This window comes from Synechococcus sp. MW101C3, assembly GCF_002252635.1.
Classification (GTDB): Bacteria; Cyanobacteriota; Cyanobacteriia; order PCC-6307; family Cyanobiaceae; genus MW101C3.
Window position 1 is genome coordinate 110052 of record NZ_NQKX01000006.1, and the last position, 55565, is coordinate 165616.

The 55565-nt window shown below is 68.2% G+C and carries 55 protein-coding genes and 2 pseudogenes (2 of these 57 cut by a window edge); 29 read left to right on the forward strand and 28 right to left on the reverse strand.

Annotation, left to right across the window (positions count from 1 at the left end; genetic code table 11):
- Both CJZ80_RS08845 and CJZ80_RS08850 read left to right on the forward strand, forming a co-directional pair.
- Nucleotides 1–776: the final stretch of a potassium/proton antiporter gene (locus CJZ80_RS08845; protein ID WP_233132935.1), read on the forward strand. Its footprint begins 925 nt before the window's first position; only the last 776 of its 1701 coding nucleotides appear in the window; its start codon lies beyond the left edge, outside the window; its stop codon occupies nt 774–776.
- 333 nt (nt 777–1109) lie between these two features.
- Complete coding sequence (locus CJZ80_RS08850) at nt 1110–1559, forward strand: CopD family protein (RefSeq protein ID WP_233132936.1); 450 nt, start codon at nt 1110–1112, stop codon at nt 1557–1559.
- A gap of 294 nt (nt 1560–1853) precedes the next feature.
- On the opposite strand, the gene CJZ80_RS08855 is transcribed toward CJZ80_RS08850, so the two are convergent.
- Nucleotides 1854–2612, reverse strand: a complete 759-nt coding sequence (locus CJZ80_RS08855; protein ID WP_158217460.1) for a DUF2459 domain-containing protein — start codon at nt 2610–2612, stop codon at nt 1854–1856.
- 252 nt (nt 2613–2864) lie between these two features.
- Here CJZ80_RS08855 and CJZ80_RS08860 point away from each other — a divergent pair, with 252 nt between their 5' ends.
- Entirely contained in the window at nt 2865–3785 is a 921-nt protein-coding gene (locus CJZ80_RS08860; RefSeq protein ID WP_094512645.1) for a hypothetical protein, read from the forward strand.
- Between the two features lie 27 nt (nt 3786–3812).
- Here CJZ80_RS08860 and CJZ80_RS08865 read toward each other — a convergent pair whose 3' ends face one another.
- From CJZ80_RS08865 to CJZ80_RS15805, 3 genes and pseudogenes are all read right to left on the reverse strand, one after another.
- The gene (locus CJZ80_RS08865; protein ID WP_233132937.1) at nt 3813–4298 is read right to left on the reverse strand and encodes a DUF305 domain-containing protein; all 486 of its coding nucleotides are present in this window, start codon (nt 4296–4298) and stop codon (nt 3813–3815) included.
- Between the two features lie 466 nt (nt 4299–4764).
- On the reverse strand, nt 4765–5469 hold the full coding sequence (locus CJZ80_RS15800) for a cation-translocating P-type ATPase (protein ID WP_255374138.1): 705 nt from the start codon (nt 5467–5469) through the stop codon (nt 4765–4767).
- 119 nt (nt 5470–5588) lie between these two features.
- Nucleotides 5589–6974: pseudogene (locus CJZ80_RS15805) on the reverse strand (HAD-IC family P-type ATPase); the annotation flags it as partial.
- A gap of 273 nt (nt 6975–7247) precedes the next feature.
- Between CJZ80_RS15805 and CJZ80_RS08875 the strand changes: the two are divergent.
- From CJZ80_RS08875 to CJZ80_RS08885, 3 genes are all read left to right on the forward strand, one after another.
- The gene (locus CJZ80_RS08875; protein ID WP_233132938.1) at nt 7248–8633 is read left to right on the forward strand and encodes a cytochrome P450; all 1386 of its coding nucleotides are present in this window, start codon (nt 7248–7250) and stop codon (nt 8631–8633) included.
- 311 nt (nt 8634–8944) lie between these two features.
- Entirely contained in the window at nt 8945–9214 is a 270-nt protein-coding gene (locus CJZ80_RS08880; protein WP_094512646.1) for a high light inducible protein, read from the forward strand.
- A gap of 44 nt (nt 9215–9258) precedes the next feature.
- On the forward strand, nt 9259–9441 hold the full coding sequence (locus CJZ80_RS08885; RefSeq protein ID WP_094512647.1) for a hypothetical protein: 183 nt from the start codon (nt 9259–9261) through the stop codon (nt 9439–9441).
- Between the two features lie 216 nt (nt 9442–9657).
- Here the strand turns inward: CJZ80_RS08885 and CJZ80_RS08890 are convergent, their stop codons facing one another.
- A complete protein-coding gene (locus CJZ80_RS08890; protein ID WP_094512648.1) occupies nt 9658–10188 on the reverse strand; it encodes a TerB family tellurite resistance protein in 531 nt (176 codons plus the stop codon).
- A 575-nt stretch (nt 10189–10763) separates the two neighbouring features.
- Between CJZ80_RS08890 and CJZ80_RS08895 the strand changes: the two genes are divergently transcribed.
- The 4 genes from CJZ80_RS08895 (at nt 10764) to CJZ80_RS08915 (ending at nt 15325) form a co-directional block, all read left to right on the forward strand.
- A complete protein-coding gene (locus CJZ80_RS08895; RefSeq protein ID WP_158217461.1) occupies nt 10764–11345 on the forward strand; it encodes a hypothetical protein in 582 nt (193 codons plus the stop codon).
- Nucleotides 11346–11371: 26 nt separating this feature from the next.
- Entirely contained in the window at nt 11372–11638 is a 267-nt protein-coding gene (locus tag CJZ80_RS08900) for a hypothetical protein (protein ID WP_094512650.1), read from the forward strand.
- A gap of 148 nt (nt 11639–11786) precedes the next feature.
- Nucleotides 11787–11942 carry a hypothetical protein gene (locus tag CJZ80_RS15330; RefSeq protein ID WP_158217462.1) on the forward strand — a complete coding sequence of 52 codons (156 nt, stop codon included), beginning with the start codon at nt 11787–11789 and terminating at the stop codon, nt 11940–11942.
- Between the two features lie 2924 nt (nt 11943–14866).
- Entirely contained in the window at nt 14867–15325 is a 459-nt protein-coding gene (locus tag CJZ80_RS08915) for a hypothetical protein (protein WP_144036997.1), read from the forward strand.
- A gap of 7 nt (nt 15326–15332) precedes the next feature.
- On the opposite strand, the gene CJZ80_RS08920 is transcribed toward CJZ80_RS08915, so the two are convergent.
- Nucleotides 15333–15737 (reverse strand): hypothetical protein, encoded by a 405-nt coding sequence (locus CJZ80_RS08920; protein WP_094512654.1) that lies wholly within the window; start codon nt 15735–15737, stop codon nt 15333–15335.
- Nucleotides 15738–16110: 373 nt separating this feature from the next.
- Between CJZ80_RS08920 and CJZ80_RS08925 the strand changes: the two genes are divergently transcribed.
- Genes CJZ80_RS08925 through CJZ80_RS08935 form a run of 3 tightly spaced genes read left to right on the forward strand, consistent with a single transcriptional unit; the run spans nt 16111 to nt 19068 of the window.
- Nucleotides 16111–16851, forward strand: a complete 741-nt coding sequence (locus CJZ80_RS08925) for a methyltransferase domain-containing protein (RefSeq protein ID WP_094512803.1) — start codon at nt 16111–16113, stop codon at nt 16849–16851.
- Nucleotides 16844–17980 carry an NAD(P)/FAD-dependent oxidoreductase gene (locus CJZ80_RS08930; RefSeq protein WP_094512655.1) on the forward strand — a complete coding sequence of 379 codons (1137 nt, stop codon included), beginning with the start codon at nt 16844–16846 and terminating at the stop codon, nt 17978–17980. Before CJZ80_RS08925 ends, CJZ80_RS08930 begins: the two co-directional genes overlap by 8 nt.
- Nucleotides 17971–19068, forward strand: a complete 1098-nt coding sequence (locus tag CJZ80_RS08935) for a type III polyketide synthase (RefSeq protein WP_094512656.1) — start codon at nt 17971–17973, stop codon at nt 19066–19068. Before CJZ80_RS08930 ends, CJZ80_RS08935 begins: the two co-directional genes overlap by 10 nt.
- A 412-nt stretch (nt 19069–19480) precedes the next feature.
- Here CJZ80_RS08935 and CJZ80_RS08940 read toward each other — a convergent pair whose 3' ends face one another.
- Complete coding sequence (locus CJZ80_RS08940; protein WP_144036998.1) at nt 19481–19780, reverse strand: thermonuclease family protein; 300 nt, start codon at nt 19778–19780, stop codon at nt 19481–19483.
- 35 nt (nt 19781–19815) lie between these two features.
- On the opposite strand from CJZ80_RS08940, the gene CJZ80_RS08945 reads away from it, so the two are divergent.
- Entirely contained in the window at nt 19816–22068 is a 2253-nt protein-coding gene (locus tag CJZ80_RS08945; protein ID WP_094512658.1) for a beta-glucosidase, read from the forward strand.
- 30 nt (nt 22069–22098) lie between these two features.
- On the opposite strand, the pseudogene CJZ80_RS08950 reads toward CJZ80_RS08945, so the two are convergent.
- Both CJZ80_RS08950 and CJZ80_RS08955 read right to left on the reverse strand, forming a co-directional pair.
- Nucleotides 22099–22356 (reverse strand): annotated as a pseudogene (locus CJZ80_RS08950) (cell division protein SepF); the annotation flags it as partial.
- 61 nt (nt 22357–22417) lie between these two features.
- Nucleotides 22418–22981 carry a PAP/fibrillin family protein gene (locus tag CJZ80_RS08955; RefSeq protein ID WP_094512659.1) on the reverse strand — a complete coding sequence of 188 codons (564 nt, stop codon included), beginning with the start codon at nt 22979–22981 and terminating at the stop codon, nt 22418–22420.
- Between the two features lie 164 nt (nt 22982–23145).
- On the opposite strand from CJZ80_RS08955, the gene CJZ80_RS08960 reads away from it, so the two are divergent.
- Nucleotides 23146–23514 (forward strand): RNA-binding protein, encoded by a 369-nt coding sequence (locus CJZ80_RS08960; RefSeq protein WP_094512660.1) that lies wholly within the window; start codon nt 23146–23148, stop codon nt 23512–23514.
- Between the two features lie 58 nt (nt 23515–23572).
- On the opposite strand, the gene CJZ80_RS08965 is transcribed toward CJZ80_RS08960, so the two are convergent.
- On the reverse strand, nt 23573–25150 hold the full coding sequence (locus CJZ80_RS08965; RefSeq protein ID WP_094512661.1) for an apolipoprotein N-acyltransferase: 1578 nt from the start codon (nt 25148–25150) through the stop codon (nt 23573–23575).
- Nucleotides 25151–25200: 50 nt separating this feature from the next.
- On the opposite strand from CJZ80_RS08965, the gene CJZ80_RS08970 reads away from it, so the two are divergent.
- From CJZ80_RS08970 to CJZ80_RS08980, 3 genes are all read left to right on the forward strand, one after another.
- The gene (locus CJZ80_RS08970) at nt 25201–25542 is read left to right on the forward strand and encodes a phasin family protein (protein WP_094512662.1); all 342 of its coding nucleotides are present in this window, start codon (nt 25201–25203) and stop codon (nt 25540–25542) included.
- An 81-nt stretch (nt 25543–25623) separates the two neighbouring features.
- Complete coding sequence (locus CJZ80_RS08975; RefSeq protein ID WP_094512663.1) at nt 25624–26280, forward strand: FKBP-type peptidyl-prolyl cis-trans isomerase; 657 nt, start codon at nt 25624–25626, stop codon at nt 26278–26280.
- A 150-nt stretch (nt 26281–26430) separates the two neighbouring features.
- Complete coding sequence (locus CJZ80_RS08980; RefSeq protein WP_094512664.1) at nt 26431–27030, forward strand: superoxide dismutase; 600 nt, start codon at nt 26431–26433, stop codon at nt 27028–27030.
- 12 nt (nt 27031–27042) lie between these two features.
- Here CJZ80_RS08980 and queA read toward each other — a convergent pair whose 3' ends face one another.
- The 5 genes from queA to lipB form a co-directional block, all read right to left on the reverse strand.
- Complete coding sequence (gene queA / locus CJZ80_RS08985) at nt 27043–28167, reverse strand: tRNA preQ1(34) S-adenosylmethionine ribosyltransferase-isomerase QueA (protein ID WP_094512805.1); 1125 nt, start codon at nt 28165–28167, stop codon at nt 27043–27045.
- A gap of 31 nt (nt 28168–28198) precedes the next feature.
- Complete coding sequence (locus tag CJZ80_RS08990; protein WP_094512665.1) at nt 28199–29563, reverse strand: dihydrolipoamide acetyltransferase family protein; 1365 nt, start codon at nt 29561–29563, stop codon at nt 28199–28201.
- A gap of 63 nt (nt 29564–29626) precedes the next feature.
- Nucleotides 29627–30070, reverse strand: coding sequence for a YlqD family protein (locus CJZ80_RS08995; RefSeq protein WP_094512666.1), 444 nt, complete (start codon nt 30068–30070; stop codon nt 29627–29629).
- A 46-nt stretch (nt 30071–30116) separates the two neighbouring features.
- The gene (locus CJZ80_RS09000) at nt 30117–32075 is read right to left on the reverse strand and encodes an AMP-binding protein (RefSeq protein ID WP_094512667.1); all 1959 of its coding nucleotides are present in this window, start codon (nt 32073–32075) and stop codon (nt 30117–30119) included.
- Between the two features lie 27 nt (nt 32076–32102).
- The gene (gene lipB, locus CJZ80_RS09005) at nt 32103–32783 is read right to left on the reverse strand and encodes a lipoyl(octanoyl) transferase LipB (RefSeq protein ID WP_094512668.1); all 681 of its coding nucleotides are present in this window, start codon (nt 32781–32783) and stop codon (nt 32103–32105) included.
- A 51-nt stretch (nt 32784–32834) separates the two neighbouring features.
- Here lipB and hpf point away from each other — a divergent pair, with 51 nt between their 5' ends.
- From hpf to CJZ80_RS09030, 5 genes are read left to right on the forward strand one after another with little or no spacing between them, the layout of a single operon-like run.
- Nucleotides 32835–33419: a ribosome hibernation-promoting factor, HPF/YfiA family gene (hpf, locus tag CJZ80_RS09010; protein ID WP_094512669.1), complete on the forward strand. Its 585-nt coding sequence runs from the start codon at nt 32835–32837 to the stop codon at nt 33417–33419.
- A gap of 4 nt (nt 33420–33423) precedes the next feature.
- Entirely contained in the window at nt 33424–34104 is a 681-nt protein-coding gene (gene deoC, locus CJZ80_RS09015) for a deoxyribose-phosphate aldolase (protein ID WP_094512670.1), read from the forward strand.
- Nucleotides 34101–34937 (forward strand): DNA repair protein RecO, encoded by an 837-nt coding sequence (gene recO, locus CJZ80_RS09020; protein WP_094512671.1) that lies wholly within the window; start codon nt 34101–34103, stop codon nt 34935–34937. Before deoC ends, recO begins: the two co-directional genes overlap by 4 nt.
- Before the next feature lie 13 nt (nt 34938–34950).
- The gene (locus CJZ80_RS09025; protein ID WP_233132939.1) at nt 34951–36408 is read left to right on the forward strand and encodes an MFS transporter; all 1458 of its coding nucleotides are present in this window, start codon (nt 34951–34953) and stop codon (nt 36406–36408) included.
- A 27-nt stretch (nt 36409–36435) separates the two neighbouring features.
- Complete coding sequence (locus CJZ80_RS09030; protein WP_094512673.1) at nt 36436–37707, forward strand: glycosyltransferase family 4 protein; 1272 nt, start codon at nt 36436–36438, stop codon at nt 37705–37707.
- On the opposite strand, the gene CJZ80_RS09035 is transcribed toward CJZ80_RS09030, so the two are convergent.
- The 4 genes from CJZ80_RS09035 to CJZ80_RS09050 all read right to left on the reverse strand — a co-directional run bounded on the left by CJZ80_RS09035 (nt 37668) and on the right by CJZ80_RS09050 (nt 41831).
- Nucleotides 37668–39182: a 1-acyl-sn-glycerol-3-phosphate acyltransferase gene (locus CJZ80_RS09035; RefSeq protein ID WP_094512674.1), complete on the reverse strand. Its 1515-nt coding sequence runs from the start codon at nt 39180–39182 to the stop codon at nt 37668–37670. The two genes, CJZ80_RS09030 and CJZ80_RS09035, sit on opposite strands and share 40 nt — an antisense overlap.
- A 208-nt stretch (nt 39183–39390) precedes the next feature.
- Entirely contained in the window at nt 39391–40152 is a 762-nt protein-coding gene (gene pyrF / locus CJZ80_RS09040) for an orotidine-5'-phosphate decarboxylase (protein WP_094512675.1), read from the reverse strand.
- The gene (gene tyrS, locus CJZ80_RS09045; protein ID WP_094512676.1) at nt 40152–41456 is read right to left on the reverse strand and encodes a tyrosine--tRNA ligase; all 1305 of its coding nucleotides are present in this window, start codon (nt 41454–41456) and stop codon (nt 40152–40154) included. The genes pyrF and tyrS overlap by 1 nt, the downstream gene beginning before the upstream one ends.
- Before the next feature lie 51 nt (nt 41457–41507).
- Complete coding sequence (locus CJZ80_RS09050; RefSeq protein WP_094512806.1) at nt 41508–41831, reverse strand: DUF1825 family protein; 324 nt, start codon at nt 41829–41831, stop codon at nt 41508–41510.
- Between the two features lie 132 nt (nt 41832–41963).
- On the opposite strand from CJZ80_RS09050, the gene CJZ80_RS09055 reads away from it, so the two are divergent.
- Genes CJZ80_RS09055 through CJZ80_RS09070 form a run of 4 tightly spaced genes read left to right on the forward strand, consistent with a single transcriptional unit; the run spans nt 41964 to nt 45129 of the window.
- Nucleotides 41964–42698 carry a hypothetical protein gene (locus CJZ80_RS09055; RefSeq protein ID WP_094512677.1) on the forward strand — a complete coding sequence of 245 codons (735 nt, stop codon included), beginning with the start codon at nt 41964–41966 and terminating at the stop codon, nt 42696–42698.
- Nucleotides 42699–42700: 2 nt separating this feature from the next.
- Nucleotides 42701–43312, forward strand: a complete 612-nt coding sequence (locus CJZ80_RS09060) for a GIY-YIG nuclease family protein (protein WP_233132940.1) — start codon at nt 42701–42703, stop codon at nt 43310–43312.
- A 59-nt stretch (nt 43313–43371) separates the two neighbouring features.
- The gene (locus CJZ80_RS09065) at nt 43372–44850 is read left to right on the forward strand and encodes a leucyl aminopeptidase (RefSeq protein ID WP_094512678.1); all 1479 of its coding nucleotides are present in this window, start codon (nt 43372–43374) and stop codon (nt 44848–44850) included.
- 30 nt (nt 44851–44880) lie between these two features.
- Nucleotides 44881–45129, forward strand: a complete 249-nt coding sequence (locus tag CJZ80_RS09070) for a hypothetical protein (RefSeq protein ID WP_094512679.1) — start codon at nt 44881–44883, stop codon at nt 45127–45129.
- 228 nt (nt 45130–45357) lie between these two features.
- Here CJZ80_RS09070 and CJZ80_RS09075 read toward each other — a convergent pair whose 3' ends face one another.
- From CJZ80_RS09075 to CJZ80_RS09115, 9 genes are all read right to left on the reverse strand, one after another.
- Nucleotides 45358–45546 (reverse strand): hypothetical protein, encoded by a 189-nt coding sequence (locus CJZ80_RS09075; protein ID WP_094512680.1) that lies wholly within the window; start codon nt 45544–45546, stop codon nt 45358–45360.
- Between the two features lie 79 nt (nt 45547–45625).
- Nucleotides 45626–46306, reverse strand: a complete 681-nt coding sequence (msrA, locus tag CJZ80_RS09080) for a peptide-methionine (S)-S-oxide reductase MsrA (RefSeq protein ID WP_094512681.1) — start codon at nt 46304–46306, stop codon at nt 45626–45628.
- Complete coding sequence (lpxB, locus tag CJZ80_RS09085; protein ID WP_094512682.1) at nt 46303–47529, reverse strand: lipid-A-disaccharide synthase; 1227 nt, start codon at nt 47527–47529, stop codon at nt 46303–46305. Before lpxB ends, msrA begins: the two co-directional genes overlap by 4 nt.
- Nucleotides 47529–48350 (reverse strand): acyl-ACP--UDP-N-acetylglucosamine O-acyltransferase, encoded by an 822-nt coding sequence (gene lpxA, locus CJZ80_RS09090; protein WP_094512683.1) that lies wholly within the window; start codon nt 48348–48350, stop codon nt 47529–47531. The genes lpxB and lpxA overlap by 1 nt, the downstream gene beginning before the upstream one ends.
- Before the next feature lie 4 nt (nt 48351–48354).
- Nucleotides 48355–48828, reverse strand: a complete 474-nt coding sequence (fabZ, locus tag CJZ80_RS09095; RefSeq protein WP_369803020.1) for a 3-hydroxyacyl-ACP dehydratase FabZ — start codon at nt 48826–48828, stop codon at nt 48355–48357.
- A complete protein-coding gene (gene lpxC, locus CJZ80_RS09100; protein ID WP_094512684.1) occupies nt 48821–49672 on the reverse strand; it encodes a UDP-3-O-acyl-N-acetylglucosamine deacetylase in 852 nt (283 codons plus the stop codon). Before lpxC ends, fabZ begins: the two co-directional genes overlap by 8 nt.
- On the reverse strand, nt 49672–52071 hold the full coding sequence (locus CJZ80_RS09105; protein ID WP_094512685.1) for a BamA/TamA family outer membrane protein: 2400 nt from the start codon (nt 52069–52071) through the stop codon (nt 49672–49674). Before CJZ80_RS09105 ends, lpxC begins: the two co-directional genes overlap by 1 nt.
- Before the next feature lie 43 nt (nt 52072–52114).
- Nucleotides 52115–52870, reverse strand: a complete 756-nt coding sequence (gene purC / locus CJZ80_RS09110) for a phosphoribosylaminoimidazolesuccinocarboxamide synthase (protein WP_094512686.1) — start codon at nt 52868–52870, stop codon at nt 52115–52117.
- A complete protein-coding gene (locus CJZ80_RS09115) occupies nt 52867–53985 on the reverse strand; it encodes a hypothetical protein (protein WP_144037000.1) in 1119 nt (372 codons plus the stop codon). Before CJZ80_RS09115 ends, purC begins: the two co-directional genes overlap by 4 nt.
- A 59-nt stretch (nt 53986–54044) precedes the next feature.
- On the opposite strand from CJZ80_RS09115, the gene purD reads away from it, so the two are divergent.
- Both purD and CJZ80_RS09125 read left to right on the forward strand, forming a co-directional pair.
- Nucleotides 54045–55355, forward strand: a complete 1311-nt coding sequence (gene purD, locus CJZ80_RS09120) for a phosphoribosylamine--glycine ligase (protein ID WP_094512688.1) — start codon at nt 54045–54047, stop codon at nt 55353–55355.
- 140 nt (nt 55356–55495) lie between these two features.
- A protein-coding gene (locus CJZ80_RS09125) for an ATP-binding protein (RefSeq protein ID WP_094512809.1) crosses the window boundary here: on the forward strand, nt 55496–55565 show its beginning. It continues 1967 nt past the right edge of the window; 70 of the gene's 2037 nt are visible here — the first part of the coding sequence; it begins with the start codon at nt 55496–55498; its stop codon lies off the right edge, out of view.

Genomic DNA, 55565 nt, shown 5'->3' on the forward strand with positions numbered 1-55565 from the left:
TGTTGGCGCGACCCTTGGCGGTGGTGGTGTCCCTGCTGCCGTTCCGTTTTCGACGGCGCGAGCTCACCTTTCTTTCCTGGGTGGGCCTGAAGGGGGCGGTGCCGATCACCCTGGCCACCTTTCCGCTGCTGGCCGGAGTTCCCCAGAGCCAGCTGATCTTTAATGCGGTGTTTTTTGTGGTGCTGATCTCGGCGATCACCCAGGGCTGGTCGTTGCCGTTGGTGGCGCGCTGGCTGCGCATCGGCCGCCCGGCGGATCCGGCACCGGCCCTGTCGGTGGAGATCCACGCCTTGCGCCATGTCGATGGCGAGATCGTTGATTACACCGTGAAGCCAGGCGCCCAGGTGGCCGGCCAGCACCTGCGCGATCTGGCCCTGCCCGATGGTGTCCTGGTCACGTTGATCCTGCGGGGCAAGCAGGTGGTGATGCCCCGGGGCTCCACGCCCCTGGAGCCAGGCGATCACGTGTTCGTGGCGTTGCGCACCCGGCTGCAACCCCTGATCGACCGGCTGTTCGATCCTCAGCCGGAGCCACCCTCACTGCCCGCGGATCTCTCGCTCAGCTTCAACGCTGCCACCACGGTGGAGCAGCTGCATCGCTTTTTCGGCTTCCCCCTGCCGGCTCCAGGGCCCGCCTCCAGCCCTGGTCAGAGCCTCGCGTCCTTGCTGCCAGAAGACACCCCCAAGGCAATGACTCGCCTTGGCGTCTTCCGCCTGGAGGCTGGAGCGGACGGTGACTACGTCTCTGTCCGGATGGCCCGCAGCGATCACGACTGACCAGGTGCCTGAAAGGCTTGAATCGGTGGCTGACTGCGCCCTGAAATGTCTACCGCTAGGCGAGAGAGGGCAGGAATTGTCTCTTTGTTGAGCCCTGTTGAGCCTCACGGGGCTGCGATGGAAGGCCCAAAACGTTGGCCAGCAGCCTCCTAAGCGTTGCAATCACAGGTAGGCGGTGATCGGCGGCCGGGGGGTCGCGTTCTCGGCAGGGCGGTTCATCTCTCGGCAGCGTTGTGCATCCCCAGGAACTGCTGCATCGCCACCGCCCCGGGCTGCGCCATGGCCGCCCGTGCCGGAACGCCTTCATCGTGGGAGCAGCCTCGTGGAGCTGCCGTGTCGCCCTTTCCGCTGCTGGTGATCGTTCATGCCCTGGCGGCCACGGTCTGGACCGGTGGCCATCTGGTGCTGGATCTGGGGGTGCTGCCCAAGGCGCTGCGGGAGCGGGAGGCAGCACAGATCCGCGCGTTTGAGGACACGTTCGAGCCGCTGGGGCTCAGCGCTCTGGCCATTCAGGTGGTCACCGGCGCCTGGATGGGCTGGATCTACCTGCCCGGCTTCCGCGGGCTGCTCAACCCGGCGAACCCGATCGGAATGCTCGTGGGGGTGAAACTGCTGCTGCTGGCCGGTACGGCCGCCCTGGCCCTGCACGCCCGGCTGCAGCTGATCCCCACCCTCAACGACGACAATCTCAACGGCCTGGCCTGGCACATCCGCGCCATCACCGCCCTGGCGATCGCTTTCGTGGTGGTGGGCGCCTTGATCCGTCTGGGCGGGCTGGGGTGATGAGTGGCTAGGCCGTTGCCGCAAGCTGGTCTTCTGGATTGGCTTGAGCGGCTGGCAAGGGGAGGGCTGGCGGAATTACAGCGTCCAACAGATCTGGTTGGCATAGCGCGGTGCTTTTTCCGCGCTGGATCGCATGCTCCAGCTCTTGTGATGCCTTCAGCATTGGGATAGCTCCTTGATCACCAACACGTAGCCATCACCTTGCCCTCGTGAGCCGTTGGGCATCACAGCAATGATTGACCCACAGCCCTGTGGTCTGGGATTCCAGTAGGCACGGCCTGCTGGTGCTGGTGCTCAACGCTGCTGAAAGCCCTGCAGATGCGCCGGCACCTGGCGGCTGAACAGCACGCCCAGTGGCGGGGCGGCGAGGCCGGCGTCGCTGAGCCGCTGCAGCGTCCACCAGTTGCAGTTGCGCGTCCAGAGATAGGCGCCGTGGGCGGGGAGGAAACGGGCGGTGCGGCCCGCGGGCAACGGCAGGGGATCGGGCCGGCCGCCGGCGGGGCTGCGGGGCAGCGAACGCTCCAGGCTGGTGAGCAGGGCGTGCAGGGTGGGGGCATCCACCCGGCGTTCATGCACGCGGACGGCTCCCTTCAGCAGCGGCGGATCGGGGTGGCCAGCGAGGAACAGCGCCGCCTCAGTGGGCAGGAACAGAGCGGCCGCCACCGCCTGGGGGCGGCGATCGCCGGCGGCGTAGTAGCGCCGGTCACCCCAGGCGATCTCCAGGAAGGGAGCCGCCTCAGCGCCGGGAGGACCAAGCCGCCAGCCCGGTGGCTGCTCCACCACGATCGCGGAGTGCAGCCCCCAGTCGGCCACCAGCACCGCATAGCTGCCGGGCGGCGGCAGGGGCAGCGGCGCCGCCAAGCGGGCGCGGGGTTCGGACTGCACCGCAGCGTGCAGCAGCGGCCAACCCACCAGTGCCAGCAGGATCAGGAGTTCGATGCCACCCCCACCGAAACGGACCCCGGCCGACAACGGAATGCAGCCCCGCCCCGCGCAGCGCAGCCGCAGCAGCAACAGTGGCGTCAGGGCAGCCGCCTGGAGGGACGGCGTCACGGACGTGCGCGGATGCTGTTCCTGAAACCTGGAGGCAGGCAGCGCTCAAGCTGGGGTGCTGAGGGGAAGCCTAGGCATCGGTTCCGGCGGAATGGTCAGGCCTGCAGGGGATGGATTGCACGCAACGGTGAGGCCATCCCGGCCGAATCGTGCGCCAGATCATGCTCGTGAACCACAGGGAAGGAAACGACAGGCCGTTGGCCCCAGCAGAGGAAAACACCAGTGAAAATGAAGGTCAATCGATGCCGGGCGATGGCCGATCTTTCCACCTTCACCCAGGCGGGACTGGCCGCCGGTGCCGCCGCCACCGAGAAGCTGCGTCATGGCCTGTCTCGCAGCAGCAAGGTGCTGGCCATGGCGAGCGGCGCGGTTGCTGCGTCATTGAGTGAGCTCCACAACATCGCCGTCGATCCCCAGCTGATCAGCCGGATCAGCTCCGCCACCACCAATCACGGCGTGGCAGCGGCGGATCTGCTGGCCAGGTTGCCAGGCGAACTGGAGCACTACGGCACCGCTGCTGTTGACGCGTTCCTCAAAGGTGGTGATGCCCTCGGCAAGCACTGGTCTCACCTGGAGAGCCAGGCCAATGCGCCCCACCGGGCGGCGGAGGCCGCCAATGCCATCTGGGAGGACGGCACGGTCAACATCGCCCGGGGCAGCGCCAACATGACCGGGCTGGAGCGCCTTCGCGCCAGCGGCGACAACCATCTCGATGGTCTGATCGCCGCAGCTCAGACGCCGGAGTTCTGGCAGCGCACCCTCGGCAATGCCGTCGAGGCAGGCGCCTATTCAGCGGCGATCGCCGCCGTGGATCAACTGCTGGTGCACCGCGATGAACTGATCAATGGCAGCGCAGCGGCGCGTCAGGAGCGGCTGCTGCAGATCCTGCAGAACAGCGGCCTGGTGGCGGCAGGCGCCCTGCCGATGTCGGTGGTGCTGGCGGTGGCGCTGATGCTGGTGCCAGGCCTGGCCGTGGTGATGGGCCCTCTGGGGGTGATCGGCAGCGCCGGTCTGGGCCTGCGGCTGCTCCATTCAGCCGTACGCCACCCCAGCCGCCAGGAGCAACAAGCTGTGCAGCAACTGCAGGGGCTGATGCAGCAACAGCTCTACGCCCTGCAACGCGACAGCGACGGCCATCTGACCATCACCGTGAAGGCTCAGCCCGCTGGCTGAACACTGCCCTCACTCTCACTGGGGGAGTCAGGGTGAGCCATACCAACTCCTGTACCACTGCCTCATCTGCTCAATCTCCTGGCTCTGGGCCTTCACCATGGCCTGCTGCAGCAGGCGCAGCTCTTGGTGCTGACTGTTGGCCTGGGCCATCGTTGCCATTCGCACGCCCATCTGGTGGTGGGGAATCATCTGCTCGATGAAGGCACGATCAAAGTCCGGGGCTGTGCTCAAGGCGGTGAGATCCGTGCCCCCGCCCATCTGCCCCATCCCCATGCCGCCGCCTGCGCCCCCGGTCCTGCCCAGGCGTGTGCCCTGGTTCCAGTTGGGCACGGGTTGGCCGAACCACTGCCGGTACCAGGCACGCATCTGAGCGTTTTCGCTCGTCTGGCTGTTCTTGATGCTCCGGGCCAGCTCTTTGATTTCGGGACGGGTGGCGCGGCTGAGGGCAAGATCGGCCATGGCGATCGCGCCGTCGTGGTGAGGAATCATCATCACGATGAAGTGTTGATCCATCGACCGGGCACCCATCCGGCCCATCCCCCCCGGACCTCCCATCCCTGCTCCCGGCCCTGGCCCCGGTGAGCTGGATGGCGCTGGGGGCTGGGAAAACGCTGGAACTCCCAGCATCAGAACGAACGCCCCCAGCCCTGCTGTGGCAGTGCATCGGAACACCACGGCCCATCGGAACGCCATCGGATGGAAGCGGCCGGTTACGAGTCGGTGCCTCTTCATCAACTCTTCTCCATCGCATCTGCCTCTGCTCAGCATGGAGACGCTGTGAAAAGTTGGCCGCGGCTGCGGGTCATTGCTTCATTGGATCGGTGCCCGTTGGATCGGTATCCGTTCGTTCGGTGTCTGTTTGATCCGTCGGGCTCCAGGTCGTCGGAATGACACTGGCAACCACTGCGACCCGCGAAGGCTTCAGTGTTCACGCCAACGGCTGCCACGGCCGGATGTGCACGGACGGCACGCACACCGATCAAGCCACCCGAAAACGTCGCAGCAAGGAGGAATTTACGATCACCGACAGCGAACTCAGGGCCATGGCCGCACCGGCGATCATCGGATTGAGCCAACCGAAGGCGGCGATCGGGATGCCGATCCCGTTATAGATAAATGCCCAGAACAGGTTCTGGCGGATCTTGCGCATCGTCGCCCGCGACAGTCCGATGGCCGTCACCACCTGCCGCACATCGTTGCCGATCAGGATGATGTCGCCAGCTTCTTTGGCCACATCCGAACCGGAGCCGATGGCGATGCCGACATCGGCAGTGGCCAGGGCCGGGGCGTCATTGACGCCATCCCCCACCATCGCCACCTTCTGCCCCGTGAGCTGCAGCGACTTGATCGTTCCAGCCTTCTCGGCGGGCCGCACTTCGGCGATCACCTCGCTGATGCCCAGCTGCGCGGCAATGGCCTCCGCGGTGGTGCGGGAATCGCCGCTCAGCAGGATCACCCGCACGCCATGGCGACGCAGCTGGGCCACAGCCTGCTCGGCCTCAGGCCTGACCGTATCGGCCACGGCCAGCAGACCGAGAAGGCGCGTCGCCCGGCCCAGCAGCATCGACGTGCGTCCACCGAGCTCAAGGTCGCCCAGTTGTTGCTGCAGGGCTTCCGGCAGGTCGCCGATGAAGCGAGCGGCCAGGTGCCGGTTCCCCAGCCAGACCGGCTCTCCCCCCTGCATGGCGGTGAGGCCTTCGCCGACCCGGGCCTCGAAGTGGTCGATCGGCAGCAGATCGACGCCGTGCGTTGCCACCGCGCGCCGATGGCCCCGGCCAAGGGATGCTCCGAGCCATGCTCCAGTGACCCTGCCAGTTGCAGCACGTCCCGCTCCGAACTGCCCGGCAGGGCGATCAGATCCGTGAGGATCGGCCGGCCCTGCGTGAGCGTGCCCGTCTTGTCGAAGACCACGGTGGTGAGCTGCTCGGCCCGCTCCAGCACGGCGCCGCTGCGGATCAGGATGCCCTGCTCGGCGGCCTTGCCCACTCCCACCATCAGCGCCGCCGGGGTGGCGATGCCGAGGGCACAGGGGCAGGAGATCACCAGCACGGCAATGAAGGCCAGCAGTCCGCTGCTGAACTGGCCGGCCAGTGTCCAGATCACGAATGCCGCGACGGCGATCAACACCACGGCAGGCACGAACCAGCCGGTGACCTGATCTGCCAGGCGCTGCACGCTGGCCGTGCTGGCCTGAGCCTCTTCCACCAGGTGCACGATCTGGGCCAGGGCGGTGGCGGATCCCACCCGGGTGGCACGAAAACGCAGCACCCCCCGGCCATTCACGGTGCCACCGATCAGCTCGGCGCCCACGGACTTGGCCACCGGCAGGGATTCACCGGTGAGCAACGACTCATCCACCGAGCTGCTGCCTGCGGTCACGACCCCATCGGCGGGAATCTTCTCGCCCGGGCGCACCAGCACCTGCTCATCGATGGCGACGGTGTCGGCAGGAACGGTCAGCTCCATGCCGTCCCGGATCACCGTGGCGGTGGCGGGCTGGAGATCGAGCAGCTTCCGCACCGCAGCCGAGGAGCGTTGCTTGATGCTTTCCTCCATGAACTTGCCCAGCAGCACGAAGGCAATCACCACCGCCGATACTTCGAAATAGACGTCGCGATCACTCACACCGACCGGCAGCCAGGTGGGCACGAACACCACCACCACGCTGTAGAAGTAGGCAACAGAGGTGCCGAGGGCGATCAGCACGTCCATGTTGAGGGCGCGGCGCTTCAGGGCCGCCCAGGCGCCGGCATAGAACGACCAGCCGCCGATGAATTGCACCGGGGTGGCGAGCACGAACAGCCACCTCCCCCAGCTCATCCAGGGCAGAGCCGGCAACGGCACCCACGCCATCAAACTGATGCCTGCCGCCAGAGCAAGGAACGCCCCGGCCCGCAACAACGCCAGCGCCAACACCCCGCCGATCACCAAGCCGACGCGGCGACGCAGGACGCGCAATTCGCGGTCGGGATTGCGGAACGTCTGCAGACAGCTCTGGCTGCAGAAGTAGTAGCTGCGGCCATTTCTCTGCGTCGAAAGAGCTGTGGCCTTCGGTACCACCATCCCGCAGATCGGATCTTTGGCCATTTCACCCGCTTCACCACCGATCGCGGGCAGGTGGCGGTTGTCTTGGTTGTGGTGCGGCCCGGGCGGATCGCTGGGTTGTGGCCTGAGCGTTGGCGAGTTCATCCTGGCCGCTTCAGATCCGTGGGGATGGCTATGGGTGGTCTAGGCAGGATGTCGCGCAACGACCAACCCCGGCATCGTTATGGCGGTGCGAAAAACTCAGCCGTTGCATAGCCACCTGCAGCGGATGTGCAGCAGCAGGATCAGGTGATTCCGCCCTCAATCGCAGCAGGGCTTGAGGCCCAACGGGTGTGGCCGCCCTGGAGCTGGCAGGCGTGATGGCGTCGCGCCGCTTTCAGCTGACTGCCAGCCTGGGCACCGCTTGGATCCGGTCGCTTGCTCCTCGATTCCGCCACCCTTCAGCCCCTGCCGTGCACGCCAGCCGTGAGCGGCGTGCTCGAAACCATCGCCTTTTTCCGTGATCCCGATTTCGCCCGTAAGCGCTTCGAGCGCTACGGGGATGTGTACGAAACCAGCCTGCTGGGACAGTGCACCGTGTTCATCCGCGGCGACCAGGCGATCAGCGATCTGTTCGCCCAGGGTGACGCGGTCCAGGGCTGGTGGCCGGACAGTGTGCGGGAGCTGCTGGGGCCGTTGTCGCTGGCCAATCGCAATGGTGCGGATCACAAGGCCCGCCGGCGGGTGGTGGGGCAGCTGTTCGCTGCCGCTGCCCTGAAGCGCTACAGCCCGGCGATCGTGGCGCAGGTGGAGGTGCTCCACCAGGACCTGCTGGGTGCCCAAGCGCCGCTGGCCCTGGTGCCGCAGCTGCGGCGCTTCGCCTTCAGCGTGATCGCCAGCACCGTGCTGGGGCTCGATGCGGTCGATCGCGAGGCCCTGTTCGTGGATTTCGAGATCTGGTGCCAGGGCCTCTTCTCCCTGCCGTTCGCCCTGCCCGGCAGCCCGTTCGCCCGCGCCCGTCAGGCCCGCAGGCGCCTGTTGCAACGCCTGGGCGCCGTGCTTCAGAGCGCCCAGGCCGCCGCCGCTCCCGGAGCCCCCCTCAGCGCCGGCGGTCTCGATCTGCTGGCTGGAGGCCTTGATGAAGCCGGCCTCCCCCTCGCCGACGACGATGTGGCAGAGCAGTTGCTGCTGCTGCTGTTCGCCGGCTACGAGACCACCGCCTCCGCGCTCAGCTGCCTGCTGCTCACCCTGCTGCAGCATCCCGCTGAGCTGGCCTGGCTGCGGGAGGAACTCGACGGCTTGCCCTGGCCACCGGCCGAAGGCGAGGCCGTGAACGCCTACGACGCCGTGCGGGCGCCGCGGCTGGAGGCGGTGGTGAAGGAGGTGATGCGGCTGACACCGCCGGTGGGTGGCTTCTTTCGCCGCACCCGGGAGCCCATCGCCCTGGCGGGTGTGCGGGTGCCGGCGGATCGGGTGGTGCAGGTGAGCATCAGCGCCAGTCAGCGCCACGGCGCTGACCCTGACGACCTGGCAACCTTTCGGCCCCAGCGGTATCTGGAAGGGGCGGAACCGGTGACCCTGCTTCCCTTCGGCGGCGGTGAACGGGTGTGCCTGGGCAAGGCGCTGGCGGAACTGGAGATCCGGCTGCTGGCGGTGGGGCTGCTCAAGCAGCTGAGCCTTGCGCTGGAGCCCGATCAGGACCTCACACTCGTGGTGATCCCCAGCCCCACCCCGAAGCAGGGCCTGCGGGTGCGCGCCAGCCGCCGGGGAGCGACAGGCCAAACCATGGCGAGGCCGTCATCCACTGCGGACGCGCCGTCCTGAGCGGCAACTCCCGTCTGAATGGGGCCGTTGCAGAGCAGGTGGGCGGAGAAAGTGGAGGAGGAAGGCGGAAGGGGTGAGCGCCGCAGGCTCTCGGCGGGCTGGGCACCCGCACTGGTTCCGCAAGGTCGCCCGGGTGCAACGAACCTGGCAGAGCACCTGCAGGCCCCATGCGGAGCAACCAGCAGCGCCCTGGAACCACAACGCGGCGCATTGGCGGTACAACCTGCAAGGCCCCATCGCCGCCCAGAAGCGACATCTGTTCAAAATCCGAAACAGTCTGTTACAGTTCTCTCATCCCAAGCGAGAGCCCCATGGCCCAAGCCACCGCCACCGCCCCCAGCGCCCTTGACTGCGCCACCATTCGCGGCGCCACCGTCACCACCGAAGACGGCGGCCGCCTCAATGCCTTCGCCACCGAGCCCCGCATGGAAGTGGTGAGCGCCGAGAGCGGCTGGGGCTTCCATGAGCGCGCCGAGAAGCTCAACGGCCGTATGGCCATGCTCGGCTTCATCGCCCTGCTCGCCACTGAATTCGCCCTCGGCGGTGAGGCCTTCACCCGCGGCCTGCTCGGCATCGGCTGAACCCATTGCCCCGATCAGCTCCTCCCCCTCCAACAGGCATCGCCATGAGCCAGTCCCTTTCGGTCAGCAGAGAGTTCTTCGTGGAAGCCCACTCCCGCGCCATCGACAACTGCACGGAGTTGGAAGACCTGCGCAAGGTGTCCAAAACGCTCCTGAGGGCCTGGCAGATCCAGGCCATGTTCAGCGAGCAGTACGGCGCCCAGGCGCTCGGCATCAAGCGGCCCTGAGCGTCCCACGTCACTGGGCTGGCACTCCTGTACCAAACGCTGTACAGGAGTGCCTTTGCCGTAGATCTCTCTGGCAAGGCGCTCCCTGGAACTGCAGAGGAGATGCTGACCCTTAAGGATCGACTTGCCTGCCTGTCCATTGCCGAACGAAGGACCTGCACCTTCGCCCTCTGGGTCTTGGTGGCTCGGGTCCAACCCGCCACCTAGCCAAGCTGGTCAGGGGCGCGTTGCGCCTGGAGTATCCAGCTGGTCGGTGTCTGCCCAGGCCCCCAGGCCTCGAAAGCGGTTGGCAAGGAAGGCGAGTAGGCCGGGCGGCTGGGTCAGCTCCTGCTCCGCCGCCCATTCGGCTTCGAGAATCTCTCGGTCGTCGATCTTCAGACCCTCAACCAGCCGCCGGTACGCCAACTTCTCATCGGTATTGATGCTCGAGGTGTCTTCCGGTCGCCGGCTGATGCGAAGCACCTGATACGCAAGCTTCACGGCCAGCTGCCGGTCATCGGCCGTGGTGATCCTTGGCAGAAGCGTCTCGAGTGCCTCCGGCCCCAGCGCCTCGGCCGCAAGGGCATCCACAGCGGTGGAAGCGGCTTCTGGGCCGGCATCTGCCGCTGCCGTGCGCTCCGCCAGCTTCTTGAGCAGCCTTCGCTCCTGCTCAGACATCTCCCCATCGGACCAGGCGACACAGCAGAGGATGCGTAGCAGATCGAGGTCGCCGGCCGGCTGTTCTGCGCTGAGATCCGGCATGGTCATGGCGCCCAGGATGAGTATCGATCCCATTGTGAGGCTCCGGCGCCCACTGCGGCCTACCGCTAACCCGTTACCCAAAGCCACGCCCAGCGCGGCGGCAAGCGCAGTCTCCGGGGAATCGGGAGAAGCGTCAGTGATGTCCAAGGCCTTTGGTCCAGGGCTCATGCCCGAGCGGGTCCTTCAGTGAGCTGCCGGATCTTGAACCTGAAGATCAATCAGCGGCACGCCTCCATACGGATTGACCCGTCGTGACTTCTTGCACCTTCTCCCAAGTGAATCAGGGCGTGCTGCTGACGATCCTTGATCCCACCGGGAACGGCCGCACCATCCATCATGTCGAGCGAAGCGGCTTAACACGGCAGCCTGATGCGTTCGTGGCCCTGCCCGATGCTGAGATGGCGCAAGGGATGTTTTGCCTGGATGAGTGTCAGCCCCAAGGTTTCTTCACAGCCTCTTCATCATCTCTTCGAAGCCGCACGTCGCCGCTTGCTGCTACTGCGCACCGCAAGTGCGTATCCTGCCCATGTTCCTGAAGATTGTCTTCGGGCCTTTCCCGGTGAGATTCCCGCATAAGTGGCATGCGCAACCTTCGTGGCTTGATTCGATTGACAGCTGTATTGATGATGACTGTGCCGATCGCCTCGCATGCGGCAGGTGGGCCGCCAGCTTCTCCGTTGACGATGAAGTTTGCTGATCAGACTTATCTCCTTCGATGGTCGTCAAAACATCAGCATGAGTTCACTCCATCTGATCAGACTGACCTCAGTCGCTGGACGGACATGATAACCATCAACACGTACCCAGATGTCAGCGATGGGGATGGGCTGGCCAATGTTGCCAATAGGGTGCTCGATAACTACAAGCAGAACAAGGCCGTGGTGGTTCGCACTTTATCGATTCCCCGCACTGCCGTGAAGCCCGCAGAACATCTGATCGTCGTTCTTTTCCCTGTTCGTAACTTTATCGAGGCTGTCTTTGCGCGATTCAGGCTGGCAGATGGTCGTGGCACTGCGGTGATCTACAGCCATCGCATCTATGGGCAAAAAGTGGGAGATACCACGGCGGCCTGGATGAAGGCCAATGGAGCCACCATTGAGCGTCGCTTGATGGCTCTCCATGAGGTTCCCTCCCACCGCATCCTGGAGCCGGCCAGCCGGTGACCGGGAGCCTCTCTGCACCATGGTGGGTGGAGATCAGCGACAACGGGCGTAGCGGGGTTGTCGTCTACCACGAAGGGATCAACACCATCTCCTGTTACTGGGAGTTCTGCGGTGGCGACACCGTTGCATCCATCTTGATCGGCGACATCAGTGAATGGAACACCTGCTATCCATGGGCGGTCGGGCGGAGAATGGACGTTCTCATGCGCATCGCCGCAGAGGTGGTGCGCCAGAAGGCTCCCACCTGCAGCGCCTTGATTGAGGATCAGCTGGGCTTCATCAGCATCAAGTAGCTCCCGGAGTGCAATGCAAGGCCTTGGTTGACGTCTGACCCGATGTCACCGCCGTGCGACACCGGCCAGGGAGAACGGCATGTTCAGACACATCGGCAGGCTCGTGTTGCGTCGATCGTCATGACGCGAATCAGGTCCCCCCTGATCAGTGCAGAACACTGTTGGGACGCGCACAATTGATCACCGCCTGCGCAGCATGGTGACGACGTCTTTCCCTGGCATCGGCTTTGCCGATGAAGTGAATGAACTGATGCATGCGGGCGCTTTAGCATTGTCAGCGAGTGGCGATCCGCTTGATGAGTGAGCACGACGCTGTGGATGGCACAGTGCTGGGAGTGGCTTCTGGCCCATCTGAGCCGAACTGCCCAAGTGTGCGTGCCCGCCGGGTGGCTTCCCTTCCCAACAGCGACATGATCACCTCCTGGCATGAACAACATGGTGGCGACTCAAAGCAGCCCCGATGCCATCTCCGGCGATGTGCTCGCCTGCAGCCCTTGCTAACAGTTCGATTCAGTAGCGACGGCTCTCCCTGGCTCAAGCAAAGAACATCCCGCCATCTTCGGCTTGGATGATGTGGCGCATCCAGATCCCATACCAATAACTGACCTTTGTGATCGGCCTCGGATTTTGACGGAAGAGTAGAGCTTAACAATACGATGACCCAACGAAGCAATAGCGGAGATAGCCATATGCAAGAGAAGCTGCCATGAAGATGTAAATGCCGCTCATCGTCCAGGCAAAGAATCTGGGTTTCATTCTCATCACCCACCGGTATCCAAATGTGCTTGCAGTCAGTCCGCCAATTAGCCCTCCCAAGGCAATGAAAGCCAGGCTTACCAGTGCTGACAATGATCCCAGCCCTCCCCCCGCTCCCCATGACTCCAGGGAGCCAGGGGTGCAAATCAGTGGGCTGCTGCAAGCCAGGATGCAGCCTAAAAAAGCGCCCCTTATGCTCACTGCGAATGTGCTTGGAATTGATCGCCGAAGTGCCCCAGTGACAACACCAATAGCAACACCCAAAATCGCTCCCAGGACACCACTGAGAAGCGTATGAGTGAATAGCCGCGACAAAACAAAGGCAAGCATTTCATTGCCCCCAGGACTTGCGAAGAGAATGGATGCTTGGAAATGAAAAATTAGCTGCAGCCGCAATCATCTCTGCCATGGAACCCAGTCGCACTTGTGACAATCGACATTTCTCGTTTCTGCCGAGATCTGCATCATGTCGCAACCAGCCCTCCGCCTGAAGCCAAAAAGTCGTGTCCTCAAATGATAATGGCTTCAGGCGCCTGACCTCGCCGGTGGGGGGCTTTCGCCGCACCCTGGAGCCCATTGCCTTGGAGCCCTTTGGCGGCAGTGAACGTGTGTGCGTGGGCAAGGCGCAGGTGGAGCTGGCACTCCGGCTGCTGGGATGCCCTGTGCAGACTGCTGAGCTTTGCGTTGGAGCCTGATCAAGACCCCATGCTCGTGGTTGTCCCAAGCCCCTCCCCGAAGCATGGGCTGCTGCTGCACCAAGCGGCTGCGAGCCTCAGCATTGATCGGTACCTGTTGTTCTGTTCGGCGGTGAGGCCTTCATCCGCGGCCTGCTGGGCATCAGTTGACTTCACTACCGAGAGTTGTTCATCGCACTCCAGCAGGTATTCCGGTTGGGCCATCCCTTTCGGTCAGCAGAGAGTTCTTTTTCGAATCCCCTCCTGCGCGATTGACAGCCGCACGTAGCTTGAGGACCTCCGCAACGTATCCAAATCGCTGCCCACCATGGCTTGTCAGATTCAGGTCATGTTCAGCGGCCAGTGCTGCGCTCGGGTCTCGCAATCAAGCGCCCCTAAGCGCCCCGAACAATGTGGTGCGTTCTTGTGCCAGCTCTGTGGTTGAGTGCCTTCGCTGCAGGCATCCCCGAAAAGGTGCTCCTTGGGTCTGTATGGGAGGTGTGGCTTGATGAGATCTGACTCATTCGGGTTGCACCAGGCGGATAGCTCTACTTCAGGCCTTCGATGGTGGTTCGAGTTCAACTTCGATTCGAGTTGAGATGATCTTCCTGGAAATGCACAAGATGAGTAAGCCCCTGAGTTGGTTGGTCTCCAGGCTTTGTGTCAAACAGCTGAGTTTGCCGCGCGAAACCAGATAAGGATTGGGAGAGAGGGCTGTCCAGTTCTTGGGGAGATCCAGTTAGGCGTTGAGGCTCACAACAAGCTCAAGTGGCTGATGAGGACGTTGACCAGCGCCCTCCGCAGTGGTCCGATCGTCATTGCCAAGCGTTCTGCAACAGTACTCTGATTCCAGCACGGCAGCTGAAGTTATACGCTGACTACTTCACCTGGGCAGGCGTGGCCTTAGGCCTTCTCTTGTTTGTTTCCGTCAGGAGGAAGGTGTTGATCTTGGTCGGCTCTGCGGGAGGTGAATTGTGGGCCTGGATCTACGAACATTGTTTACCGTCGGGCCACGGTGGATTGGTGCGGCCGAATTGCCAACGGATCGTCCTGCTACTACCAGCGGATGGCGAGCGACCAGGTCTCATCGACCGAGTTGACATGACCATCAAGCTCTCGGTGGAGTTTGCCGAATGGATTCATCAAGTGATCACGCCGTAGCTGTTGCTTCTGCTCATCGGCATGAATGGACTGATCGGTTCAAGACCTCAGCGCGATGGGCTGGATCACAGTGGGAGCTGGTGGCGATCACCACAGGGGGCGCAGGGCGCGGCGGCCGCCGGCTAGTCGTTGGTGCCGTGCGCCTTCGGGTGCCCAGCCCCCCTGGCATGCCAGGTCTGTGCTCCAACCCTGGCAGCGACGGATGAGCAGGGCGATGCAGTTCACTTCGGCGGGATGATGGAGAGCGTGGTTGATGATGCTGCCATGCTGTTGCGTACGGGCAGCAAGACTTCGACAGTCCATTGGGGCCCGGCCTCGATCGTCTGCTACTGATCGCCGTAGGCGCGAGGTCAAGTAGCTGCAAGCTCAAGAGTTCACTCGAGGTGGACCCAGTTGAGGCGCGTCCTAGAACCCTTTGGATGAGGATGCTGGTAACCACGGATGGAGCATCGTCGTGACACCGTCCCGCTGGTTCCGCGCATGGTTCAGTCATGCCTGGAGGGCCTGCTTGTTTCAGGCTGCCAGGCGAGAGGCTGCCTTTCTGAAGGGAAACTGTTGCCCTGCTGCCGCCGGTATTGCTTTCGCTCTGTGTCTGGTGCTTTCACCAGGTGAGGCTCCAGCCCGGCCCGACAAGGTCGTGGCGCTGCAGGGTCTCTGCTTCCGTTCCCCACGCGCCCTCTCTAGCCCCTTATCGGTGGGTCTCGATGCTGTGTCTGTGGTGCATCCGCCGGCAGCCGACGCGCAGAGCGAGCGCTTCAGCCTCACCGCTGTTCGCTTTCCGCTTGACGTCACCGATGCCAAGGCCGGCATGACCCCGGCCGAACTGCGTGCCTACGTGGCAACGGTGTTCCTCGCCGGCCAGGCCCATCAGGGAAGGCCGATTCAGCGCCACTTGCTGGAGCGCAGTGTTGAAGGGCTGGCCTTCTCCACCTCGATTCCCGCTCCTTCCTTCGCCGAGGTCTACGCCCTGCGGCTTCAGAATCGAGAAACGGTGGTGCTGGGCTTTAAGTTCCGCAGCGGCTGGCGCAATGAGGCTGGGAACCTGATCACTGCGATCGCTGGGAGCCTGCGGGAGTGCAACGTCAACCAGCCCTGAAGCTGACTCAGCGCGTCTCACACCGCACCCGAAGCACTTCACCCTCCACCCCCGTGCTGACCAGCCGCAGGCGGTCTCCGCCCGGATCCAGGCTCAGCAGGCCGAGGTACAGCCAGGTACTGCCTTCCCCGGAGAGCGCGATGATCACGCCGATCCGATCGGGCCCCTCTCCCGCCACCGCTAGCACCGGCCCACTGCTCTCGTAGAAGCTGAGGCGATCGGCCTCGATGCGAAGCCACGACTCGTCGCTCTGCGTGGCAGTGCAGTGCCGCGCCTCTGCCATCCAGAGGCCCCGGAAGACTGCGGGGATGGCCCCGAGCCGCTCGGCGGCTTGCGCCGGAGGAGCGAGGGTGAGCCCCGCAGCCAGTCCGGCGATGAGTCCATTGAGAAGGTGCTGGGCGGTGGTCGTCACGGCTGTAGCCGGTGATCGAGCTTCTCAACAATGGCTGGATCACACCGCTCCAATGGCTGGTGCTGCCAATCTCCACATCAAGGCTGTGGAGGGTGCCTCGACACAAGCCGGGTGCTCCGCAACCGATGCATCTCTGAGATCTCCGTGACTGGTTTGGTTGAGGCCGCAGGAGCTTCACGCCCAGGCACTTGAACGGATGCTCTGGGTGCGGCGTTTGCTCAACGCCTTCGGAAAAGCTCTGCCATCGCTGCCAGCCCTCGGTCAGCAGGGGTGCTGCCCTGCCGCACGGATCAACGAGGAACCCCGCACGACGCCCTCTGCCCACCCGGCGTCGCCATCATTCGTGCATGCCCTCTCAGGACAAGCCGAGGCGATGCCGAGCCTGAACGCCCTGAGCCGCAGGGAACGGATACCTGAAGTGATGGATCAGCCGGGCATCGACCCCGTCGATCACGCCCGGGCCTTGGCGGGTCTCCGCCGCATCAATGCCCTGAGCCGTTGTTCCGCCTCCCTGTTCGCGCCGATCGCGGCGCTGGCGGCGCGGCAGCCAGACCAGCCGCTGCGGGTGCTCGATCTGGCCTGCGGCGGCGGTGACACCGTGATTGATCTGGCCCTGCTGGCCCGGCGCAGCAAGCTGCCGCTGATCCTGGAGGGCTGCGACATCAGCGCCAGCGCTGTGGCGATCGCCCGCGCCAATGCGGAACGCCGCGGCGCCGCGGCGCGCTTCTTCCAGGCCGATGCCCTGGCGGATCCCTTGCCCTCCGGTCCGGACGGAGCCGCGCCCGCTGGCTATGACGTGGTGATCACCTCCCTGTTCCTGCACCACCTGGGCGACCACGACGCCGAGGTACTGCTGGCCCTGATGGCCCGCCGGGCCCGTCACCTCGTGCTCGTCAACGACCTGATTCGCAGCCCGCTCGGCTATGGCCTGGCCTGGGCCGGCACCCGGCTGCTCAGCCGCTCCTGGATCGTCCACACCGATGGACCGCTGTCGGTGCAAGGGGCCTTCCAGCCCGCTGAGGTGGCGGCCGTGGCTGATCGGGCCGGGCTGAGCGGCGCCAGGATCCAGCGCTGCTGGCCGGAGCGTTACCTGCTGAGCTGGTCCCGTGGTTGAACGCCAACCGGGCAAGCCCTGGGACGTGCTGGTGATCGGGGCCGGGCCCGCCGGCGCCCTGGCCAGCCTGGATCTGGCCCGTCACGGTCTGACGGTGCTGCTGGTGGAGAAGCGCAGCTTCCCGCGCTGGAAGGTGTGCGGCTCCTGCTTCAACGCCCAGGCCCAGGCGGCCCTCGCCTCCGTGGGCCAGGGCCACCTGCTCGAACACCTGGGCGGGCGACCCTTGCGGCGGCTGCGGCTCGGCCTGGGCGGACGGGAAACCACCTGCGCCCTGCCGCCGGGGCGGGCCCTCTCCCGCGGTCGCTTCGATCAGGCGCTGGTGGAGGCGGCCGTCAACGCCGGTGCCGTGTTCCGCCCCCACACCACCGCGCAGCTGGGTGGCGTCACCCCCCGCACCGGTACCCAAACCCGCAGCGTCTGCCTACGGCAGGGACAGCGGCAGGAGCTGGTGCAGGCGTCCGTGGTGCTGGTGGCGGCGGGGCTGGCCAACCGCAGCCTGGAGCACGAGCCCTCTGCCCACACCCGCATCAGCCCCCGCTCCCGGCTGGGGGCCGGCTGCGTGCTGGCGGGGAGCCACAGCCGCTGGGAGGAGGGCACCATTCACATGGCGGTGGGCCGCCAGGGATACGTGGGCCTGGTGCGGGTGGAGGACGGCAGCCTCAACCTGGCAGCGGCCTTCGATCGCGCCCTGCTGCAGGAGTGTGGAGGCGCCGCGGCGGCGGCCAGGCAGGTGCTGGCGGAGGCCGGTTTTCCCGCCATTCCCCAGTTGGCGGAGGCCGCCTGGCAGAGCACACCGGCGCTCAGTCGCCGCACCACCCCCCTGGCGGGCCATCGCTTCCTGGTGCTCGGCGATGCCGCCGGCTATGTGGAGCCTTTCACTGGAGAAGGCATGGGCTGGGCCCTCGCCGCCGCCATCGCCGCCACGCCGCTGGTGCTCGAGGGCACCGGCAGCTGGCAGCCGGAGATCGAGCGCCGCTGGCGTGAGCTGCACCGGCAACGGATCGGCCGCCGGCAGCTGCTCTGTCGTGGCCTGGCCCTGGCGCTGCGCCACCCCACCAGCAGCCGGGGCCTGTTCTGGGCAGCGTCTCGCCTGCCTTCCCTGCCGCAACGGCTGCTGCGATGCCCCTGACGATCCTCGGCGTCGGCACCAGCGTTCCCCGCCACCGGATCAGCCCGGCGGAATCGGCGGCGATGGCCGCGCGCATCTCTGCTTCCACACCGGAGAGGGCGGCCCTGCTGGCGCGCATCCAGCGGCGCTCCGGGGTGAACCTGCGCCACAGCGTGCTGCTGGAGTCGGCGGAGCACGAGGCGGGCATCGATGGCCGCATGCCCTTCTACGGCGAGAGCAGCCCCTCCACCGGCGCGCGGCTCCGGGCCTTCGAAACCCATGCTGAACCCCTGGCGCTGGAGGCGGCACGCCGGGCTCTGGCGGATGCCGACCTGGCTGCAGAGCGGATTACCCACCTGGTCACGGTGAGCTGCACGGGGTTCCAGGCGCCGGGCTTCGATCTGGCCCTGATGGCCCAGCTGCCCCTCCACCCCGATGTGGAACGCACCCATGTGGGCTTCATGGGCTGCCACGGCGCGCTCAACGGCCTGCGGGTGGCGCGGGCCTTCGTGGAAGCCGATCCGAACGCCTGCGTGCTGCTCTGCGCCGTGGAGCTCTGCAGCCTGCACATGCACTACGGCTGGGATACGGAGAAAGTGGTGGCCAACGCCCTCTTCGCCGACGGGGCCGGTGCGCTGGTGGCCACGGGGGCTGCCGGAGCGGCAGGGGCAGCCGCTGACGCCCCGCCGCTGCAGGTGCTGGCCTCCGGCTCCACCCTGATTCCGGGCAGCAGCGATCTGATGTCCTGGACCATCGCCGACCACGGCTTCGAGATGACCCTCTCCACCAAGGTGCCGGCGGCCGTGGCTACCCACCTGCGCCCCTGGCTGGAACGATGGCTCAGCTCCCGAGGGCAACCCCTCGCCGCCATCGGGTCCTGGGCCCTGCACCCTGGCGGGCCACGCATCCTTGCGGCGGTCGCCACGGCGGTGGAGCTGGAGCCCCACCAGATCGCGCCCTCGGCCGCCGTACTGCGCCAGTTCGGCAACATGTCGTCGGCCACGATCCTGTTCATCCTCGAGCGGCTGCGCCGCAGCAACGCTCCCCGCCCCTGGGTGGCCCTGGCCTTCGGGCCTGGCCTCACCGTGGAAGCCAGCCTGCTGGGCTGAGGCTGTGGCCGGGGGCCAAAGGCAGCTGGGGGGGCACAGGCGAGTCGTGCGGGTGCGCGAGCTGGGCGCGTCAGCGATCAGGACGGGTCAGCCATGTGGAGAAGGGACAGACGCAGCGCCGGGCATCGGGTCATGGGTAAGGAATTCACCCTTGGCACAACAAGGATGTGCCGCCCATCCACCGCTGAAAAAAAAGCAAACGAAGCCGATGAATACAGCAATGAGAGTAGAGAACCAAGCCAGATTCATCCTCTTCTCATTGACCTGGCCGCAGAGTGAAGTCGATCTCTCAGACGGCAATGCCGAATTCTTGCATTGGCCAGCGAATCTCTGAGCACCATTGGCATCACTGGCATGACGTGCTCCTGACTTCGGGAAGCACCACATTGGGCCACCATGCTCTGCTCATGGCTCACTCAGCGTTCGTTGACAGGTCTTTGCTTAGCAACATGGCTTCCTTGGCAGCCTGCATGGCCCCATCTGCGGAGAGGGAGGTCACGCCGCTGCGCCGTTCGCGGCTGAAGTCCCACGGGCGGCTGAGGCCCCCCGGCACCTGCCAGACGCCGCCACGGCGCCGGATGGCTTGCTGCTCCGCCGCCAGGTAGGCCTTGGCGTCGCACTGGTTGAGGAAACGGCGGAACACGAAGGCGTGGCCGCTCTCCACCAGCGCCAGGTCGATGTTGGTGCCGGCCTGCGGCCTGCTGCTGGGAATGGCTGCACCATGAACAGTGAGCCCACCCCCCTGCCATGGCGCCGCCTCGCCCCCACCTGTTCAAAGGCCGCGCCGGACCCGCCGCGGCCATTGAGCGCACAGCCCGCGCCCTGCTGGAGCGCATGAGCCCGGCGGAGAAGCTCGGCTGCCTCGATGGCGACACCCCGTTCTGGTCGGGGATGGCGGAGATCGCCACCCAGGACGCGTCTCACCGCCATCCATGGCCGGCTGGCGTGGTGCCCCGGCTGGGGATCGGCGGGCTGCACTTCGTCGATGGACCGCGTGGGGTGGTGCTCGAAGGCGGCGCCACCACCTTCCCGGTGCCGATCGCCCGTGGCGCCAGCTGGGATCCGGAGCTGGAGGAACGGATCGGCGTGGCGATCGGTCTTGAGGCCCGCTCGTTCGGCGCCAACTGGGTGGGAGCCGTGTGCGTGAACCTGTTGCGCCATCCCGGCTGGGGCCGCGCCCAGGAAACCTATGGCGAGGATCCGGTGCACGTGGGGGCCATGGGCGCCGCCCTGACCCGCGGACTGCAGCGCCACACCATCGCCTGCGTCAAACATTTCGCGCTCAACTCCATCGATGGCTGCCGCTTCCTGGTGGATGTGCAGGCCAGCCCGCGGGTGCTGCATGAGCTCTACCTGCCCCACTTCCGCGACTGCGTCGACGCTGGCGCCGGCTCGGTGATGAGCGCCTACAACAGCGTGAACGGCGAGTGGTGCGGCCAGCACCCGCTGCTACTGCAGGCCATCCTCAAAGACCGCTGGGGCTTCCGCGGGTTCGTGGTCACGGATTTCATCTTCGGCCTGCGCGATGGGCCGCGCGCCCTGCAGGCGGGCCTCGACCTGGAGATGCCCTTTCCGATGATCCTGGCGGGCAGCCTGGGGCCGGCAGCGGGTCACCCCCTCAGCGCCGCCCTGCAGGCGCGCATTGACGATGCGGTGCTGCGCCAGCTGCGGGTTCAATTTGCCGTGCCCGCCGGCCGCTACCCAGTCACACTGCGACGCTGCGCGGATCACCTGGCGCTGGCGCGGGAGGCGGCTACCAAGGCGATCGTGCTGCTGCGCAATGAGGGGCCGCTGCTGCCGCTGGCCGCCACTGGCTCGCTGGCGGTGATCGGCCGGCTGGCGGCGCAGCCCAACCTGGGCGACCGGGGCTCCTCCGACACCCGGCCCGCACCCGGCAGCGTCGTGACACCGCTGGCGGGTCTGCGGGCGGCGGCTCCCGCCATGGCCATCCGTCACGAGGAGGGGCGGAACCTGGCTGCCGCCGCCGCCCTGGCCGCCGCGAGCGACGCCGCCGTGGTGGTGGTGGGTCTGGATTGGCGCAACGAAGGCGAGCACATCCACCCGGGCGACATCGCCCCGGTGCTCGAGCAGGTGCCGCCTCCCGCCGCGCTGGTGCGCTGGCTGGGCTGGCGGCGGCTCACGCCGCTCTGGCGCCAGCTGACGCGGCTGATCGCGGCCCTGGCGCGGCAGGGCTCGGCCCGGCCCGGCAGTCACTTCGCCTCCGGCGACCGCACCTGCCTGGGTCTGCCTGCGGCGCAGCTGCGCCTGATCCGGGCCGTGGCCGCCGCCAACCCCCGCACCGTGGTGGTGCTGATGGGCGGCGGCGCCATCCTGTGTGAGGAGTGGCGGCAGCTGGTGCCGGCGCTGCTGCTGCTCTGGTATCCCGGCGAGCAGGGGGGCGCGGCCCTGGCCGATGTGATCTTCGGGCGGGTGTCCCCCTCAGGCCGGCTGCCGTTCGCCCTGCCCAGCAGCGAAGCGCACCTGCCGCCATTCGATCCCCGGGCCCGGCGCCTCACCTACGACCTCTGGCACGGCTACCGCCGCCTGCGCCGCCAGGGACACGTCGCCGCTTACCCCTTCGGCTGGGGTCTGTCCTACGCGGCCTTCACCCATGAAGGGCTGGCGGCCCGGCTCGTGCCGGAGGAGCAGGTGCCGCAGGCGCAAGGGCCCGACGAGCAGATGCTGGCCGTGTCGCTTGTGGTGCACAACACCGCGGCAGTGCCAGGCGACGAGGTGCTGCAGGTGTACGTGGAGCCCCCGGGCCTGCGGCTGCCGAGGGCGGCGCGGCAGCTGGTGGGCTTTCAGCGCCTGAGCCTGGCAGCGGGGAAGACGCTGCCGCTCACCCTGCGGATTCCGCTGCGGCGTCTGGCCTACTTCGATGAGGCCCGCGACGCGTTCGTGCTGGAGGCGGGCTGCCACCGCGTGCTGGTGGCGCCTCACGCGGAGGCACCCGGCCTGGCTGTGGAGCTCACCTTGCGCGAGCAGGTGCTGGAGGACTGAGACAGATCAGCCGCCACCGCCCACGTCGCGGGTCACCCCCACCCCTTTGGGAGCGAACAGGAACACCATCTCGCCAAGCCGCTCCTGGTGGCCATCGAGCGCGAACACGCCACCGGAGACGAAATCCGCCGACCGCTGCGCCTCCTCGGGCGCCATCGCGGTGAGGTTGAGCACCACCGTCTTACGCTCACGCACCGCCTGAACAGCGTCGAGCGACTCCTCGAAATGCCGGGGCTCCATCAGCAGCACCTCGGGTGGCAGGTCGGGGAACCGGTTCATGGTCACAACCTGACATGGTCAGCCGGCCGGTGCCAGCACGCTGGCGTGTGGCCCGGTCGGGTGGCGGGGGTCATGGGGCGGCGTCCGCCCGGTGGTCCAGGGCGCCCAGAAACATGTCGGGATCCAGATCGGGCCGGCGGCGCAGCGCAAACACGGTGCCGGCGTTGCCGCGGCTGAGGCGCAGCTGATCATCAAGAAACGTGACATCCAGCCAGGCGGGAAATCCCTGCTGAACGGCGCGGAACAGCTCCAGCCGACGGCCCGCCAGCTCGGGCCCGCGCCAACCACCCCGCTCGAAGGTCACGCTCACCCGCTGGGCGCCGGTGACGGCGATGCGGGCCTGCACGCCGATGGCTGCCAGTGGCCCCAGGGGACCCGCCAGTCGCAGCAGGTTCATCGCCTGGCCCCGTTGCGGCAGCAGCACCTGCAGGTTCTCCAGCCAGGGCGCCACTTTGAGATAAGGCAGTTGGCTGCTGCTCCAGCGCAGTTCCCACACGCCTGTCAGCTGCTCCAGCTGGCGGTCCAGATCGGCGGGCGCCTCCTGCTCCAACCCCTGGATCAGGGCCAGCAGTGCGTCGTCGGCCATGGATCCGGGCCGCTCCAGGGCGTCGAGAAGCTGCTGGCGTAGTGGCATGGAGGAGGGCTGGCAATGGGTAGAAAACACACCGCGACGACGGGGAGACTTGGACGGACGTACGGGGCGAGCTCCTGTACGATTTGGTTGATTCCTAGATCCCTGGCCAGTCCACAAGTCTGTTCAAGACGTCGACGGATCCGTTCAAGTTTTTTCTCAGCTCAATGACAATCTACGTAGGCAACCTCTCGTTCGATGCCGAACAGGAGGATCTCCGTGACCTCTTCAGTCAGTACGGGGAAGTTCGCCAGTGCAGCCTGCCTCTCGATCGGGAAACCGGCCGGAAGCGCGGTTTTGCCTTTGTCGAACTGGCCAATGATGCCGAAGAACAGAAAGCCATCGACGATCTCCAGAACGTCGAATGGATGAATCGCATGATCCGCGTCAACAAAGCTGAGCCGCGTGGCGGCGGCGGTGGCGGCGGCAATCGCGGTGGTGGCGGCGGCTACGGCGGTGGCGGTGGCGGTGGCTACGGCGGCGGTGGTGGCGGCGGCGGCTACGGCGGTGGTGGTGGCGGCCGCAGCCGTTACTGAGCCGGTACTGAATTCACTAGTTGCTGATTCAACGAAGCGGCCTTCGGTCTCTTCCTGATCAACCTTCAAGCCTCGCCCTGTGCGGGGCTTTTTTTATGGCTGCCGCCCGACAGACGCCGCCGACCAGCGCCAGCACCAGCAGGGGCAGTTCGCCCCAGCGCACGTAGGGGGTCCACGCCGTGCGGTGCTCCAGCGCGAACAGGCCGGTGGCGGCATGCCCGGCGGCCAGCCGCTGGCGAATCACTCCGTGGTGGTCCACCACCAGGCTCGGACCGGTGTTGGCGGCACTGGCCAGCCAGCGGCCCGTTTCGATCGCACGCAGCTGGCTGAGGGCCGCGAACTGGTGCTGCAAGAGCGGGGGATAGGGATCGAGGTTGGCTGTGGCCAGCAGCCAGCCGGCTCCGGCGCGGCTGGCGGCCGCCAGCCCCCGGCCGTCCGCCAGCTCGTAACAGATGGCCACAGCGAGCGCGCCCCCCGGCCGCTGCAACAGGCGCGAGGGCGCCCCGGGCTGCACCCCGCCCACTGCCGACAGGCCGGCCCAGCGCCACCAACGCGCCAGCGGCACCCATTCCCCAAGCGGCACCAGCCGGTGCTTGTCGAGGGCGGACACGGGCTGGAGGGAGCCCGGCGGGAAGCGCAGCACACTGCTGCGCAGCTCTTCTCCCACCTGCCGGAAGCCACCGCTGAGCACCTCCACCGGCCCCGTTGCCGGCAGGTGTTGCCCCAGGGCGAGAGCCCCCTCCGGCAGCACCAGCAGATCCACCTGCCGCTGCATCGCCTCCGCCTGAGCGGCGGCCAGACGGCGGCGTAGCAGGAGTTGCTGATCGGCGTCGAACTTGCGCCGCGTGGGAATCGCCGGCTGCAGCACCAGCACGAGCTCCCGCAGGTCTACGGCCTCGCTGTGCTGGATTGCAGTGTGCTTGGCCGGGATCTGGCTCAGTCGCTGGTCCGGTTTCTGACCAGTGCTCTGGCGCTGACCTTCCAAAACTCCCAGCTGGCTCCAGCCGATCAGGTGCAGCAGCAGGATCGAGGCCGCCAGGAGCACACCGCTGCGACGCCGCCGCTGCGGGCCGCCGGCCAGCACCCGCCAGAGACCCCAGCCGATCAACAGCTGGACCGCCGCCACCAGGCCACTGCCGCCCAGTGCCGCCAGCCCGGCCAGGGGCCGGTCGCCGGGCAGGGCCGAGGCCCCGAGCCCGATCCAGAACAGCGGCCCGGTGGCCAGCGTCACTTCCGCCAGACCCCAGAGCGCGGCCGCCAGCAAAGCCGTGCTCCAGCGACGCGGATCGAGGCGGCGCACCAGCAGGCTCCACAGCGCCACCAGGGCGGCACCGAGCACCGCCAGGGCACCCCACAGGGCAAGGCAGAGGGGCAGGCTCAGCGGTAGCGGCACCCCCACCCAGTCGAGCGGATGGAGCCAGAGCAGCCAGCGGTGGCTCACCAGCACCGCCGCCGCCCCCCACAGGGCAGCGCCAGCCGGCGTGGTCTGCCCCCACAGCGGCACCAACGCCAGCCACAGCAGGGGCGGAAAGCCCCATGGGGCGAACGTCACGCCCGCCAGCGCACCCGCCAAGACGGCGGTGAAGGGAGCCGTGAGCGGGCGCGTGGCCCAGGGCAGCGGCCGGTCATCGCCCATGGCTTGGGTCCAGGGCGGGAGACCAGGATGGGGCACCGAACGTTGTCGCCATGGAACGGGACAATCTGCTGCAACAGCTGCTGCTGCGTGGGCTCGGCACCAGTTCGATGGTGGCTGAGCGGCTGCGCAGCGTCACCCAGTCGTGGGTGACCAGCGGCCGGCTCGATCCCGGCCAGGCCACCGCCCTGGTGGATGACGTGCTGCGAGCCCTGCGGGGAGACAACCCCGAGCTGGAGAAACAGGCAGGCCGCACGGTGGAGCGCAACGTGGAGTCGTTTCTCCAGGACCTGGGGCTGGCGCGGCAGAGGGAGGTGGACGAGCTGCGTGGTCGCATCGACCGGCTCGAGCAGGCCCTGCGCGCCCGCCGGGAGACGGAGGACAGCAGCGACTGAATGCGACCTCGGCCGGAAACCGCAGTGCCCGCTGGCAGAATCGGGCCTGCCACCGTTTGTGCCTTGACCCGCCCGTCCGCCATGCGCGACATCCTGATCAGCTCGACCCTCTGCGTCGCCTTCCTGCTGGTGGCTCTTGTCAGCCAGCTGGTGGCCCCCAGCACGGTGGAGGCGGCAGGCACAAGTGCCGCGCTCACGACTGCGGCCCCCACCGCTAATGCTGCGGCAGCCGGCACCGCGCAGCCTGCTGCGGCCATGGCCGTGAACCGCTTCGAACTCGACCCCGACGACCCCAACCCCACACTTTTTTCCATGGCTTCTGACTCCAGCACCGATTCCTCCGTGGCCCAGGGAGGTGGCGCCGGCGCTCTCGGCGGTGAGATGGTGGCAGCCAAGGAACGGGTCACCCCCAGCGGGCTGCGCATCATTGACGTCAGCATCGGTGAAGGCGCTGAAGCGATCAGCGGCCAGAACGTGCTGGTGAACTACCGCGGCACCCTCGAGAATGGCAAGGAATTCGACAGCAGCTATTCCCGCAATCAGCCCTTCAGCTTCCCGCTCGGCGCTGGCCGGGTGATCAAGGGCTGGGATGAAGGGGTGGCCGGCATGAAGGTGGGCGGCAAGCGCAAGCTGGTGATCCCGCCTGATCTGGCCTACGGCGAGCGCGGCGCCGGCGGCGTCATCCCCCCCAACGCCACCCTCACCTTCGAAGTGGAGCTGCTGCGCGTCGGCGGCTGATTCGCCCCCCCGCCTTCAGGGCGTGATGATGGGTGTGATTGTTAAAATGATCACACCAGCGGGCGGGTTCACACCGGCGGAAGGGTTCGCTCCGCGGATCGCTCCACGCGTCAGCCCGTCTCCGCTCTTCATCTTCTTTCGGACCCACCAATGGCTCACCAGCTGCCCGCGCTTCCCTACGAACTCGACGCGCTCGAGCCGCACATCTCCCGCCAGACCCTGGAGTTCCACCACGGCAAGCACCACGCGGGCTACGTGGCCAATCTCAACAAGATGGTGGAAGGCACCGATCTGGAAGGAAAATCACTGGACGAGGTGATCCTGGCTGTGGCCGGCGACGCCAGCAAGGCGGGCATCTTCAACAACGCCGCCCAGGTTTGGAACCACACCTTCTACTGGCAGGGTCTCAAGCCCGGCGGCGGCGGTGCCCCAAGCGGCGCTCTGGCCGACAAGATCAATGCTGATTTCGGCGGTTTTGATGTGTTCACCGAGCAGTTCAAAGCTGCCGGCGCCACTCAGTTCGGCAGCGGCTGGGCCTGGCTGGTGCTGGATGGCGGCACCCTCAAGATCACCAAGACCGGCAATGCCGATCTGCCCCTGGCGCATGGCCAGAAGGCCCTGCTCACCATGGATGTGTGGGAGCACGCTTACTACCTCGATTACCAGAACCGCCGCCCGGATTACATCTCTACCTTCCTCGACAAGCTGGTGAACTGGGAGTTCGTGGCCGCCAATCTGGCTGCCGCCTGAACCCTCAGGGCCTCAGGGCCTGGCCCCCGGCAGCACCGCTGCCGGGGCAATCCACATGGCATCGCCATAGGAAAAGAAGCGGTAACCCTCGTTGATCGCCGTGGCGTAGAGCTCCAGCAGCCGGGGACGCCCGATCAGGGCACTCACCAGCAGCAGCAGCGAGCTCTGCGGCAGGTGGAAGTTTGTGATCAGCCCTTCCACCACCCGAAAGCGGAACCCGGGCTGAATCACTAGGGCCACCGGCCCTTGAAAAGGCTGCAGCACGCCATCCGCTGACGCGGCGGCAGCCCCTTCCAGCGCCCGCACGCTCGTGGTGCCCATCGCGATCACCCGCCCGCCAGCGGCGCGTGTGCTGGCCACCGCCTCCACCACCTCCGCCGACACCTCCACCCATTCGCTGTGGAGTTCGAGCGCGCTGAGATCTTCCGTTTCCACCGGCCGGAAGGTGCCCAGCCCCACGTGCAGCGTGATCGCCACGAGGCGCACCCCGCGGGCCTTCAGCGCCGCCAGCAGCTTGTCGCTGAGATGCAACCCCGCCGTCGGTGCTGCCACGGCACCGGGTTTGTCGGCGTAGCGCGTCTGGTAGCGCTCGTCGTCGCTGCTGTCCTGCTGGTGGATGTAGGGCGGCAGGGGCATGCTGCCGTAACGATCCAGGAGCGCCTCGATAGCTGCGGCATCAACGCAGTGGGGCGGGAACTGGATCACCCGGCCGCCGCTGGCCTGATCCACCTCCAGCACTGTGACCACCAGCGGTGGTCCATCAGTGGCCTGCGGCGACAGTCCCCCAGCAGCCTGCAGCTCAAGCTCCTCACCGGGGTGGAGGCGTTTGGCGGGCCGTGCCAGACACAACCAGCGCCCTTCCCCGCGGGGTTCCAGCACCAGCAGTTCCGCGGCCCCGCCGGTGCGGCGCCGTGCCGCCAGCCGCGCCTTGAGCACGCGGGTGTTGTTCACCACCAGCAGATCGCCGGGCTTGAGCTCCTCGGCCAGATCCCACACCGTTAAGTGCCGCGGCGGAGCCGGCTCCGGCTCCACGGCCAGCAGGCGGGCCGCATGGCGCGGTTCCGCCGGCCGCTGGGCGATGCGCTCCTCGGGCAGATGGAAGCTGTAGCTGGAGAGCAGCGTGTCCGGATGGCTCAGGGAGCCGGCGGCAGGGTTCGACACCGTCGGTTCAGAGCGCCAGGCTTTCGGGCCGGTGTTCGATCAGGTCGGCCAGATCCTTGAGGAACGCCGCCCCGTGGGCGCCATAGATCACCCGGTGGTCGGCGGTCAGGTTCACCTGCATCTGGCGCTTGACGGCGATCGAGCCATCGGCGTTGGCCACCACCGTGGGGAGGGAGGCCGCCACCGCCAGGATCGCGCCGGTGCCGGGCGGAAGGATCGCATCGAAACGGTCGACCCCGAACATGCCGAGATTGGAGAGGGTGAAGGTGCCGGTGCTGTATTCGTCGGGCTTGAGCTGCTTGGTGCGGGAGCGGGCCACCAGGTCCGCCCAGTTGCGCGACAGGCTGTAGAGATCGGTGCGATCGGCCTCCTTCAGCACCGGCGTCACCAGGCCGCCGTCATCCATGGCCACGGCGATCGCCACATTGACGGAGGCGGGGTACACCATGCCGGTTTCGCTCGCTGCGGCGTTCACCTGGGGATGGCGCGCGAGCACCACGCCCACCGCCTTGGCGAGCAGGGCCGTCATCGTGACGCCCTTGCTCTTCACCTGCTTGTAGAAGGCATCGAGCCGATCGGTGGTGATCGTGTAGCCCACGTGGAAACAGGGAACCGCGAGGCTGGCGAGCATGTTGCGGTTCACCGCCCCCTGCAGGGTGGTGAAGGCCACCGTCTCTCCCGGGCGGCCGAAGCTCTGGCCCGCGGGTGCGGCCGAGGCACCGCCACCGGCCGAAGCCCCAGCGGCAGCGGGAGCGGCGGCCGTGAAGGGGGCACTGCCTTCCGCCACCCGGGCCACCGAGGCGGGCTGGCCGGCAGCCCGCTCCACGTCCTCGGCCTGGATGCGGCCATGAGGGCCGCTGCCCTTGAGCGCTTCCAGCTTGACCCCGAGCTGGCTGGCCAGCTTGCGGGCGCGGGGAGTAGCCACCACCCGGCCGTTGCCCGCCGCCGGAGCAGCAGCCACAGGCAGGCTGGCAGCGGCAACAGCCGCTGGCGCCGGGGGAGCCGCAGCGACCGGAGCCGCCGGCGCAACCGGTGCGGCAACGGGTGAGGGCGAGGCAGGGGCGGCCACAGGAGCGGGGGCTGCAGCGGGCGCGCTGGGGGCACCGGCCTGGGCAGCGGCGATCTCCGCTTCGGTTTCCACAATCAGACCGATCGTTTCGCCCACCGGTGCCGTGCCACCGGCCTGCATCAACACGGCGGCCAGGAAGCCCTCCTGGAAGGCCTCCACGTCCATGTCGGCCTTGTCGGATTCGACGACCAGGACGGACTCACCGCGCTCGACGCGGTCGCCGGGCTGCTTCAGCCACTCCACGATCTTGCCCTCCGTCATCGTGGAGCTCAGGGCGGGCATGAAGATTTCGTAGGTCGCCAAAGTCCTGGTCCCGATGCAGCCGGCGACGGGATTTTACGCGCCACGCCGTCGCCACCCCGGAGCTCAGCCCCCCTCGATCGCCTCCACGACGCCATCGCGCACCAGCACCGCCACCTGGAGCTTCTGCACCAGGTTGTCGCCCACCTTGATCTTGCAGGCGCCTTCGATCTGGCCCTGATCCACGATCTGCTCGAACTCCAGTTCGCGTACCTGGCGCTGCTGTTCGAGCATGGCGCGCTTCTGCTCCTCCAGTTCACTGCGCTTGGCCGCCACCTGCTGCTGCACTGAGCCCACCTGCTCCTGCACCCGTGGATCGAGCGGATTCATGCTCTGGCGGCGGATCTCATCCACCAGTTGCTGGCCCTCCTGCTCCAGCTGAGCGAGCTGCTGATCGGTGTTGGCGACAGCGCCGCTGAGCTCTCGCTCGGCATCTTCCTTCCAGCGCGGTGTCACCACCGCCCGCACCGTGATGGTGCGCTTGATGGTCAGCGTTTGGCCGTCGGACATGGGGGGTTGGTAGCAGCTACCAGGCTGTCAGCCGGTGGAGCGGGGGTCAACCGGCGTAGATGGCCTCCACTGCCGCCTGGTCCCGCTGGGTGATGCGGTCACGCCGCTGTTTCAGCGTCTGGGTGAGCAGGCCGTTGTCGATCGTGAACGGCTCCACCAGTGCCACCCCGGCCAGGCGTTCGTCGGGGCGCGAACCGGGGCGGGCCGCCAGCAAGCGGTTGAACTCACCTTTGAGGGCACGCAGCAACAGGGCATCGGCCTCTACAGCGGCACCGGCACCAGCGGGCGCCGGCAGACCGGCCGCCGCCGCGAAGGCCGCCAGCGGCTCGGCGCGGGGCACCACCAGGGCGCCCAGCTGGCGGCGGTCCTGCCCCACCAGCATCACCTGCTCCACCAGCGGATGGGCCACCAGGGCCTCCTCCAGCGGGCCGGGCTCGATGTTCTCGCCACTGCTGAGCACGATCGTGTCCTTGGCGCGGCCGGTGAGCACCAGGGAGCCATCGGGCAGCAGGTGGCCGAGGTCGCCGGTGTCGAACCAGCCGTCGACATCGAGCACGGCAGCGGTGGCTTCCGGCTTGTTGAAGTAGCCGGCCATCACCTGCGGACCGCGCGCCAGCACCCGGCCCCGCTCGCCCCAGCCCAATGGCGCGCCGCTCTCCTGATCGACGATTTTCAAGTCGGTGTCCGGCAGGGGTTGGCCGGCGCTGCCGCGGCGGTTGCGCCAGGGCCGGCGGCAGGCAAGCACCGGGCTGGTTTCGGTGAGGCCGTAGCCCACCAGCAGCTCGATGCCGATCGCCTCGAAGAAGCTGTCCACGTGCAGGGAAAGGGCACCGCCGCCGCTGATCGCCGTGCGCAGCACCCCTCCCGACAACTGCTGCCTCACCTTCGGCCACAGCAGCGCAGCGGCCAGCGCATCCACTGGCCAGCTCACCGCACTGAGCAGCGCCGCCGTAAGCCGGGCCAGTGGCGGCTCCACCTGCAGGGTGAGGCCCCTGGCGCGGCGGCGCTGCAGCCCATGGAAGCGGCTCGCCGCCAGTGCCTTCTCGATCAGGCTGCGGCGCTTGGCGGGCATGGCCGCCAGCGCATCCTCGAAGCCCGCCAGAAGCGCTTCCCAGAGGCGGGGCACGCTGATCATGTAGTGCGGCTTGACCGCCTGCAGGTCACCGCGCAGGTGCTTGAGCGTGGTGTAGGTCTGGCGGCAGCCGGCCGCCAGCAGGAAGTATTCGGCCGTGCGCTCATAGGCATGCCAGATCGGCAGCACGCTCAGCGCCCGATCGCCGGGGCGGGGATTCACCGCCACCCCGAGGGTGCGGAGCTGATGCAGCAGGTTGGCGTGGCTGAGCGGCACGCCCTTGGGCCGGCCGGTGGTGCCGGAGGTATAGAGCAGCGTGGCCAGGCGCTCCGGCGCCACCGGTGGCAGCGGCGGTGGCGCCACGCCGGCCCCGCGGGCGCTGAAGTCGGGCCAGCTGAGGCCCATCACCTGCTCGGGCAGCGGCAGTGCGCCCGCGCCGGCCGGCTCCTCCAGCAGCACCACGAAACGCAGCCGGGCGAGCTGCTCGGGCGGCAGGGCCAGGCGCTGCAGCAGCGCGGCCGATTCCACCACCAGCCCCACTGCGCCGGAGTCCTCGAGGATGTAGCGCAGCTCCTCCACCGGCGCCGTGCTGCCCCGCACCGCATCGGCGGCGCCGGCCCGCATCAGCCCCTGGTCGGCGATCAGCCAGCGCGGCGAGTTCTCGGCAAACAGGGCCACCACATCGCCGGGGGCCACGCCCAGGGAGGCAAAGGCAGCGGCGGCCTCCAGGATCGCGGCGTTGAGGTCGCAGAAGCTGAGCTGCTCGGGCGGGGTGGTGTGGGGAGCCTCCAGGGCCACGGCTGTGCCGTAGCGCTGGGCCGCTTCCGGCCAGATCTGCTCCAGCCCGGTGATCTGGCTGAGGTCCTCGCGAGCGGCCAGCGCCTGACAGTCCTTCCGGTCACCCGACCAGGAAATCTCCGCCCGTGCTTTCACTGCCTTGCAGCCGATGGTGGCACAGGCTTAACACCCCCAGAGCCGTTCGGCGGGCTCCGGTGGTCGGAGCGTTAGTCCGAACGCCTCGGCACCCGCCCGGCTCAGCAGCGGTTGCACCTGGTCGGGGGTGATCCCGGGGCACCAGTCGCTCAGCCGGCCCACCGCCCGCCCTTCCAGACCGCAGGGCACGATCGCCTCGAATCCCCCCAGGTCACAGTTCACATTCAGGGCAAGGCCGTGCTGGCTGATCCAGCGGCGCGCCCCCACCCCGATCGCCGCCAGCTTGCGCCCCTCCAGCCACACACCGGTGAGCCCCTCGATCCGCTCCCCCACCAGGCCCAGCTCCGCCAGCACGCTGATCACCACCCCCTCCAAGGCGCGCAGATAGCAGTGGAGATCAGCGCCGTGCCGCTGCAGATCGAGCACGGGGTAGAGCACCAGCTGGCCAGGCAGATGGTGGGTCACCTCCCCGCCGCGATCGATGCGGTGCAGGGGCGCAGGCGGAGCCTGGGGATCGAAGCGCAGAAACCCTGAGCTGGCCCCGCGACCGAGCGTGTAGCAGGGCAGATGCTGGAGCAGCAGCAGCGCTTCCGGAGCCGCGGGGTTGGTCAGCAGGCGATCACGCAGCTGCTGCTGCCAGTGCCACGCCTGAGTGAACTCCACCGGCGCCGGGGGTTCAAAACGGATTGCATCGAGAAGTGGTTTCATGCGCCTGGCTTCCTAGGCTTATTGCAATCCGATCGCCAAAGGAGCGGTTCGATGAAGCTGTTGATCCACGGTCGCAATCTCGACGTCACCCCAGCCATCCGGGAGTACACGGAAGACAAACTGACCCGGGCGATCAATCATTTCGAGGGGCTGGTCAAGGAGGCGGATGTCCATCTGTCGGTGGCCCGCAACCCCCGGGTTCCCCAGCAGACGGCGGAGGTCACCGTGTTCGCCAACGGCCTCGTGATTCGCGCCCAGGAACGCAGCGAAAACCTTTACGCCAGCATCGATATGGTGGCGGGAAAACTCAGCCGCCAGCTGCGCCGCTACAAGGAGCGCCTCACCGATCACCACCAGAGCGACGTGCAGGAGGCGGTCGGCCTCGAAGACGGCACCACCGACACCACGGCGCTCACGGCCGATCTTCTGGCCGGCCGCGAACCGGAACTGCCGGTGCCCGCTGTGCGGCGCAAGTATTTCGCCATGCCGGAGATGAGCCTGGAAGCGGCGCTGCACCAGCTTGATCTGATCGATCACGATTTCTACGTGTTTCGTGATGAGAAGACGAGAGGAATTCAGGTGCTGTACCGCCGCAATCATGGTGGCTTCGGAGTGATTCAACCGCGGGATTCCTGAACTCTTGCGCCACGAACGCCCCGACCTGGCACCGCTCATTGATCACGCGCTTCTCGATCCCCATCATGGGATCGAAGCCGTGCATCGTTGCTGCGACGAGGCCCGCCACTTCGGCTTTGCCGGTGTCTGCCTCGCCTCGCGCTGGCTGGCCTGCGGCCGGGAGCGGCTGGGCAACGCCAGCCGCGTGCGGTTGATCGGGGTGGTGGCCTTCCCCTTCGGCGCGGTGCCGGCGGCGATCAAACGGGCCGAGGCGGAAGCCGCCGCTGCCGCCGGCGCCGACGAACTGGACATCGTGCCCGACTTCGGCGCCCTCGCCGATGGCAACGGCAGCGCCGTCTACGAGGAGATCGGTGCGATCGTGGAGCTGGGCCTGCCGGTGAAGGTGATTCTCGAGGCCGGCAGGTTGAGTGATCCCGCCCTGGCCCTGCTGGTGGAGGCGTCCATCGATGCCGGCGCCGCCTTCCTCAAGAGCGGCAGTGGCTTCGGTCCGCCGGTGAGCGTGGCCCAGGTGCAGCACCTGCGCGAGCTGGCCCGCGGCCGCGTGGCCGTGAAAGCCTCCGGTGGCATCACTGGGCTGGAACAGGCCTTCGAGCTGGTGGAGGCCGGCGCTAGCCGGCTCGGCACCAGCCGTGGAGTGGCACTGATGCAGGCGCTGCGCAGCCCCGCCACACCCCCTGCCTCGTGAGTGGCGGCGCGGCGCGCCTGGAGGGGCTCGTGCTCAAGAGCGGGCCCCTCGGCGAAAACGACCGTCTGCTTACCTTGCTCACCGACGCCGAGGGGCTGGTGCGGCTGGCGGTGCCGGGAGCGCGCCGGCCGCGCAGCAGCCTGGCGGCAGCGGTGCCGCTGGCCCTGCTCCAGCTGCAGGTGGGCGGTGGCCGCGGCCTGCGGCGGGTTCGGCAGTTGCAGGTGCAGCGCACCTACAGCCAGCTGGCGGAGCGGCTGGAAACGCTCGCTGCCGCTCAGGCGCTGGCGGAGCTGGCCCTGCTGCTGGTGCCGGGCGGCGATGGCGTCCACGGGGTGCTGGAGGATCTGCTGATGCAGCTGGGGCGTCTAGACACCGTGGTGCGCGAGCGGCAGGAGAGCGTTGAGGCCCTGGCGATCGCGGTGCAGGGCAGCGTGCATCTGCTGGCCCTGGGCGGCTATGGCCTGCCGCTGCAGTGCTGCGGCCGCAGCGGGCAGCCGCTGGAGCCACCGATCGGCAACTGGGACTGGCGCTGCAGCCTGGTGCCCAGCGAAGGGCTGTTGATCGGCGCGGTGCCTGGGGCGATGCTCGTGCTCAATGCCTCTGAACTGGCGCTGCTGCAACGGCTGACACGCCCGGCTCCACCGCGCCGCCGGGACGGGGAATTGATGGGGCCGCTGGCGGTGTGGCTGCGGCTCCTGCAGCTGGTGGAACTGTGGACCCAGGAGCACGGCGGACGCCGCTGCCGTGCGTTGCGTCTTCTGCGTGACTGCTTCGAGCCGGGTCACGCGCTGGAGGCACCATCCCCTGAGCCATCATTGCGGCGGAACGGATAGAACCTTGAGCGGATTGTCCCGAGCCACCCCCCCGCCTCCGCCGATGCCGGAGGCCGGCCCCAGCGGAGGCAGCGTCGGCGAAGATGCGTCCAGAGGTCCGGCAGCCTGCCCGGAGGCGGCCGCCAGCGAGGAGCTGGCCAGCACGGCCCGGGGCCAGGGCTTGCAGGCGGTGCTGGCCCTGCCCGACTTCCGGCGCCTGTGGCTGGGGCAGATCTTCTCCCAGCTGGCCGACAAGTTCTACATCGTGTTGATGGTGTTCCTGATCGCCCAGTACTGGGTGACGGACACCCCCCAGACCAACGCGCTGCTGGCTGAAGCGGCCGCCAGCCTGCGCTTCGATTTCGAGACCCGCGCCCAGATGATCACCCTGCTGGCCACGGGGATCTATGTGGCCAACACCGTGCCCGCCATGGCCCTCGGCACCGTGGCGGGGGTCTGGGCCGACCGCTGGCCGAAACGCAAGGTGATGGTGGCCTCCAACGCCCTGCGCGCGGGCCTGGTGCTGCTGGCCCCGCTGCTACTGATCCCCGGCCCCTTCTTCCTCGGCCTCAGCTGGGGCTACTGGGGCCTGGTGGCGATGACCTTCCTCGAGTCGGTGCTCACCCAGTTCTTTGCGCCCGCCGAGCAGGCGGCCATTCCCCTGCTCGTGCCGCGACCGCTTCTGCTCGCTGCCATCTCGCTCTACCAGGCCACCAGCATGGGCGCCACGATCGTGGGCTTCGCGCTCGGCGACCCGGTGCTGCGCCTGCTGCGCAACGGACTCGCCACGCTCGGCATCGAAGGCGGTGAGTTCGTGCTGCTCCCGCTTTGCTATGGGCTGGCGGCGCTGTCGATTGCCCGCATCCGCGTGGTGGAAGCCCCCTGGCAAGACCGCGGCACCTCGGTGTGGGGCGAGATCCTGGAAGGAATCCAGGTGCTTCGCGAGCGCTCCAGCGTGCGAAATGCCCTGGTGCATCTTGTGTTGCTGTACAGCATCCTGGCGGCGCTCTATGTCCTGGCCATCAGCCTGGCCTCGGCGATCAAGGGGCTCGGACCCACCCAGTTCGGCACCCTGCTGGCCATGAGCGGCCTGGGCATGGCCGTCGGTGCACTGGCGGTGGCCCAGCTCGGCCGCGGCTTCACCCGCCGCCTGCTCTCGGCCTCGGGCCTGGGCCTGATCGCCTTTGCGCTGGTGCTGCTGGGCCAGGTGCGCGGCAGCCTGTCGCTCACGCTCGGCTTGTGCGTGGCGCTGGGGGTGGGCGCCGCCCTGCTGGCCATCCCCGCCCAGACCACCATCCAGGAAGACACCCCGGAAGAACTGCGCGGCAAGGTGTTTGGCCTGCAGAACAACCTGATCAACATTGCCCTGAGCCTGCCGCTTGTGCTGGCGGGCACGGTGGTGAGCCGCTACGGGCTGCAGCCCGTGCTCTGGGTACTTGCGGGCATCACCCTGCTGGCGGCCCTGCTGGAGCGTCCCTGGCAGCGCTGCTAGCGTTTTGGCAGAAATGGGCGACAGCAGTTGGCGCATATCGCCTGGCTGGGCAAGAAATCACCCTTCTGCGGCAACGTCACCTACGGGCTCACCACCACGGAGCAGTTGCGGCAACGGGGCCACCGCATCAGCTTCATCCACTTCGACACACCCGCCACGGGCCCCGGGCTGCCCTGGGATCCCCCGAGCGTCAACGGCAAAGGCCTGACGCTCACCAAGGAGGCGCTGCGGGCCTCGCGCCGGGCCGCGCTGGCGGGCGATGAGAGCGAAGTAGCCCTGCCCTACCTGCTGAAGTCGCAGGTGTACACGGTCCCCGCGCCGGGCGCCCAGCGGGAGTTGCGGGAATCGCTGGAGCAGCTCAAACCGGATCTGGTGCACGCCAGCCTCACGCTCTCGCCGCTCGATTTCCTGCTGCCCGATCTCTGCCAGCAGCTGGGCGTGCCGCTTGTCGCCACCTTCCATCCCGCCTTCGACGCCGGCCTTCGCAACCTGGCGGGCGGTACCCAGCAGCTCACCTACCAGCTCTATGCCCCGGCTCTGGCCCGCTTCAACCGGGTGATCGTCTTCTCCGAGCTGCAGGCCGAGGTGCTGTCCCGGCTGGGGGTCAAGGATGACCGGTTGGCGGTGATCCCCAACGGCGTCGACACCGATGTGTGGAAGCCCGCGGACTCCGAGCGAGGAGGTTCAGAGCGGAGAGGCTCCGAGCGTGGCAGCAGCGCTCTGCGCCGTGAGGTGCAGGCGCGCTGCGAAGGCCGCCGCCCGTTTCTGTACATGGGCCGGCTGGCCACCGAGAAGAACGTGGAGGCCCTGCTGCGCGCCTGGCGGTTGGTGCGGCCAGCCGGCTGCGTGCTGGTGATCGTGGGCGATGGGCCGCTGCGGGGATCGCTGCAGGCCGCCCATGAAGACCCGGACATCCTCTGGTGGGGCTATGAACCTGCGCTGGAGCGACGGGTGGCGCTGCTGCAGGCCTCGGAGGTGTTCCTGCTGCCGTCGCTGGTGGAGGGGTTGTCGTTGTCGTTGCTGGAAGCTATGGCCAGCGGCACCGCCTGTGTGGCCACCGATGCTGGCGCCGATGGTGAGGTGCTGGAGGGAGGGGCCGGTATCGTGATCAGCACCCAGGGGGTCACCACCCAGCTGCGCACCCTGCTGCCGGTGCTGCGCGACCAGCCTGTGCTCACCGCCGAACTCGGGCGCCGTGCCAGGGAGCGGGCGCTGCAGCGCTACACGCTCACACGCAACATCGAGGCGTTGGAGCGTGTTTACGCCGAACTGGTCCCTCGTCCCGCCCTGGCGGCCTGAGAGCCAGGGCCGGCGGCCCCCTCCAGTTCCGCCAGCATGCGGGCGCGCAGGTCGGCCATCAGTTCCTCCACAGCCTCACGGCGACCGCTGAGGTAGCGGCCGTGCCGCTCGGTCACATCGATCGGCTCCCCCACCGACAGCCGGGCGAGCCGGGAGCCCAGCTCGGGTGGCTTGTCGTGGCTGGTGCCGTTGATCCAGGTGATCGCTCGCCACAGGATCTGCAGCACTTCGGTGTAGCGATCGAAGCTGGGCTTCTCAGCCACGTAGGAACCGCTGAGCGTGGAGAAGTATTCCACCAGGCGCATATGGTCCATGGCCAGGCGGGCCTCGGTGGCCTGCCAGTCGGCCAGGCTGCGCTCCAGGGGCGTCATCGCCTTCAGGTCGTCGCGGTAGATGCGGTCCCAGCCCGCCTGCTCCACGCGCCGGCAGCGCTCACCGAGGCTCCCCTTCGGACGCAAGAGCTGCAAACGGCTTTCAGCCACCCCCAGCGCCGCGTTGCGAATCCGCTCGAGCCTGGTGATGAAGCCGTTCTCGAGGCAGGACGGGTACGGCGCCGGGGCCGAAAGAGGAGGCAGGTCCAGGCCATGGGCCTCCCGGTAGAAGGCCTCCAGCAGGGTGATCACGTTGTCGCCCAGCTGGATCAGGCGGCGGTAGCGCAGCGCTTCCGCCACGCTGCCATCCCCCATGGGGCCGCCTGCTCCTGCAGGGTGTGCTGTGTTGTCTGATGCTTCTGAACCTTCCGCACCTTCTGAGCCTTCTGCACCATGCCGGCCCGGATGCCGGCGGAGCTGGGCTTCGAGGCGATCGAGCAGTGTATCGATCGCCGGCCAGTCGCGGCCCTGCGTCACGTACTTGAGGGCGATCGGCACGATCAGCACCCGCTCCTGACGGCCGGCGGCCGCCAGGTCGTCGCAGCACCAGAAGGCCATCTGGGCCAGCCCCGGCTCCAGGGGGCCAAGCAGCTCGCCGTGGTTGTTGGTGGCACCCTCCGGAGCGATCGCCAGCGGGAACGGGCCCTGGGCCAGCACCTCGCGGGCGGCCTTGAGCGCCACCCGGTCGAGCTTGCCGCGCTGAATCGGGATGCCCCCCAGCGCGCCCAGGATCCAGCCGGCAGCCTCTCCCGCCCACAGGGGAATGCCTCGGTCGTAGAGGAACTGGCTGTGCACCGGTCTGCGCAGGGTCAGCCCTGCCGCCCGGGCGGCCCGGGGCACCTCCTCCCAGATCAGCCGGGCCATCGTGAGCGGATCGGTGGTGGTGGGGTGGCGAAAGGCGATCAGCAGCCGCACGCGGCCCTGCTGGTGCTCCGAAAACAGCTGAGCCAGCCGCTCCGCCCCCTCCACCTGACAGTCCACAATCTCCCGCGTGCGCAACAGCAGCGGCAGCGCCCAGCGGCTGAGCCGGTGCACCCAGGGGCTGAAGTGGGCGGGGAGGAAGCGAAGGCCCGACTGGGCCGGCTGGATCCCGGCGCGGGGCATGGTCGGGGGGCAGAGCGTGCCTGCAGCATCCCCCGTGGCGGCCCGGCTGTCTGTGCGCCACGGGCCGGCGGGATCAGCGGCTGGCGGAGCAGGGGAAAACGGGACCCGCTCCTGGCGGGCTGGGCGGGTGGTCTGCGGGGCAGCCGGCGGCAGTGGGTCTGGTGTGGGCCGCTGGGCCAGGCCAAGCCTCAGACAGCGGGGCGGTGGCTCAGGGCGCTGCGGTCAGTTCGGCGCAACAGGCCGCGAACGCCGCCGCCGGATCGGCTGCTGCCGTGATCGGCCGGCCGATCACCAGCTGGCTGGCACCAGCGGCGATCGCCTGGGCCGGCGTGAGCACGCGGGCCTGGTCGCCCGTGGCGGCGCCGACGGGGCGGATGCCCGGGGTCACCAGGGCGAAGGGCAGTGGATGCCGCGCGCGTAGCTCGGCCACCTCCAGCGGTGAGCACACGGCACCGCGCAGCCCGGCGGCAGCAGCCAGGGCCGCCAGGTGGCTCACGTGGGCAGCCATCGCCACTGGAACCTGCAGTTCGGCGGCGAAGCGGTCGGCCTCCCAGCTGGTGAGCACAGTGACCGCCAGCAGGGTGGGCGGAGCCATGCCCTGGGCAGCAGCACCCTGCTCCGCCGCCGCCTGGGCCGCCGCCAGAGCCCGGCGACCGGCGCTGGCATGCACGGTGATCAGCTCGGCGCCGAGGGCGGCGGCGCTGTGGCAGGCGCCAGCCATGGTGGCGGGGATGTCGTGGAACTTCAGATCCAGAAACACGCGCAGGCCACACCGGCGCAGCTCGCGCACCACCTCCGGCCCGGCGGCGGTGAACAGCTCCAGGCCCACCTTCACCCAGCGCAGCTCCGGAATCGAGGCGGCCAATGCCAGGGCGCTGACGGCATCGGGCCGGTCAAGGGCCACGATGATCCGCTCTGCAGGATCGGCCAACGCCGTGGTGCCCACCGTGGTTCGCACTGTGGTGGCCATCAGGGCACCAGCCGCCGGAAGGTCTTCTTTCCGAGCTGCAGCACCTTGCCGTCCAGCTCCGCCGGGCTGCTGAATTCCAGGTTGGGATCGCTCAGCTTCTCGCCATCCAGCTTCACGCCGCCCCCCTGGATCTGGCGCCGTCCTTCACTGCTGCTGGCGCAGACCCCGATGGCACTGAGCAGGAAAAAGGCCTTGGCGGGAAAGCTCACCGCCGCCAGTGACGCCTCCAGCACGTCGACAGCCTCGGCACGGGGCGAGCCGCCTGCTTCACCATCGAGCCCGGGGTTCCGCCCTGCCCCCACTCCCACCAGTCCGGCGGCATCGGCCTGGGCCTGCAACGCCGCCTGCTGGCCATGGCGTGTGGCGGTCACCTCCAGGGCCATCGCCTTCTGGCGCTCCCGCGGATTGGCCGGCAGCGCCTCGAGCTCGAGATCCGTGAGCAGGGTGAGGTAGGCGTTCACCGCGGCGTCGGGCACCTTCTCCAGCTTTGAATACATCGAGAGCGGGTCGTCCTGGAGCCCCACGGTGTTGCCCAGGCTCTTGCTCATCTTCTGCACACCATCGAGCCCCGGCAGGATCGGCAGCAGCAGGCCGAACTGGGGCGGCTGGCCGAAGTGGCGCTGCAGATCCCGGCCCATGGCCACATTGAACTTCTGATCGGTGCCGCCCAGCTCCAGGTCGGAGCGCACCGCCACTGAGTCATAGCCCTGCAGCAGCGGGTACAGGAACTCATGCAGGGCGATCGGCGTGCCGCCGCCATAGCGCTTGGAGAAGTCGTCCTTGGCGAGCATCTGTCCCACGGTGCTGGTACCCAGCAGCTCGATCACCTGTGGCAGATCCAGGGCCGCCAACCACTCGCTGTTGCGGCGCACCTCCAGCCGGCCGGGGGTTTCGAAGTCGAGCAGGGCGCGCTGCCGCGACTGTCCCTGGCCCAGCTGCTCCAGATAGGTGGTGGCATGGGCGGCCACCGCCTCGGCGCTGAGCTGCACGCGGGTGGCGCTCTTGCCGGTGGGATCACCGATGCGGGCGGTGAAGTCGCCGATGATCAGCACGGCGGTGTGGCCGGCGTCCTGGAAGGCCCGCAGCTTGCGGAACAGCAGGCTGTGCCCCAGATGGATGTCGGAGCCGGTGGGATCGATGCCGAGCTTGATGCGCAGCGGCCTGCCCTCCCGCTCGGCTTCCGCCAGGCGCGCGGCCAGTGAGGTGGCGCTGCCGGCCAACGGACCCGCCTCGTGCGGAAAGAGATCCGCCAGGCCCCGGCTCAGCCATGCCGGCACGTCCGGCCACACCTGCGCCTGCCCCATCCGTTCACCCCACCCGTGCCACAACCCGTCGCGGCGGATCGTAGGCAGGCGTCAGCAGGACGAGCTCAGCTCGCTCTTCATGCGCTCGAGCGTGAGATGCATCTGGCTGAACATCTGCTCAGGCGTCATGCCGAACTGGCCCAGCTGCGTGCGCAGCTGCTCGACCGTGAGCTTGGCCTGGAAATCCTCAGAGAGCTCGAAGCGCTTCATGAACACCCGGTAGCGGTCCATCAGCTCCTCCATCCGCTCGATGAAGAGCTTCTTGCCCTCGCGGTCGAACTTGCCGTAGTCGGAGCCCAGCTGGGTGAGCTGCTGGTAATCGGTGAACAGGCGCCGGGCTTCGTCCTGCACGATCTCGGATTCAAAGAAGCCCATCAAGCTGCCGAACACAGAGCGATCGGAACGATTCTGCGGCGCCTGCCTGTCTGCCGGTGAGTACGGATTGACGTATCGACCGTCCCCTGCCGCTAACTTCGGCCAAGTCCGTCGTGGCTGAAGGGGGCCGCCATGGCCAGAGGGCACTGGTTGGATCCACTGGCGCGCCGCCTGCTGATCGCCACGGGGCAGATTGCGCCGCCGCCACCACCGCTTCGTCGTGAGCCGGCGTCATCGAACGCCGCAACAGATACAGCCGGGGCCGGTGGCGGCCCTGAGCCTGTCGGGGCCGACGTGGCCGTGGAACGGGAGCTGCTGGCCTTGAAGCTGAAGCAGAACCCTGGCCTGCGGCTGCGGGATGCCGCCCAGGTGCGCCACGCCGCCGCCCTGGGCTGGCGGTTGGATGTGAACCGCGCCACCCCCGCCGACTGGCTGCGGCTGCCCGGCTGTGAGCCGCACCAGGTGGATCTGCTCTTGCGTCTGCAGGCCGGCGGCGTGCAGCTCAGCGGTGAGGACGACCTGCAACGGTTGCTGGGCCTCAGCGACGCCCAGCTGCAGTGCTGGCTGCCACTGCTGGAGTTCCGCTGGTATGGGGAGCCCGCGCCGCTGCGGCCGGTGCCGCTGGATGTGAACCGCTGCAGCGTCGAACAGCTGCAGGCGCGGCTGCTGCTTGATCCCCCGCGTTGCCAGCGGCTGGTGCGCGAACGGGGGCGGGGGCCCTTTCAGGATCTCGCCGATCTGCAGCAACGGCTGCAACTGCCCCCCCACCTGGTGGAGGCCCTGATCGGCAAGGTGAGTTTCGGCCGGGGGCCGGTGGGGCCGGATCTGCCACGGCCGACACCGGCGCCACAGCGGCAGCGGCCCTGAGCATGGGCCTGCCGCGCCAGGGCCAGCTCGACCTGTTCGGCGCCGGGCCGGCGTCCGCCGCCGGCGACCACGTGCCCACGGCTCTGCCGTTGGCGCGCCATCAACTGCTGCGCTGGCAGCAGGGCCTGGCCGACTTTCAGCGTCCCCTGCACGGCAGCGGGGCCGGTGTGGCGCAGCGCTCGCTGTTCGGAGCCGGCGGGACCGATGCCGCCGCCGCGCAGGCTGCCGTCTTCGATCCACTGGCGCTGGCACCGCTCAACCTGCAGTTCTGGCGCTGGCCCGAGCCGCCGCAGCAGGGGGCGGCTCTGTATGTGGTGATGGACCGCCAACCCCAGCTGGAGCACCCCCTGCTGCTGTACGTGGGCGAAACCGGCTGCGCCGATCGTCGCTGGAAAGGCGACCACGACTGCAAGACCTACCTGGCGGCCTACGACGAAGCCCTGCGCCGCTGCGGGCTCGCCAGCGGGCTGAGCATCCGCTTCTGCAGCGACGTCCCCGGGGCAGTCAGGCCGCGCCGGGCCCTGGAGCAGGCGCTGATCCGCCGTTGGCAGCCCCCTTTCAACAAGGAAACGCGGCAGCGCTGGGCCACCCCCTTCACCGCCGATCCGGCCTGAGCGCCAGCGGGGAGTCCGGGGCGGCATGGCTACGATCGCGCCTCCAAGGTTGACGCTCCATGGAGTTCCGCACCAGCCCCACCGCCTTCACGCAGTGGGAAGGCGACACCCTGGCGGTGGGAGTGCTGCAGGGGGATCCCGCCGGTTGGCTGCCGCTCCTGTCAGCACGCTTCAGCCTCGACCTGCCCGCGCTGCTGGAGAAGCGACGCTTCAAGAGCAAACCCGGCGACTGCCTGGCCCTGCATCTGCCCGCCCACACCCCCAGCCTGCTGGTGCTGGTGGGGCTGGGGGAGGCTGGCAGCCTCGACGGCGCCGCCCTGCGCAGCGCCGCGGCCGCCAGCGCCAAGGCCGCCGCCGCCGCCGGTGGCGCGCTGGGGCTGGCCCTTCCCAGCGAGGGCCTTGATCCCGCCGCGGCCGCCACGGCCATCGCCGAAGCGGTGCGGCTGAGCCTCTACAAGGATCAACGCTTCAAGAGCGAGGCAGAGCCCCAGCCGCTGCCGGAGAGCGTCACCCTGCTGGGCCTGCCGGAAGCGGCCGGTGCTGGCCTGAGCGCCGTGGCCGCCACCTGCGCCGGTGTGGAGCTGGCCCGCGAGCTGGTGGCCGCCCCGCCCAATGCGGTCACCCCCCAGGCCCTGGCCGACACCGCCGCCAGCATCGCCACCGACTTCGGCCTGGAGCTGAAGGTGCTGGAGCGCGACGACTGCGAAGCGCTCGGCATGGGGGCCTACCTGGGCGTGGCACAGGGCTCGGATCTGCCGCCGAAGTTCATCCACCTCACCTATCGCCCCGCCGGGGGCTCCAGCCGACGGCTGGTGTTGATCGGCAAGGGGCTCACCTTCGATTCGGGCGGCTACAACCTCAAAACCGCCGGCTCCCAGATCGAGATGATGAAGTACGACATGGGCGGCAGCGCGGCGGTGCTGGGTGCGGCGCGGGCCATCGCCGAGCTCAAGCCGGCGGATGTGGAGGTGCACGTGATCGTGGCCGCCTGCGAAAACATGATCAGCGGCAACGCCATCCACCCCGGCGACATCCTCACCGCCTCCAACGGCAAGACCATCGAAATCAACAACACCGATGCAGAAGGGCGGCTCACCCTGGCCGATGCCCTGGTGTACGCCTGCAACCTCGAACCGGATGCGGTGGTGGATCTGGCCACGCTCACCGGTGCCTGCGTGATCGCCCTGGGCGAGGAGATCGCCGGGCTCTGGTCCGTCAGCGACACGCTGGCGGCGGCCCTGGTGGACGCCGGTCAGCAGGGCGGCGAGCTGTTCTGGCGCATGCCGCTGCATGCCGCCTACAAGCAGGGCCTGAAAAGCCCGGTGGCGGACCTCAAGAACACCGGGCCACGGCCGGGAGGGTCGATCACGGCGGCCCTGTTCCTCAAGGATTTCGTCACGCCCGATCTCCCCTGGGCCCATCTCGACATCGCCGGCACCGTGTGGAGCGACAAGGGCCGGGGGCTCGACCCCGCCGGTGCCACCGGCTTCGGCGTGCGCACCCTGGTGAACTGGGTGTGCCTCGGGGGGCCGGCTTAGGGTTGACCACTGACGCCGCTTGCCGACGCCATGGCCGCCAAGAAGATCCGCTGGTACATCCGCGCGCAACTGGGCGTGCTGCTGTTGCCGCTGGGCCTCTGCCTGGTGGGTGAAGCGATCAGCCGGCGCACGGTGCAGCAGGTGGCCCTGCTGGTGAAAGCGCCGGCCACCGGCCCCTGGTTCTGGTACGGCGCCCTGGGGCTGATCTGTGTGACCGCGGGTGTGGGCCTGATGGTGGAGAGCGGCCTGTTGAGCGGCTACCCCCGCCAGGCCCGGTAGGCCTGCCTGTCTGTTCATCAGGTCAGAGGCGGAGCGGCCATACAGAGGTTGAACAGCACGGACTGAGCAGCACGACGCAGGCGGTGTGTCCATGGACCCAACCCTGGGAGCCCTTTGAGGACTGGTCCGAACGGGTGCTGCATCGTTTCGGCGCGGAGCTGTTCCGGTTGCTCCCCTGCCAAGATCCGCTGGATCGCTGCAGTGCTGGAACCTCGTGGTGGTGGCGCCTCAGGCGGCCGCCACCGGTGCCACGCCGCTCAGCAGCATGGCTGGGGACTCCAACTCGTGGATCTGCCAGCGGGCCCGGTCGCCGAAGCTCATCAACAGGCGGTCGAGATCATCGACCGCCTGTTTCGGGCTTTCGTAGGGGCCGACGTGGCGGGTGGCCAGGCCGTCCTTGATCGTCAGCAGATACATACAGGCACCGACATGTCGCCTGCAGTCAACGTAAGCAGGCGGCCCGCTTCTGGGAAGGGCTGAAACCCCCACCGGGGTGTCAGGGGGAACGCCAGGGCGTGCCGCTGCGGGCGGCCTTGCCCCAACGCTCGTCGAGGCGCCGGTCACGGCCGCACGACCAGCGGTAATAGGAGTACTTCGCCTTGTTGCGTTCCGCGTAATTCTGGTGATAGCTCTCGGCGGGCCAGAAGCGCTGCAGCGGCCGCACCGGCACCCGCAGCTCAGCGGGCTTGCGCTTCAGTTCGCGGGCGGCCGCGTCCTGGCTGGCACGGGCCTGCTGTTCCTGACGGGCACCGCGCACGAAGATGGCCGGCTGATACGACGAGCCGCGATCGCAGAACTGGCCGCCCCCATCCAGCGGATCCACGTTGCGCCAGAAGGAGCGCAGCAGCGCCGGATAGCTGATCCGGTCGGCGTCGAAGCGCACCAGCACGGCTTCGAGGTGCCCAGTGCCACCGGCCGACACCTGCTTGTAGGTGGGGTTGGCCTGGGCACCGCCGCTGTAGCCGCTCACCGCATCGAGCACACCGGGGAGCTGCTCGAGGTCGTGCTCCAGGCACCAGAAGCAGCCACCGGCGAACACCGCCTCCTCCACCGCCGCCTGCGCGGGCGGAACGGCGGCGATCAGCAGGGTGACCACCAGCAGCAGCGGTGCCAGCCAGTGGTGCCAGGGGCGCTGCAGCGGGCTCCGCGAGGGCGGGGGGGAAGGGAGCGGGTTCATGCCGGTTCAGGAACGCTGCGGGCGGTGGCGGCGCCGTGGGTGGCCGCCGCGGCGATCTGATCCAGGATGGCCGCCGCCGCTCTGCGTGTGACGCCCGGCTCGCCCAGGATGCCGCGCAGGCGGCTGTAGCCGTCCAGCATCCGCTGCCGCTCGGGGCCCTGCTCCAGCAGCGGCAAGGCCTCCGCCACGATCGTGTCGGCGGTGAGGTCGTTCTGCAGCAGTTCCGGCAGCAGCCGTTCCCCCAGCAGGAGGTTCACCGGGGAGATGTGGGGCACGTTGAAGCCCAGCAGCCGCTTGGCGATGAAGGCGGTGGGCCGGCTGAGTCGGTAGCCCACCACCTGGGGGACCCCCCGCAGCGCCATCTCCAGGTTCACCGTTCCCGACTTGGTGAAGGCCAGGGTGGCGGCGGCACACAGGGTGGGCTTGAGCGCGTCGCAGCGGGCGGCCGGCACCACGGTGGCCTCCACGCCCGCAGCCGCCAGGCGGCTGGCCAGGGGTTGCTCGAAGCTGGGCAGGCCGGCCGGAACGATCACCTTGAGGCTGGGGCGCAACTGCTGCAGCCTTGCTGCGGCGGCGGCCAGGGGCGGCAGCAGGTAGCGCAACTCCTGGGGCCGGGAGGCCGGCATCAGCAGCAGCAGGGGCTGGTCCGGGGTGAGACCCAGCTCGCGCCTGGCCTCGGCCGGATCGGGCTGTTCGGTGAGCGTGTCCACCAGCGGATGGCCCACCCAGGTGACGTCCGCGCCGCGGGCGGCGTAGAAGCTGGCTTCCTGGGGAAAGATGGCCAGGATCCGGTCGGTGAAGCCGATCAGGCGCGTGGTGCCGCCATCGCCGAAGCGGAAGGCCCACTCCTGCGGCGCGATGTAGTAGGTGATCGGCACCCAGGGGTAGTCGCGGCGGATGCGCAGGCCCAGATTCACATTGGCGCCCATGTAATCGATCAGCACCAGCCCATCGGGCGGCGACTGGCGCAGCCATTGGCCCACCTTGCGCTGCAGGCGCAGGGTGGGGAGCACCAGGGGCAGGGCTTCCCAGAGTCCGATCGCCCCCATCGGCGCCGTGTTGGCGATCAGCCGGGCGCCGGCACGCTCCATCCGCTCGCCGCCCAAGGCCACGATCTCCAGCGGCAGGTGGCGGCGTTCCGCCTCCGCATGCAGCGCCTGGATCAACAGCCCCCCCTGCAGATCACCCGACACCTCGCCGGTGCTGATCAGCAACCGCGCCATCAGCGCTGCGGCGGCAATGGGCCGCGGCGCCCGGGCGCAATCGAGGCCTCGAGGAAGCTGCACAGCTCCTCGGCTGCCGGCAGCAGGTGCTGCTGACGCAATTGCCGCAGCGCCTCCATCAGCACCTCATCGCCGCGGTAGAGGCGGTCCCACACCTCCCGCAACTGGCGCAGCTCGGCGCCGTCCTCGCGGTCGGCAAGGCCGCTGCGGCGCAGGCCGATGCGGTTGAGGCCCCGTAGCCGCCCCGGGTGCCCTTCCACGATCGCGAAGGGGGGGACGTCGCGATCGATGCGGCTCATGCCACCCACCATCGCCAGCTTGCCGATGTGCACGAACTGGTGGATGCCCAGCACGCCACCGATCACGGCCCGATCACCGATCACCACATGGCCGGCGATCGCCACCCCATTCGCCACCACGATCCGGTCGCCCAGTTCGCAGTTGTGGCCCACGTGGCTGTAAGCCATCAACAGGTTGCCGCTGCCGATGCGGGTCTGCTCGCCGGCGGCGGTGGCCCGATTGATCGTGACGCATTCACGAAACGCGTTGTCGTCCCCGATCACTACCTCGGTGTCAGCGCCGTTGTACTTGAGATCCTGGGGCTCGAGGCCGATGCAGGCTCCCGGAAACACCCGGTTGCGCGCGCCCATCGTGACCCGGCCATCGATCACCACGTGTGGGCCGATGGTGCTGCCCGCACCGATCTGGACATCGGGACCGATCACGGCGAACGGGCCGATCGCCACCCCTTCGGCCAGCCGGGCGCGGGGATCCACCAGAGCACTGGGATGGATCTTGGTCGTCACGGCGGAGCTCGTCATTCCCTCAGTCCACCAAAGAGAACATGAGTTCCCCTGAACACACCAGGTCTCCATCGACGGTGACGGTCCCCTTCACTTTGCCGAAGCGCTTGCGTTTGAGGGCGATCAGCTCGCAGGTGATCCGCAACTGATCACCCGGCACCACCGGACGTCGGAAGCGCACACCATCGATGCCGGCGAACACGAACAGCCCCTTGGGAAGTTCAGGCATCTGGCTGATGATCAGCCCCCCCACCTGGGCCATCGCTTCAACGATCAGCACACCGGGCATCAGTGGGCGGCCGGGGAAATGCCCCTGGAACTGGGGCTCGTTGAGGGTGACGTTCTTGATCGCCACGGCGCGCACGCCCATCTCCTGCTCGATCACCCGATCGACGAGGGCGAAGGGGTAGCGATGCGGCAGCAGGTTAAGAATCTGCTCGCTCGTCAGCAGCGAGGTCTCGGGGGGAGAGAAGACGGACAAGGGAGCGTCAGGCAGTTCGGGGGAGGGAGGCCAGGGCGCCCGCCAGTGCCGTGTGCAGGCCGTGGGACCCGCGGAAGGCGAACACCTGGGCCATGGGCAAGCCCACCAGCGCCAGATCCCCCAGCAAGTCCAAGAGCTTATGGCGCACTGGTTCATCGCTGAAGCGCAGCGGAGGGTTCACCCAGCCCTCGCCATCGCAGACCAGGGCGTTGTCAAGGGCGCCTCCCTGGATCAGTCCGGCGGCGCGCAACTGTTCGATCTGCTCAAGGAAGCCGAAGGTGCGGGCGGGGGCGATCTCGGCCACGAACCGCGGTGGGGTGAGTTCAAGAGTGAACAATTGCTGGCCGATGGCCGCCTGGGGATAGGCCACAGCGGCGCTGAGGCGCGGCTGCTCGCTGGGCAGGGCCACAGCGAAGCTCACGCCCTGCTGGACGGTGAGCGGTGCTGCCAGGGTCTGCAGCGGCTCCCGCTCGCCGATCTCGTGCAGGCCCGCCGTCGCAATCGCCTCCACCCAGGGCAGGCCGGAGCCATCGAGTAGCGGGATTTCTTCCCCCTCAACCAGGATGTCCACGTGACTCAGTCCCGTGCCCACCAGCGCTGCCAGCAGGTGTTCCACGGTGGCCAGGCGGCCCTGATCGAAGCGCAGCGCCGTGCATAGACGTGTGTCGGCCACCTGGCGGGGGTGGAGAGGCACTGGAGGTTGGCTGGGCTGATCCAGCCAGCCCACCGCGAACCCCGGGCGCTCGGTGGGCTCCAAGCGCACCCGTGCCACCGCACCACTGTGCAGGCCCACACCGGTGATCTCGACCGGGGAAGCCAGCGTCCAGGCACGGGCATAGTCCGCCGGCCACGGGCTCATCAGAACTTCCAGCCCACGCCGAGGTTGAAACGCCACTCGCCGGTGAAATCACGGCTGGCAACCTCCAGGCGCAGGGGCCCCACCGGTGTGGTCACGATCAGGCCGGTGCCCACCGAGAAGCCACTGCCGGGTTTGCCCAGCAGCCCACCGGGGTTGCCCGGCACATTCGCCTGGGTACCGAAGGTGGTGCCGCCATCGATGAACAGCTCACCACTCACCACGCTGAACAGCGGGAAGCGGTACTCGATCGTGGCTTCACCAAAGCTGCGCCCCACCCCGAGGTCACAGTCGAAAAAGCCCCGCACCGAATTGGAGCCGCCCAGGCAGAAGGCTTCATAAGGGGGCAGCGAACCGATCGTGGAACCGGCGGACACCTGGAAGGCCAGAGCCTGCTTGCAGTCGAAGGGCTCACCTGGCCGGGGTCGGCAACCCTTGTAAAACCTCAGCCAGTTGACCGGGATGAAGTGGGAGTAGCTGCCCCGGACCCGGTTGAAGGTGGGGGAATCGGGGCCCACCGATACGAACTGTTCGGTGCTCAGAGAGAGAAAGTTGCCGTCGGTTGGGTTACGGGGATCGTTGAGGGTGTTGCGAGTGGCGGCGAAGCGGATACCCACCAGCTGGTTGGTGGTGGCACAGTTGAAGGCGATGCAGATAACGTCTTCGGTGGGGGCACTGCGGCCGTTGAAGTTGTTGGTACTCACGCCGAAAGGCATGGACGTACCGCCGAAGTTGATCGGCCGCACCTCCTGGACGCTGGCACCCACCACGACGCTCCAGGTGGCCCGCTTGAAGGGATCGCCGCCGTTGAGCGGACGGGCGAACTGGAAGTTGCCGCCGATGCGCTGCAACACCACCGAGTTGCCGTCAAAGTCGAACCAGCTCGTCTCGGGGAAGGCGTTCTCAGCGGAATCCACCGAGTTGAAGCTGCGGTCGGCGGGGTTATTGGAATCGTTGATGTTGAAGGCCACATCGGTGCCCGGCGCCTTGTAGAAGTCGGAGGCGGTGTTGATGTTGCCGCCGTCCTGCGACTGGAAGATCTGGGGCACGTCGCGGCTGACAAACAGTCGGGCGCGAAACGCGGTGCGGAACCGGTCGCCCTTGATCCAGGGATCGGTGAAGGAGAGATCGGTGAGGGCGCCGAACTGGCCGTAGGTGAAGTTCAGCGCCAGGTCCCAGGCACGGCCAAGCAGGTTGCTGTCCTGCAACTGCACCTGACCGAACACCCCCTGGCTCTGGCTGTAGCCGAGGCCGCCGGAGAGTGAACCGGTGGACTGCTCCACGATCCCGAGCACGATCACCACTTCGCCGGGCTGGGCCGGCACCGGCCGCAGGGTCACCTTGATGTCACCGAACAGGCCGGTGCCATAGAGGCGTTTGATGTCGTCTTCCAGCTGGCGGCGGTTGAAGATCTCGCCCTGCTCGATCGAGATCTCCCGGGTGATCACCCATGGCTTGGTCTTGCCACGGATCGGCTCGTTCTTGTCGTTGGTGGCGGAACCCTCCTTGTTGAGGAACTGCACCTCCACGCCCTGCACAGTGCCTTCCCGCACCGTGAGCTCCACCACGCCCTCGGGGCTGACGCGGTTGGGGCCGGTGATCCGGGCCAGGGAGTAGCCCTGGTCGGCGTACCACTTCTGGAGCTCGTCGATGCGGCCCTTGAGCACATTCAGATTCAGGGTCTTGCCGTAATCGGGGGCGAAGGTCTCCTGAATCACCTGAGGCGGCAGCTTGGCCTTGGGCGTGTCCAGCGCCACCTGGGAGAGCACGGGGTTGGCCGTGGTGATCACCACCACCTGCACGCCCAGGGGGCCGTCCTTGGGCTGGATGCGCACATCGGAGAACCAGCCGCTGGCATAGATGGCCGACAGGTCGGTCTGCAGCTCAGAGCGGGTGACCCGGCTGCCGGGACGCACCGTCATGGCGTCGTAGACGGCGAGTTCAAGCCGCTCCCGCTCCGGGTGGCCGTCCAGGCCCTCCACCACCACCTCGCTGATCAATACGCGCGGTTCGCTGGGGGAGGCCGGCGGAGCAATCTCCGCCGCCGGGGCCGGGGCCGGAGTGGCAGAGGGAGCCTCGGCGGGTGCGGGCTGGGCGGCAGGGTCGGGGCTGGCCGGGGCTCCGGAGGCCGGTGGGGTGGCCTGAGCCTGGAGAACACCGGACGGAGCCTGCGGGATCCCGGCCGTCGGTGCCAGAGCACCAGAGGTGGTTGCAGTTCTGGAAGTGGCCGGTGATGTGGCAGCAGCTGCAGCACCAGCAACCGGCTTGGCTTCAGTGCTGGCCGGTGCCAGCAAGGTGGCGCCGCCCAGCAGCGGCAGACTCAGGGCGAGGGCCACGGAGTTGGGCCGGCGCGCCAATACGGAGAGGAGATCGCCGGTGAGGGCGTTGCGGGGGACACCCATGGTTCTCCGGAAGAAGGCGGACGGGCCGCAAATTGGCGTGACCTTACCCGTAGACCCGGGGGGAAGGGCAAACCCCTTGGACCCGTTTGAGGACCTCCCCATAGGCCTCGATCACGCCGCCGAGGTCCTGGCGGAAGCGGTCCTTGTCCAGAATCCGGTCGCTGGCGTCCTCAGTGGCGAGGTCCCAGAGCCGGCAGGTGTCCGGGCTGATCTCATCGGCCACCACCAGCTGCTGGTCTGCCGTGAAGCCAAGCTCCAGCTTGAAATCCACCAGTTCGAGTCCTACGCCGGCGAACAACGGGCGGAGCACACCATTCACCCGGTGGGCGAGGGCCTCCAGATCGGCGCGCTGCTGCGCCGTGACCAGCGCCAGCCTCGCCAGCCGTGCCTCGCTCAGAAACGGATCGCCGTAGGTATCGTCCTTGTAATAAAGATCCAGCAGCGGTGGCTCCAGGGGGGTACCGGGCGCGATCGGCATCTCCCGGCAGAGGGAACCGGCCGCGCGGTTTCGGATCACCACCTCCAGGGGAATCACCGCCACGGGCCGCACCAGCATCCAGGAGCTGCCCTCCACACCCAGGTAGTGGGTGGGAACGCCGGCGGCCTCGAGCGCTTCGAACAGCAGCGCGGAGATGCGGCAGTTGAGGGCGCCCTTCCCCTGCAGCTGCGCTTTCTTCAGCGCATTGAAGGCAGTGGCGTCGTCCTTGTAGTCCACCGCCACCAGGTCGGGGTCCTGGGTGGCGAACACCCGCTTGGCCTTGCCCTCATACAGGAGCGCACCGATCGAAAAGGCCGTCATGGCAGGAGGGAGTTGGGTGGTGGGGTAGGGCCGGGTGCGGGGCTGGCGTGCCCACCGGCGGCCCGGGGGGAGCGCAGCTCACGTTCAAGAGCAGCGGCGCGTTGCTTCGCCTCGGGATTGGCGCGCTCCAGCAACCATTCGCCATAGGCGTCGTCGATGCGACGGGCGAGCCTCAGGCGCCGATCGGCGGCCGCGCGCGGATCGGCACCGGCTGCGCGCTGCACGAACTGCTGTAGATCCAGCAGCTGCGCCGCCAGCCCCCAGGCCCCATCCGCAGCCGCCTGGTTGAGGGCCAGCTCCAGCAGGGCATTGCGCTCAGTTAGCGGCACCGCCACCAGCAAGATCACCGCCCGCTCCAGCCGCTCGGCCGCCACCGTGCCGGGCAGCCGTCCGGCCAGCAGCACCTCCGCCGCCTCCCGCGAGCGGCCCAGCACCTCCAGGTGGCCGGCGAGCACATCAAGGGCCGAGCGGGTGTCGAGACTGCCGTCTTCGCGTAGCCGCAGGGGCAGGGGCATCGTTTCGAGCTGGGCGACGCGGCCCGCCGCCAGCCGCCGCAGCGCCTCGGCGGCCCGGCGGTGATCGAGGGCGGCGTTGGCGGCGCGCCACTGCTGCACCAGCCACTGCTCCCGCTCGCGGCCCTGCCCGGGGCCGTAGCGGTCGAGCACGGTGAGCGCCGACTCTGGTGCCAGGCAGCTGATCAGGGCATTGGCATTGACCAGGATCACGGCGAAGGGCTGGGGCGCCGGGCGCATCGTCACCAGGCGCTCACGCAGCAGGCGCAGCCGGTCGCTGCGATCGAACCGGGCGGAGTCCTGACAGGCCCGCTCGAGGGCCGCGAAATCCTCGGAGCGCAGCGCAGCATCGAAGTCCTCGTCGGGCATTCCCGGCAGTACCCCAGGCCCCGGGACCGCAGGCGTCACCGGGGCCTGGGGCGTGGCCAGTTCTGCAGCCATCGGCGGAGCCTGGGCCGCCGGGGCAGCAGAACTGGGCTGGCGCTGGGTTGGGAGCGCGGTCTGGGCCTGGACGGGAACGTTGCCGGCGATGACCAACCCGGCCATCAGCAGCAGGGCCAGCCTTCGGCGGGGACCCACCGGCATGTAAAGAGGAAGGGTCACGGCAGGCGGCCACCGGGCCACAACCTAAGGGAACCGCCCCCCATCACCCGCTCCGCTCCATGTCCGCACCCCTGACCGATGGCCTGCCGTCTCCGCGCCGGGTGCTGGTGGTGGGGGCGGGGGGCCGGGAGAACGCCCTGGGCTGGGCCCTGCGGCGCTGCCGCGGCGTGGAACGGGTGTGGGTGGCTCCGGGCAACGGCGGCACCGCCGGGCAGGAGGGCTGCGAGCCGCTGCCGATCGCCGAGAGCGACGGGCCTGCGCTGGTCGCCGCCTGCCAGGAGCGGCAGGTGGATCTGGTGGTGGTAGGCCCGGAGGCGCCCCTGGCCGCTGGCCTCGCCGACGAGCTGCGCGCCGCCGGGCTGGCGGTGTTCGGTCCAGGCGCCGGCGGCGCCCAACTGGAGGCCAGCAAGCAATGGGCGAAGGCGCTGATGCAGGAGGCCGGCGTGCCCACGGCGGGCTACTGGGCCGCCACCAGCCGCGAGCAGGCGCTGCAGGCCCTGGAGTCCCATGGCCGGCCCCTGGTGGTGAAGGCCGATGGGCTGGCGGCCGGCAAAGGGGTGACGGTGGCCGACAGCCTTGAGGAGGCCCGTGCCGCGATCGAGGAGATCTTTGCGGGGCGCTTTGGCAGTGCCGGCGACGCCCTGGTGCTGGAGGAGCGCCTGAGCGGACCGGAGGTGTCGGTGTTCGCGCTCACCGACGGGGAGCGCATGGTGCTGCTGCCTCCCGCTCAGGACCACAAGCGCATCGGCGAAGGGGACACCGGCGCAAACACGGGCGGCATGGGGGCCTATGCGCCGGCCCCCCTGCTGGACGCGGCCGGGCTCGAGCTGGTGCGTCAGCAGGTGCTGCTGCCGATCCTGGCCACCCTGCGGGGCCGGGGCATCGATTACCGCGGCGTGATCTACGCGGGCCTGATGCTCACCGACGACGGACCGAAGGTGATCGAATTCAACTGCCGCTTCGGTGATCCCGAGTGCCAGACGCTGATGCCCCTGCTGGGCGATGAACTGGCCGAGGTGCTGATGGCCTGTGCCAGCGGCCGCCTTGATGCCGCCCCGCCGCTCACGATCTCGGGCCGCTGCAGCGCCTGCGTCGTGGCTGCCGCCGCCGGCTACCCCGGCCCGGTGCGCAGCGGTGACGCGATCACCACCAGCCTTACGCCGGATCCGGATCTGCAGCTCTTCCATGCCGGTAGCCGGGCCGGCGCCGATGGTGTGTGCGTCACGGCAGGAGGTCGGGTGCTGGCGGTGGTGGCGCAGGCCGACGATTTCGATGCGGCCTTCGCCGCCGCTTACGGCGGCCTGGAGCAGGTGCACTTCGAAGGCCTCAGCTTCCGGCGTGACATCGGCCACCAGGTGCGCCGCCCCTAGGGTGCGTCTATCCGACGGTTCCGCGCGTGACCGCCGAGCTTCCGCCCTCTTCTGACCGGCCGGTGTCTGCCTCTCCAGCCTCCGCCCCGACCCCTCCGTCCCCTGCCCCCGCTCGCGGCGCCACCACTGGCGCGGCCGCCATCCCGCTCAGCTGGCAGCAGCGGCTCGGCCTGTGGTGGGCCGAATTCAGCCTGCAGACCAAGCTGCTGG

Excerpts from the sequence above, each read along its gene's own strand:
- lipB (WP_094512668.1), bottom strand. The coding sequence starts at position 32,783 with ATGAAACCACTTCTCGATGCAATCCGTTTTGAACCCCCGGCGCCGGTG.
- CJZ80_RS09060 (WP_233132940.1), top strand. The coding sequence starts at position 42,701 with ATGGGCCTGCCGCGCCAGGGCCAGCTCGACCTGTTCGGCGCCGGGCCG.
- lpxC (WP_094512684.1), bottom strand. The coding sequence starts at position 49,672 with ATGAGCCCGTGGCCGGCGGACTATGCCCGTGCCTGGACGCTGGCTTCC.
- CJZ80_RS15800 (WP_255374138.1), bottom strand. The coding sequence starts at position 5,469 with ATGCAGGGGGGAGAGCCGGTCTGGCTGGGGAACCGGCACCTGGCCGCT.
- CJZ80_RS08895 (WP_158217461.1), top strand. The coding sequence starts at position 10,764 with ATGCGCAACCTTCGTGGCTTGATTCGATTGACAGCTGTATTGATGATG.
- CJZ80_RS08995 (WP_094512666.1), bottom strand. The coding sequence starts at position 30,070 with ATGTCCGACGGCCAAACGCTGACCATCAAGCGCACCATCACGGTGCGG.
- CJZ80_RS08925 (WP_094512803.1), top strand. The coding sequence starts at position 16,111 with ATGCCGAGCCTGAACGCCCTGAGCCGCAGGGAACGGATACCTGAAGTG.
- CJZ80_RS08960 (WP_094512660.1), top strand. The coding sequence starts at position 23,146 with ATGACAATCTACGTAGGCAACCTCTCGTTCGATGCCGAACAGGAGGAT.
- CJZ80_RS09070 (WP_094512679.1), top strand. The coding sequence starts at position 44,881 with ATGGCCGCCAAGAAGATCCGCTGGTACATCCGCGCGCAACTGGGCGTG.
- CJZ80_RS09050 (WP_094512806.1), bottom strand. The coding sequence starts at position 41,831 with ATGGGCTTCTTTGAATCCGAGATCGTGCAGGACGAAGCCCGGCGCCTG.
- CJZ80_RS08975 (WP_094512663.1), top strand. The coding sequence starts at position 25,624 with ATGCGCGACATCCTGATCAGCTCGACCCTCTGCGTCGCCTTCCTGCTG.
- CJZ80_RS08955 (WP_094512659.1), bottom strand. The coding sequence starts at position 22,981 with ATGCCACTACGCCAGCAGCTTCTCGACGCCCTGGAGCGGCCCGGATCC.
- pyrF (WP_094512675.1), bottom strand. The coding sequence starts at position 40,152 with ATGGCCACCACAGTGCGAACCACGGTGGGCACCACGGCGTTGGCCGAT.
- CJZ80_RS08970 (WP_094512662.1), top strand. The coding sequence starts at position 25,201 with ATGGAACGGGACAATCTGCTGCAACAGCTGCTGCTGCGTGGGCTCGGC.
- CJZ80_RS08880 (WP_094512646.1), top strand. The coding sequence starts at position 8,945 with ATGGCCCAAGCCACCGCCACCGCCCCCAGCGCCCTTGACTGCGCCACC.
- purC (WP_094512686.1), bottom strand. The coding sequence starts at position 52,870 with ATGACGGCCTTTTCGATCGGTGCGCTCCTGTATGAGGGCAAGGCCAAG.
- CJZ80_RS08865 (WP_233132937.1), bottom strand. The coding sequence starts at position 4,298 with ATGGATCAACACTTCATCGTGATGATGATTCCTCACCACGACGGCGCG.
- purD (WP_094512688.1), top strand. The coding sequence starts at position 54,045 with ATGTCCGCACCCCTGACCGATGGCCTGCCGTCTCCGCGCCGGGTGCTG.
- CJZ80_RS09105 (WP_094512685.1), bottom strand. The coding sequence starts at position 52,071 with ATGGGTGTCCCCCGCAACGCCCTCACCGGCGATCTCCTCTCCGTATTG.
- CJZ80_RS08965 (WP_094512661.1), bottom strand. The coding sequence starts at position 25,150 with ATGGGCGATGACCGGCCGCTGCCCTGGGCCACGCGCCCGCTCACGGCT.
- CJZ80_RS08885 (WP_094512647.1), top strand. The coding sequence starts at position 9,259 with ATGAGCCAGTCCCTTTCGGTCAGCAGAGAGTTCTTCGTGGAAGCCCAC.
- msrA (WP_094512681.1), bottom strand. The coding sequence starts at position 46,306 with ATGAACCCGCTCCCTTCCCCCCCGCCCTCGCGGAGCCCGCTGCAGCGC.
- CJZ80_RS09055 (WP_094512677.1), top strand. The coding sequence starts at position 41,964 with ATGGCCAGAGGGCACTGGTTGGATCCACTGGCGCGCCGCCTGCTGATC.
- hpf (WP_094512669.1), top strand. The coding sequence starts at position 32,835 with ATGAAGCTGTTGATCCACGGTCGCAATCTCGACGTCACCCCAGCCATC.
- CJZ80_RS09035 (WP_094512674.1), bottom strand. The coding sequence starts at position 39,182 with ATGCCCCGCGCCGGGATCCAGCCGGCCCAGTCGGGCCTTCGCTTCCTC.
- CJZ80_RS08860 (WP_094512645.1), top strand. The coding sequence starts at position 2,865 with ATGGCCGATCTTTCCACCTTCACCCAGGCGGGACTGGCCGCCGGTGCC.
- CJZ80_RS08945 (WP_094512658.1), top strand. The coding sequence starts at position 19,816 with ATGGCGCCGCCTCGCCCCCACCTGTTCAAAGGCCGCGCCGGACCCGCC.
- lpxA (WP_094512683.1), bottom strand. The coding sequence starts at position 48,350 with ATGACGAGCTCCGCCGTGACGACCAAGATCCATCCCAGTGCTCTGGTG.
- CJZ80_RS08935 (WP_094512656.1), top strand. The coding sequence starts at position 17,971 with ATGCCCCTGACGATCCTCGGCGTCGGCACCAGCGTTCCCCGCCACCGG.
- CJZ80_RS09065 (WP_094512678.1), top strand. The coding sequence starts at position 43,372 with ATGGAGTTCCGCACCAGCCCCACCGCCTTCACGCAGTGGGAAGGCGAC.
- CJZ80_RS08890 (WP_094512648.1), bottom strand. The coding sequence starts at position 10,188 with ATGACCATGCCGGATCTCAGCGCAGAACAGCCGGCCGGCGACCTCGAT.
- lpxB (WP_094512682.1), bottom strand. The coding sequence starts at position 47,529 with ATGGCGCGGTTGCTGATCAGCACCGGCGAGGTGTCGGGTGATCTGCAG.
- CJZ80_RS08980 (WP_094512664.1), top strand. The coding sequence starts at position 26,431 with ATGGCTCACCAGCTGCCCGCGCTTCCCTACGAACTCGACGCGCTCGAG.
- tyrS (WP_094512676.1), bottom strand. The coding sequence starts at position 41,456 with ATGGGGCAGGCGCAGGTGTGGCCGGACGTGCCGGCATGGCTGAGCCGG.
- CJZ80_RS09075 (WP_094512680.1), bottom strand. The coding sequence starts at position 45,546 with ATGTATCTGCTGACGATCAAGGACGGCCTGGCCACCCGCCACGTCGGC.